Annotated in this window: 48 protein-coding genes and 2 tRNA genes (2 of these 50 cut by a window edge); 14 read left to right on the top strand and 36 right to left on the bottom strand. The window is 42.6% G+C overall.

What is annotated here, in order from left to right; all coding sequences use genetic code 11:
• The 3 genes from J3P43_RS00150 to J3P43_RS00160 all read right to left on the bottom strand — a co-directional run.
• On the bottom strand, nucleotides 1-181 hold the 5' end (the start) of the coding sequence (locus J3P43_RS00150; protein ID WP_255897731.1) for an acetylxylan esterase. Its footprint begins 1,124 nt before the window's first position; only the first 181 of its 1,305 coding nucleotides appear in the window; it begins with the start codon at nucleotides 179-181; the stop codon falls past the left edge of the window.
• A 381-nt stretch (nucleotides 182-562) separates the two neighbouring features.
• Nucleotides 563-2,242 (bottom strand): RagB/SusD family nutrient uptake outer membrane protein, encoded by a 1,680-nt coding sequence (locus J3P43_RS00155; protein WP_255897732.1) that lies wholly within the window; start codon nucleotides 2,240-2,242, stop codon nucleotides 563-565.
• Nucleotides 2,243-2,371: 129 nt separating this feature from the next.
• Entirely contained in the window at nucleotides 2,372-5,413 is a 3,042-nt protein-coding gene (locus J3P43_RS00160; RefSeq protein WP_255897733.1) for a SusC/RagA family TonB-linked outer membrane protein, read from the bottom strand.
• 677 nt (nucleotides 5,414-6,090) lie between these two features.
• Between J3P43_RS00160 and J3P43_RS00165 the strand changes: the two genes are divergently transcribed.
• Complete coding sequence (locus J3P43_RS00165; protein ID WP_255897734.1) at nucleotides 6,091-7,260, top strand: LacI family DNA-binding transcriptional regulator; 1,170 nt, start codon at nucleotides 6,091-6,093, stop codon at nucleotides 7,258-7,260.
• Between the two features lie 661 nt (nucleotides 7,261-7,921).
• Here the strand turns inward: J3P43_RS00165 and J3P43_RS00170 are convergent.
• Together J3P43_RS00170 and J3P43_RS00175 are read right to left on the bottom strand one after the other, a co-directional pair.
• Nucleotides 7,922-7,990 (bottom strand) — tRNA-Leu (locus J3P43_RS00170).
• A 140-nt stretch (nucleotides 7,991-8,130) separates the two neighbouring features.
• Nucleotides 8,131-8,204 (bottom strand) — tRNA-Asn (locus tag J3P43_RS00175).
• A 106-nt stretch (nucleotides 8,205-8,310) separates the two neighbouring features.
• On the opposite strand from J3P43_RS00175, the gene J3P43_RS00180 reads away from it, so the two are divergent.
• Entirely contained in the window at nucleotides 8,311-9,231 is a 921-nt protein-coding gene (locus J3P43_RS00180) for a PfkB family carbohydrate kinase (protein WP_255897735.1), read from the top strand.
• A 49-nt stretch (nucleotides 9,232-9,280) separates the two neighbouring features.
• Here the strand turns inward: J3P43_RS00180 and J3P43_RS00185 are convergent, their stop codons facing one another.
• The 3 genes from J3P43_RS00185 to J3P43_RS00195 are packed head-to-tail and all read right to left on the bottom strand — an operon-like array spanning nucleotide 9,281 to nucleotide 10,711.
• Nucleotides 9,281-9,517: a cytochrome b5 domain-containing protein gene (locus J3P43_RS00185; RefSeq protein ID WP_255897736.1), complete on the bottom strand. Its 237-nt coding sequence runs from the start codon at nucleotides 9,515-9,517 to the stop codon at nucleotides 9,281-9,283.
• Nucleotides 9,517-10,200: a lycopene cyclase domain-containing protein gene (locus J3P43_RS00190; RefSeq protein ID WP_255897737.1), complete on the bottom strand. Its 684-nt coding sequence runs from the start codon at nucleotides 10,198-10,200 to the stop codon at nucleotides 9,517-9,519. Before J3P43_RS00190 ends, J3P43_RS00185 begins: the two co-directional genes overlap by 1 nt.
• Complete coding sequence (locus tag J3P43_RS00195) at nucleotides 10,193-10,711, bottom strand: hypothetical protein (RefSeq protein WP_255897738.1); 519 nt, start codon at nucleotides 10,709-10,711, stop codon at nucleotides 10,193-10,195. Before J3P43_RS00195 ends, J3P43_RS00190 begins: the two co-directional genes overlap by 8 nt.
• A gap of 106 nt (nucleotides 10,712-10,817) precedes the next feature.
• On the opposite strand from J3P43_RS00195, the gene crtID reads away from it, so the two are divergent.
• Entirely contained in the window at nucleotides 10,818-12,296 is a 1,479-nt protein-coding gene (crtID, locus tag J3P43_RS00200) for a bifunctional phytoene desaturase/3,4-desaturase (protein ID WP_255897739.1), read from the top strand.
• A 61-nt stretch (nucleotides 12,297-12,357) separates the two neighbouring features.
• Nucleotides 12,358-12,888, top strand: coding sequence for an SRPBCC family protein (locus J3P43_RS00205; protein WP_255897740.1), 531 nt, complete (start codon nucleotides 12,358-12,360; stop codon nucleotides 12,886-12,888).
• 65 nt (nucleotides 12,889-12,953) lie between these two features.
• On the opposite strand, the gene J3P43_RS00210 is transcribed toward J3P43_RS00205, so the two are convergent.
• Nucleotides 12,954-13,493 (bottom strand): sigma-70 family RNA polymerase sigma factor, encoded by a 540-nt coding sequence (locus tag J3P43_RS00210; RefSeq protein ID WP_255897741.1) that lies wholly within the window; start codon nucleotides 13,491-13,493, stop codon nucleotides 12,954-12,956.
• A 133-nt stretch (nucleotides 13,494-13,626) separates the two neighbouring features.
• Entirely contained in the window at nucleotides 13,627-14,643 is a 1,017-nt protein-coding gene (gene murB, locus J3P43_RS00215) for a UDP-N-acetylmuramate dehydrogenase (RefSeq protein WP_255897742.1), read from the bottom strand.
• 253 nt (nucleotides 14,644-14,896) lie between these two features.
• On the opposite strand from murB, the gene J3P43_RS00220 reads away from it, so the two are divergent.
• Nucleotides 14,897-15,634 carry an SGNH/GDSL hydrolase family protein gene (locus tag J3P43_RS00220; protein WP_255897743.1) on the top strand — a complete coding sequence of 246 codons (738 nt, stop codon included), beginning with the start codon at nucleotides 14,897-14,899 and terminating at the stop codon, nucleotides 15,632-15,634.
• Nucleotides 15,635-15,687: 53 nt separating this feature from the next.
• Here J3P43_RS00220 and lpdA read toward each other — a convergent pair whose 3' ends face one another.
• Nucleotides 15,688-17,091, bottom strand: coding sequence for a dihydrolipoyl dehydrogenase (gene lpdA, locus J3P43_RS00225; protein WP_255897744.1), 1,404 nt, complete (start codon nucleotides 17,089-17,091; stop codon nucleotides 15,688-15,690).
• Between the two features lie 187 nt (nucleotides 17,092-17,278).
• Between lpdA and J3P43_RS00230 the strand changes: the two genes are divergently transcribed.
• On the top strand, nucleotides 17,279-18,937 hold the full coding sequence (locus J3P43_RS00230; protein WP_255897745.1) for a M1 family metallopeptidase: 1,659 nt from the start codon (nucleotides 17,279-17,281) through the stop codon (nucleotides 18,935-18,937).
• Between the two features lie 37 nt (nucleotides 18,938-18,974).
• Nucleotides 18,975-19,703 (top strand): head GIN domain-containing protein, encoded by a 729-nt coding sequence (locus J3P43_RS00235; RefSeq protein WP_255897746.1) that lies wholly within the window; start codon nucleotides 18,975-18,977, stop codon nucleotides 19,701-19,703.
• A 53-nt stretch (nucleotides 19,704-19,756) separates the two neighbouring features.
• Here J3P43_RS00235 and odhB read toward each other — a convergent pair whose 3' ends face one another.
• From odhB to J3P43_RS00250, 3 genes are all read right to left on the bottom strand, one after another.
• Entirely contained in the window at nucleotides 19,757-21,286 is a 1,530-nt protein-coding gene (gene odhB / locus J3P43_RS00240; protein WP_255897747.1) for a 2-oxoglutarate dehydrogenase complex dihydrolipoyllysine-residue succinyltransferase, read from the bottom strand.
• An 18-nt stretch (nucleotides 21,287-21,304) separates the two neighbouring features.
• On the bottom strand, nucleotides 21,305-24,097 hold the full coding sequence (locus tag J3P43_RS00245) for a 2-oxoglutarate dehydrogenase E1 component (RefSeq protein WP_255897748.1): 2,793 nt from the start codon (nucleotides 24,095-24,097) through the stop codon (nucleotides 21,305-21,307).
• 108 nt (nucleotides 24,098-24,205) lie between these two features.
• A complete protein-coding gene (locus J3P43_RS00250; protein WP_255897749.1) occupies nucleotides 24,206-25,480 on the bottom strand; it encodes a DASH family cryptochrome in 1,275 nt (424 codons plus the stop codon).
• A gap of 251 nt (nucleotides 25,481-25,731) precedes the next feature.
• Between J3P43_RS00250 and J3P43_RS00255 the strand changes: the two genes are divergently transcribed.
• Entirely contained in the window at nucleotides 25,732-26,163 is a 432-nt protein-coding gene (locus J3P43_RS00255) for a CBS domain-containing protein (protein WP_255897750.1), read from the top strand.
• 1 nt (nucleotide 26,164) lies between these two features.
• On the opposite strand, the gene J3P43_RS00260 is transcribed toward J3P43_RS00255, so the two are convergent.
• Entirely contained in the window at nucleotides 26,165-26,515 is a 351-nt protein-coding gene (locus tag J3P43_RS00260) for a (2Fe-2S) ferredoxin domain-containing protein (RefSeq protein WP_255897751.1), read from the bottom strand.
• A gap of 41 nt (nucleotides 26,516-26,556) precedes the next feature.
• Between J3P43_RS00260 and J3P43_RS00265 the strand changes: the two genes are divergently transcribed.
• Nucleotides 26,557-27,468, top strand: coding sequence for a TIGR01777 family oxidoreductase (locus J3P43_RS00265; protein ID WP_255897752.1), 912 nt, complete (start codon nucleotides 26,557-26,559; stop codon nucleotides 27,466-27,468).
• On the top strand, nucleotides 27,461-28,783 hold the full coding sequence (locus tag J3P43_RS00270) for a cryptochrome/photolyase family protein (protein ID WP_255897753.1): 1,323 nt from the start codon (nucleotides 27,461-27,463) through the stop codon (nucleotides 28,781-28,783). Before J3P43_RS00265 ends, J3P43_RS00270 begins: the two co-directional genes overlap by 8 nt.
• A gap of 84 nt (nucleotides 28,784-28,867) precedes the next feature.
• Here the strand turns inward: J3P43_RS00270 and J3P43_RS00275 are convergent, their stop codons facing one another.
• Together J3P43_RS00275 and J3P43_RS00280 are read right to left on the bottom strand one after the other, a co-directional pair.
• The gene (locus tag J3P43_RS00275) at nucleotides 28,868-29,764 is read right to left on the bottom strand and encodes an FKBP-type peptidyl-prolyl cis-trans isomerase (RefSeq protein ID WP_255897754.1); all 897 of its coding nucleotides are present in this window, start codon (nucleotides 29,762-29,764) and stop codon (nucleotides 28,868-28,870) included.
• Between the two features lie 15 nt (nucleotides 29,765-29,779).
• Entirely contained in the window at nucleotides 29,780-30,253 is a 474-nt protein-coding gene (locus J3P43_RS00280) for an FKBP-type peptidyl-prolyl cis-trans isomerase (RefSeq protein WP_255897755.1), read from the bottom strand.
• 323 nt (nucleotides 30,254-30,576) lie between these two features.
• On the opposite strand from J3P43_RS00280, the gene J3P43_RS00285 reads away from it, so the two are divergent.
• Nucleotides 30,577-31,056 carry a hypothetical protein gene (locus J3P43_RS00285; RefSeq protein WP_255897756.1) on the top strand — a complete coding sequence of 160 codons (480 nt, stop codon included), beginning with the start codon at nucleotides 30,577-30,579 and terminating at the stop codon, nucleotides 31,054-31,056.
• 39 nt (nucleotides 31,057-31,095) lie between these two features.
• Here the strand turns inward: J3P43_RS00285 and J3P43_RS00290 are convergent, their stop codons facing one another.
• From J3P43_RS00290 to pdxA, 10 genes are all read right to left on the bottom strand, one after another.
• Nucleotides 31,096-32,682, bottom strand: coding sequence for a M28 family peptidase (locus J3P43_RS00290; protein WP_255897757.1), 1,587 nt, complete (start codon nucleotides 32,680-32,682; stop codon nucleotides 31,096-31,098).
• A gap of 1 nt (nucleotide 32,683) precedes the next feature.
• On the bottom strand, nucleotides 32,684-33,118 hold the full coding sequence (gene rpiB, locus J3P43_RS00295) for a ribose 5-phosphate isomerase B (RefSeq protein WP_255897758.1): 435 nt from the start codon (nucleotides 33,116-33,118) through the stop codon (nucleotides 32,684-32,686).
• Between the two features lie 22 nt (nucleotides 33,119-33,140).
• A complete protein-coding gene (gene tatC / locus J3P43_RS00300; RefSeq protein ID WP_255897759.1) occupies nucleotides 33,141-34,019 on the bottom strand; it encodes a twin-arginine translocase subunit TatC in 879 nt (292 codons plus the stop codon).
• A gap of 45 nt (nucleotides 34,020-34,064) precedes the next feature.
• Complete coding sequence (gene accC, locus J3P43_RS00305) at nucleotides 34,065-35,423, bottom strand: acetyl-CoA carboxylase biotin carboxylase subunit (RefSeq protein ID WP_255897760.1); 1,359 nt, start codon at nucleotides 35,421-35,423, stop codon at nucleotides 34,065-34,067.
• Nucleotides 35,424-35,513: 90 nt separating this feature from the next.
• Nucleotides 35,514-35,996, bottom strand: coding sequence for an acetyl-CoA carboxylase biotin carboxyl carrier protein (gene accB / locus J3P43_RS00310; RefSeq protein ID WP_255897761.1), 483 nt, complete (start codon nucleotides 35,994-35,996; stop codon nucleotides 35,514-35,516).
• Nucleotides 35,997-36,207: 211 nt separating this feature from the next.
• Nucleotides 36,208-37,203, bottom strand: a complete 996-nt coding sequence (locus J3P43_RS00315; RefSeq protein WP_255897762.1) for a beta-ketoacyl-ACP synthase III — start codon at nucleotides 37,201-37,203, stop codon at nucleotides 36,208-36,210.
• 10 nt (nucleotides 37,204-37,213) lie between these two features.
• The gene (gene plsX / locus J3P43_RS00320) at nucleotides 37,214-38,152 is read right to left on the bottom strand and encodes a phosphate acyltransferase PlsX (RefSeq protein WP_255897763.1); all 939 of its coding nucleotides are present in this window, start codon (nucleotides 38,150-38,152) and stop codon (nucleotides 37,214-37,216) included.
• Nucleotides 38,153-38,366: 214 nt separating this feature from the next.
• Nucleotides 38,367-38,558, bottom strand: coding sequence for a 50S ribosomal protein L32 (rpmF, locus tag J3P43_RS00325; protein ID WP_255897764.1), 192 nt, complete (start codon nucleotides 38,556-38,558; stop codon nucleotides 38,367-38,369).
• Nucleotides 38,559-38,570: 12 nt separating this feature from the next.
• On the bottom strand, nucleotides 38,571-39,113 hold the full coding sequence (locus J3P43_RS00330) for a YceD family protein (protein ID WP_255897765.1): 543 nt from the start codon (nucleotides 39,111-39,113) through the stop codon (nucleotides 38,571-38,573).
• A 178-nt stretch (nucleotides 39,114-39,291) separates the two neighbouring features.
• Nucleotides 39,292-40,347, bottom strand: a complete 1,056-nt coding sequence (gene pdxA, locus J3P43_RS00335; RefSeq protein ID WP_255897766.1) for a 4-hydroxythreonine-4-phosphate dehydrogenase PdxA — start codon at nucleotides 40,345-40,347, stop codon at nucleotides 39,292-39,294.
• 104 nt (nucleotides 40,348-40,451) lie between these two features.
• Between pdxA and rsmA the strand changes: the two genes are divergently transcribed.
• Together rsmA and J3P43_RS00345 are read left to right on the top strand one after the other, a co-directional pair.
• Nucleotides 40,452-41,243 carry a 16S rRNA (adenine(1518)-N(6)/adenine(1519)-N(6))-dimethyltransferase RsmA gene (rsmA, locus tag J3P43_RS00340; protein WP_255897767.1) on the top strand — a complete coding sequence of 264 codons (792 nt, stop codon included), beginning with the start codon at nucleotides 40,452-40,454 and terminating at the stop codon, nucleotides 41,241-41,243.
• Between the two features lie 101 nt (nucleotides 41,244-41,344).
• Nucleotides 41,345-42,277, top strand: coding sequence for an NAD(P)-dependent oxidoreductase (locus J3P43_RS00345; protein WP_255897768.1), 933 nt, complete (start codon nucleotides 41,345-41,347; stop codon nucleotides 42,275-42,277).
• 28 nt (nucleotides 42,278-42,305) lie between these two features.
• Here the strand turns inward: J3P43_RS00345 and J3P43_RS00350 are convergent, their stop codons facing one another.
• Nucleotides 42,306-42,599: a hypothetical protein gene (locus J3P43_RS00350; protein ID WP_255897769.1), complete on the bottom strand. Its 294-nt coding sequence runs from the start codon at nucleotides 42,597-42,599 to the stop codon at nucleotides 42,306-42,308.
• 128 nt (nucleotides 42,600-42,727) lie between these two features.
• Nucleotides 42,728-43,786 (bottom strand): mechanosensitive ion channel family protein, encoded by a 1,059-nt coding sequence (locus J3P43_RS00355; RefSeq protein WP_255897770.1) that lies wholly within the window; start codon nucleotides 43,784-43,786, stop codon nucleotides 42,728-42,730.
• Nucleotides 43,787-43,951: 165 nt separating this feature from the next.
• Between J3P43_RS00355 and J3P43_RS00360 the strand changes: the two genes are divergently transcribed.
• Nucleotides 43,952-46,144, top strand: a complete 2,193-nt coding sequence (locus J3P43_RS00360) for a bifunctional alpha,alpha-trehalose-phosphate synthase (UDP-forming)/trehalose-phosphatase (RefSeq protein WP_255897771.1) — start codon at nucleotides 43,952-43,954, stop codon at nucleotides 46,142-46,144.
• A gap of 118 nt (nucleotides 46,145-46,262) precedes the next feature.
• Here J3P43_RS00360 and J3P43_RS00365 read toward each other — a convergent pair whose 3' ends face one another.
• From J3P43_RS00365 to J3P43_RS00395, 7 genes are all read right to left on the bottom strand, one after another.
• On the bottom strand, nucleotides 46,263-48,044 hold the full coding sequence (locus J3P43_RS00365; RefSeq protein ID WP_255897772.1) for a glycoside hydrolase family 15 protein: 1,782 nt from the start codon (nucleotides 48,042-48,044) through the stop codon (nucleotides 46,263-46,265).
• A 39-nt stretch (nucleotides 48,045-48,083) separates the two neighbouring features.
• On the bottom strand, nucleotides 48,084-49,115 hold the full coding sequence (locus J3P43_RS00370) for a GntR family transcriptional regulator (protein WP_255900157.1): 1,032 nt from the start codon (nucleotides 49,113-49,115) through the stop codon (nucleotides 48,084-48,086).
• A gap of 355 nt (nucleotides 49,116-49,470) precedes the next feature.
• Entirely contained in the window at nucleotides 49,471-51,201 is a 1,731-nt protein-coding gene (locus tag J3P43_RS00375; RefSeq protein WP_255897773.1) for an FG-GAP repeat domain-containing protein, read from the bottom strand.
• Nucleotides 51,202-51,207: 6 nt separating this feature from the next.
• Nucleotides 51,208-53,970 (bottom strand): glycosyl hydrolase, encoded by a 2,763-nt coding sequence (locus J3P43_RS00380; protein ID WP_255897774.1) that lies wholly within the window; start codon nucleotides 53,968-53,970, stop codon nucleotides 51,208-51,210.
• Between the two features lie 115 nt (nucleotides 53,971-54,085).
• Nucleotides 54,086-54,397, bottom strand: coding sequence for an L-rhamnose mutarotase (rhaM, locus tag J3P43_RS00385; protein ID WP_255897775.1), 312 nt, complete (start codon nucleotides 54,395-54,397; stop codon nucleotides 54,086-54,088).
• 23 nt (nucleotides 54,398-54,420) lie between these two features.
• Complete coding sequence (locus J3P43_RS00390; RefSeq protein WP_255900159.1) at nucleotides 54,421-57,489, bottom strand: glycoside hydrolase family 2 protein; 3,069 nt, start codon at nucleotides 57,487-57,489, stop codon at nucleotides 54,421-54,423.
• Nucleotides 57,404-57,671: the final stretch of a glycoside hydrolase family 2 protein gene (locus J3P43_RS00395; RefSeq protein ID WP_255897776.1), read on the bottom strand. It continues 2,693 nt past the right edge of the window; 268 of the gene's 2,961 nt are visible here — the last part of the coding sequence; the start codon falls outside the window, past its right edge; the stop codon is at nucleotides 57,404-57,406. The genes J3P43_RS00390 and J3P43_RS00395 overlap by 86 nt, the downstream gene beginning before the upstream one ends.

Below are 57,671 nucleotides of genomic sequence, written 5' to 3' on the forward strand. Positions count from 1 at the left end.
GAGGGTTCCCAAACTGGAATACAGATACTTTAAATTTGACTTGCTCACCTATCTTATAAACCCAGGTATTATGGTCTGGACTGACTATGACTTTTACCATTTGCTCCGCAGGCTGAGCGAATCCCGCGGTGATATTGGCGATAAAAACCAAATAGAATATTAATAATTTAAGATTTTGCATCTAAAATAGTGCTAATTGTAATTGTTGATTAATATAATCAAAATTTTGAGTCAACGGCCGACCTTACAAGTGTTCCCTAGCTCAATGTTATTCTTACTGCGTTCTTGGGATTTAAAGCGTAAAGGACAGAAAGCAAGTCGCTTTTACAATATTTGGTGCTCTCACCGGTAAAATATTAACTGGTGAGAATACGCTCCGCTAATCTGCAAATGCTTCGTCGACTTTCCTGCCCCTAAAAAGTTACGCTCAATACCAACCCACCAAATACACAGTCATCTGAATAGGCTAATTTCTAAAACCATCAAATGTATTTAACAATCTGAACAAGTGCCATAATTGTATCCAAGGTCTAAATAGTCTTTAATTGCCTGCGATCAGTGATTAATAATTTGGGTTTTGAGTAAGTTTAGGATTCCCAATTCGTTCAATAGAAGGGATTGGCCACAGGTATTGCCTGGATTTGTCAAAGTTACGTTGTGCAATGACTTTTACATCCGACCCAAATCCTGAATAATCTGGAATACCATCATCATCAATAGGCGTTACTCCTGGGAAGGGCCATTTACTCCGATTTTGAACCGCTGGGTCTGGTAAACCGATAACTGGCTTAGTCAACACTTTTTCTGCAAGCCTCCAGCGGATTAGATCCATATATCGGAGTCCTTCGTTAACAAATTCCACCCTGCGTTCGCGACGGACCACTTTTCTAAGTTCGGCCACATCGGTTGTCGTAACAGCGGGATATTGCCCCACCTGCGTCACCGCGACGCCGTAAGCTCTGGCTCTAACCTGGTTAATCGCGTTAAGTACTGATGCATCCACATCTCCAAGTTCAATTTTAGCCTCCGCATAGGTGAGCAATACCTCTGCATACCGGTATAGGATTGCATCGTTATCTTCCGCCAGGCGGTCAACCCAACTTTGGTCGACGCCTTTTTTCCAAAGGAAACCAGTAAAGCTGGCAAAATTCGCATTTGCACGGGTATCGTTGTTTTGAACACGTCTTCCTAGTCTAGAACTCCAAATGGTGAGGCTATCGGGATGAGGCATGTATCCAAACCCAAGCCATTGTATTCCGAATTCAACTATAGTAGCCGTAAGCCTCGGATCCCGGTTCGCAAAAGGGTTCTTCGGATCATAAAGCGGTGATTCATCAATAGGCTTTCCGTCGATAGACTCATAGGCGTCCACAACTTCCCTTGTAGGTATCTGTGCACCAAAACCACCCGCAGTTCTGGGAATCCAATCACGAACATAAAAAGCTCCATTAAATACATTTTGTACTTGATCCCTTGGGAGGCTGAAAATAATCTCCTTGCTTGTTTCACCAGCTTTTAAGAATAGCTGAGAATAGCTTGGATGCAGCGTGTAAACCGCCGGCCCCATATCAATTATCGATTTTGATGCGTCTTTAGCGACAGCAAATTTTCCCATTTCCAAGGCAGTTCGGGCTTTAATTGCCAACGCAGCCCCTTTGGTGAGACGTTTTACAGCAGATGCTGAATAGCTTGCCGGTAATTTGTCAGCAGCGAAATCGAGCTCGCTGAAAATAAAGGTTAAAATTTCTTCTTTATTTGTTCGTGTGATTCCGGTTGCTTCCGCAAGCGTCTTTGGCTCAATTAAAAACGGTACATCGCCAAAATGCGTGATCAGTTTAGAGTATTGATATGCTCTAATCAATCTCATCTCGGCTTCATATTGAGCAATGATAGGTGCGGGAGTATTTCCCGCTGCTTTATGCATATTTGCCAGAAAGCTGTTAGCTCGCGCGATGGCTCTATAAGAATTTGTCCAGAGGCTAAGGGCTGCAGGATCATCCGCAGCCATGGTTCCGAAAGTAACGGAGTTTCCAAGCAAAGCACGATGCCAGAAATTATCGGTAAACTGTTCGCTGTCATTTCCGAAAAAGGATGGCCGGTACAAGTCGTTTACAGCCAGCTCAAGACCTGCTTGTGTGTCGTAAAATGTGCTGGATGAACTTTCTGATAAAGGATCGAGGTCCAGTTTACTACATGCTGTTGATGCAGTTAAAACCAGACATATATAAATTAGCTTTTTCATTTGACGTAATTTAATTTTAAGTGAAGCGTGTCCGGTGGTTTAATCGATCGAAATAGTTCATAAGATTAACGCTCGAACGCTTGTTATTAAATGGTTGTAGCAAGTTTAATATCAATGGGTGAGAACATCTTAAAATGTTAGATTAACTCCTCCAAGAAACGTAGTTACTATAGGATACGACGAGGTTCCAGCTTCTGGATCCCAGTATTTAGGAAATTTACTAAATACGGCTACATCATTCGCCGTAGCATAAACTCTTAAAGCCTTTATCCCCGCTTTCGCCAATAGATCTTTGCTTTTAAGGGTATAACCAAGCGTCAGATTTTTTACCCTGAAATAGGCTCCGCTGATCATATAAAAATCAGACATCTCATAGTTATTAACTTCAGAGGTTCGGGATAATCTCGGATATCTTGCTGCCAAGTTCTGTTCAGGTGTATTGTTTCGACTCCAGAAATTACCCACCATTCCCAATGGCATATTGCCAAACGCTGCTTGAAATGGCCTTGTGATATCCTGACTCAAAACGCTATTTTTCTTTCCAACACCTTGCACCACCATACCAAAATCCAGATTTTTGTAATCCATCCGGAGGGTACCACCATAATTGTATCTTGGCATCGAGCCTCCCAAAAATACTTTGTCCCCTTCCGGCGTAATCTTGCCATCCTTATTGATATCTACATATCTTACATCACCGGGTTTCGTATTAGCATTAATCACTGCCGCTCCGGTAACCTCGGCCTGATTCTGGAACAGTCCATTAGACCTGTAACCGAACCACTCATTGAATTCTCCGCCTTCCAGGATAGCCTGATCGCCTCTAAACTGGGTTCCTTTCAAATTGAGCACCTTTGTCTTTGTATCGGAAAGATTCATAGAAAAAGAGTAATTGAAATCTCGTCCCATTTTATCCCTCCATCCTAAATCAAGTTCCCAGCCTTTGGCCTGAAGAGTACCTGCGTTTTGGAATGGATTATCATACCCTAAATAATTGGGAATGTCTAGACGCAGCAGAATATCCTCAGTTTTTTTGTGGAAATACCCGGCAGACAAGTTTAGTCGGTTATTCAAGAATGTTGCATCGACACCAAGGTCTGTACTTGACGTTGTTTCCCAGCTAATATTGTTCATCGCATATTCTACTTGCCCTCCGCCAGTTAAAGGAACTACTGACCCATTTTGATAGAATAAAGAGTTGCTAAAGGAGATGATGGCCTGATACGGATAATTTCCAATTCGTTCATTGCCCGCAGTTCCCCATCCGCCACGTAATTTAAGATGCGATATTGCTGGAATATTTTCCATAAAAGGTTCTTCGCTTATGGTCCAGGCTGCATTAAAAGACGGAAATATCGCATTGCGGAATTCACTAGCAAAGCGTGATGACTGATCATGACGCAAATTTCCTTGCAAATAATACCGATTTTTAAAATTGTATTGCAACCTTCCAAAGAATGATCTAAGGGCTGACTCCGATGCAGACCCTCTATTATCTCTTAGTTCAGACGAACCCGCATTTAGGTATGGGAAATCGTTTAGTGCGAAACCTTCCCGGGATGCACCAAGGGATTCAAAGGTGGAATAGTTTTCTTCATAACCAACGAGTACATCGAAATTGTGCAATTCGTTGATAGATTTGGTGTAATTAGCTAATAGCTGACCGTTAGCGGTGAAGTTTTCATTTCTGTTCTCGTCCAAAAACGTTCGTGCTCGGTTCTGGCCAATTCGTTGACTTGGATTAGCATAATCATAATAGTTTATCTGCTTTCTAAAGTTTTTGAATTTATCAAGGTCAAACGTTGGTGCAACCATAGCGGTAAAAGTAAGTCCGGCTACAGGTGTATAGTTAAAGGCCAACCTAGCACCAAATTGGTTGAACCAGCCTTTTTCAAAGCCCCCTTCATTAATTTGTGCTACAGGGTTTAAACCGTCTTTTCCATTTGAATACCTGCCATCACTATAGTAGGCCCCGTAAACACTCGGCATAAGCCGTGATAAAAAGATCGGGTTATCGTCGGGAACGCTCGAAACATTCTGGGTTTGAGTGCGCTTGTAGGTTACGTCTAGCTTTGTATTGAATTTATCGCTAATTTTCAAGTCATTGTTAATTCGGAATAAATACCTTTCATAATCATAATTATCATAGAAAGCGCCCGACTTATTGTATCCCAGAGATGCTTTTGTTTTCACTTTGTCGGTACCCATGGTAAACACGAGGTCGTGGCGTACTCTCGGTGCATATGAATTCGTCATTACTTCTTTCTGCCAGTCTGTATTAAAGAAAGGAAATCTGTTCAAATTCTTCGCCAAACTGTCTGCAAACCCTGTGATCCACCCGTTAGGAAATGGTCCAGCCGTAGCACCGTCATTCATAGCCTGCTCATTGAAATAACGCATGTAATCCGGACTGCTGGTATACTCGGGTAATGCCGTAGGCTTCTGCAAACCATATTCAAAGTTATAGTCAAAACTACTCTGTCCTGCTTTGGCTCGCTTCGTTGTTACCAGTACCACACCGGCTGCCCCCCTTGAACCGTAAATAGAAGCAGATGCAGCATCTTTCAATACGGTAATATTCTCTACGTCACCGGGATTTACATTATCGATATTTGAATTTGGAATTCCGTCTACAATAAATAAAGGAGCGTTGGTACCTATCGTCGTTATCCCTCTGATCAGCACATTAGATCCGGCTCCGGGGGCGCCACTGTTACGAGTTACAGAAACTCCAGACATTGTACCTTGTAAAGCCTCAGAAATTTGAACTGTACGCCTGTCACCAACATCCTTGGCACTAATGGATGAAACTGATCCCGTTACATCCTTTTTCCTTTGTGTTCCATATCCCACTACTACCACTTCTTCCAGATTCTTAGATTCGGTCATCATCCCAATCACCAGAGGTTGATCTGTAATTTCTGATATCTGTTCCTGATAGCCGACAAATGTGACGACTAGAATTTTGGCGTCAGCGGGCGCAGTAATTCTAAAATCTCCCCGCTCGTTGCTAGTGGCAGTAGTCCTGGAGCCCTCTAGCTTGATAGTAGCCCCGGCAATCGGAACTTTTGTTCTTGCATCAAGCACTTTGCCCTCCACTGTTTTTGTCTGTGCCTGAACTGTATAATGCAGCCCGAACAACAGTAATAAAACTAATAATGATTGCTTCATAATAAAACTTAATTAGTTACTTTAAATTGTTTAGAAAGATTGTTACTTGACATTCTGGTATTCGTTTAATTGAAGTGACCTAAAATTGCAAAGCGCACTATAAGTGCAATCTAGAATAGCTCTCGTTTGCCTTACCTGATTTTAGTTCACCTATATCTAATTCCTGAGCAAGGCTCAGTAAACTCTTTATACTTTAATTAGCCTAAGAAACTAAGTAAGCGTTAACAAAACCCTGCACAAACCGAACATCGACGTTTTCTGCTCTCAATTCCAGTGAAGCGGCAATGCTAACTCACCGTTTACGTTTTTAGCTGCTCCGGTAAAAGGTCTCTGAAATTTCAGGAAGGGCTACCGGCTAAGGCAAGCTCCATTCATCCTATACCACAGCTCTAATATTATTCTATGAGCGGACGTTTAACCACAAAAAGTAGTGAAACCTGAGTAGTGATTTTTTCATATGTTATTAATTAAGTTTTAATTGGTTTGCAATTGCATTAATATAGGATCCCTCATTTCCATTTTATTAATTACAAGCTAAACCTATAGTTTTAAGCATAAAAAACCAACATCTGGATGCCGGATGGAAGCATTTTTTCTATCGCAATCGTTTGTGTTATCGATTTCGATAGATAGAAATATTTTAAATTTGTAAGCCAATTAATATTAAATCGAGAGCTATGCCACGCGTCAAATGTCCAAAGTGCAATAAGGTCGAAACTATTTTAAGATCTGGATTTATCAGAAAAAAACAACGCTATTTTTGTAAAGAGTGTAACTATAATTTCACGCTCAATCATGAAAACAGGAAGGCAAAAAACAAATCGAGAAAAAATTATCAGACAACCATATTGGATATAGGTAAGGCAATGGGTATATCCGCAACTACCGTCAGCCGGGCGTTACATGATCATCCCGATATTAGTCTTTCTACAAAAATCTCTGTCAAAGAAATGGCCATTGCCATGGATTACCATCCGAATTTATTAGCGCGAAGTTTTGCCAACAGTCAAAGTCAAACAGTCGGTGTTATTATTCCAAATTTAGAAGCAACGTTCTTTTCGTCTATGTTAGGCGGTGTACAAAAAGTTGCATCGCAAAACGGGTACAAGGTTTTGATGTGCCAGTCGAATGAAGAATATTTAAATGAAGTAGAAAATGTGCACCTTTTAATGGATAGTCGTGTTGACGGCTTGCTTATTTGTCATTCAATAGAGACCACTAATTTTGACCATGTTAATATTTATCGAAAAAGAGGAATTCCGATTATTAACTTTTATCGCGTAAACAAAGATTCTGAAACTATTAGTGTCGTTGCTAAAAATACAGAAGGAGCTGAATTGGTTATTGAGCACCTTTTGAATCAGGGGTGCAAAAAGATAGGTATAATTTTGGGGCCGAGATCACTTCTGATAACAGAAGAGCGGCTTAAGGGCTATTTAAACATTCATAAAAAACACCTAATAGAAATAGAGCAGTCCATGATCGCCTATACCGACTATACTTACAACAGCATAATTGAAATCGTTGATCGTTGGTTAGATATGAAAGAACGACCAGATGCGATATTTTGTATTTCTGACCGTACAGCCATATATGTCATCCGGCATCTGAGAAAGAAGAACATTCAAATCCCCGCTGAGATCGCTGTAGCTGGTTTCGGCAATGATCTTATGGGTGAATTGATAGAACCGGGCCTGACAACCTATGATGTACAAACGTCGAAAATTGGAGAAACCTCAATGCAGATGTTTTTAGATCAAGTGAAAAACGAATTTGGACAGATAACAAAAGTACATACCATTGAAGGACACCTCGTCGTAAGGGAATCAAGCCTAAAGCAGAAATAAGTTTTCTTACTTATGTTACCAGCTTATTCAGCTCCGCTAGGCCTCCTTTCCCGGATCGGGATCGCTTAAACTCTATTAATTCCCTGATAAGCGTTTTTTTGCTGAAACAATCCTAAGTTTTCAAAGGATTTGATTTACTTCCCCTATTCGCTGAATAGAAGTCGGAATAACGGTTTAAATACGGCACCTTCGATAAAATCACCTTTGCTTCCGATATTTATTAATATTTAAAATGCCGGAATGCTCATGATAATACAAGAAAGCTTGCTTTTAGAAAATAAACGTCATCGTAAGTGGGCTTCATTCCCCAAGGAGACACTCTCGGAATCCACAAATAGCAGACCGAGAACTAAGATAATTTTGGACGGTGCACACAGATGTGCACAAATAAAATATAGCCATAGACTAGTCAGGTCTCCATCTGAAACCGCAAAGGTTATCCTAAAGAAATATTTTCCGTTATCAGAGGCGTTTTTGTGCAAATTTTGTGCACATAAAGAAGCCCCACTTGGGTAAGTGGGGCTAACTGCTTGGCTATCAAGCTCCCGAAGCTGGGCTCGAACCAGCGACCCTCCCGATTTCACATCGGGATGCTCTAACCATCTGAGCTATTCTAATGTGTATCGCATAAAAAAACCCCACATTTCTGTGAGGTTTCTGCTCCCGAAGCTGGGCTCAAACCAGCGACCCTCCCGATTTTACATCGGGATGCCTAACCAGCTGAGCTAGCAAATTTCTATCGCACTTTCCTTATCTCGCCCTCAAAAAACGACATTAAACAAGAAAGCCTTCTTAGAGATTCTAAGAAGGCTTTACTAATACCCTAAAACAGAAAAGCCCCTCAGTTCACACTGAGAGGCTTTCTCTAAGCTCCCGAAGCTGGGCTCGAACCAGCGACCCTCTGATTAACAGTCAGATGCTCTAACCAGCTGAGCTATTCGGGAATTCCTGGTTATGAAACAAGTTAAACTTGTCTCCCGTTTGGGAATGCAATAGTCGGGATTTTAAATTATTTATGCAATATTTGTGTTCAATTTTTTTGAAATATTTATGAGCTTAGTTGTTATCGGGACCGTAGCCTTTGATGCTATCGAAACTCCCTTCGGAAAAACAGACAAAATAGTGGGCGGAGCAGCTACTTACGCAGGTTTGGCAGCTTCTTACTTCTTTGATAAAGTTAAAATCGTTGGTGTGGTTGGTGATGATTTTCAGAGCGAAGACATTCAGGTTTTTAAAGATCATGGCATCGATGTGGAAGGTTTACAGATAAAAGAAGGCGAGAAATCATTTTTTTGGGCTGGAAAATATCATAACGACATGAATAGCCGCGACACTTTGGCTACAGAATTAAATGTTCTTGCAGATTTCGATCCGATCATACCCGACTCTTACCAGGACTGTCAATACCTCCTTTTAGGAAACCTTACGCCTCAGATCCAGCAAACCACTATCAAGCGCCTGACTAATCGCCCGAAGCTCGTAGTACTCGACACCATGAACTTCTGGATGGATGTGGCCATGGACGATCTTCTCGAAACGCTGAAGCTTGTTGATGTTTTAACTATAAACGACGCCGAGGCGCGGCAACTTTCTGGCGAATACTCTCTGGTGAAAGCCGCTAAAAAGATCCTTCAGATGGGGCCTAAATATCTTATCATTAAAAAAGGGGAGCATGGCGCTCTGCTTTTCAACGAGGATAAGATCTTCTCTGCACCTGCATTACCCTTAGCCGAAGTTTTCGATCCAACAGGCGCAGGCGACACCTTTGCCGGCGGATTTATCGGATATCTCGCCAAAGTAGGAACCATCAACTTTAACAACATGAAGAATGCGATAATCTATGGCTCGGCCCTGGCATCATTCTGTGTGGAGAAGTTTGGAACCGAAAGAATTAAAAATCTTACCGAAGAAGAAATTGCCGGAAGGATCAAAGAGTTTGTGAATCTGAGCAGCTTCGTAATCGAGCAATAAAAAAATATGCAGTTGGCACATTACTTGGCCAGCTGCATTACTTTAACACTTAAGGTGCTAATCTTCCTATCGCTTTAAACCTTTCAAAAACCGATATGGTATGCGGAGCATCTTTTAGCTCCTCACTGAGGTCCTGCCCGGCCCAATGTTCGTAATGCTTGCCGTTTTGCCACAGCCTGCTGGTCGAAACATCATAGATCACCCCCGCATATGCAATCCAGATTTCCGGCTTGTCTTGCCCGTTACGAAGGGAAAGCTGTTTCCTGGTATAAACTGGCAGCTCCATCAGGCAGATTGACTCTTTTGTTTAAAGAATTCAAAAAATATCACATTGAGCAGTAACATAGCCAGCGAATAAAAATGATCTTCAAATGGAATGGTACCAACCCTGAATCCGAGGTTTTCCGCATCATTATATAGCACAATAGGTATGGAGGTCAAAATTCCATTAACCACATAAAAGGGCGCCAAAGACACCAGGTAGGCCAAATAAAATCGACCCATATAGGGCGGGCGCTTTAACAGTAAATAAATACAAAGAGCCAGCAGCAAGCCAAAGGTGATCAGAGTATAAACGCGACCGGAAAAAAAGATGAGCATAGCTATCGAGAGGACCAATAAAACTAACGTGATGGAAGTGCTCGCAGCTTTGAGAACATCTCTTTTTACATAGTAATTAAGGCATTCGTATATAAATAAGCAGGCGAAAGGCACTGTAACAAAAAACAAGATCTCTTCTAACGGAAGGTTTAATATATAGAGGCCAATAACGTACTCCGGATTAAAAGACCACACATCATATATGGTAAAAAGATAATCCCAGAAAAGAAAAAGCCCGCCTGTTATAATTAATCCCGGAAAAATATGTCGCCAGTTTTTAATAAAACGAACCCGTTTATCGAACGAAAGTACAACAGGGAAAAAGAGTGTGAAAAAATTAATAAGCAGGTAAGTGAGGTGTTTATCCATTATTAATCGACTCGTCCAAGATAGCGATTTCCTGCGGCTTGCATCGCTCCGTCTCTTTCATGAATTTAAGCAGATTTAACAGAAGTGGTTTATCCATGGCACCGAATCTTCTCTGCTTGGAGAGTTCAATAATTTTTTTCCGGTCGGACTCAAGATGCTGACTGTATCCCAAAAAAGATGGTATGTAATGCTCGATACTGAATCTCAAAAACCTGATTTCCAGATCATCCTGACTTTTAGCAACAGCAGAGTTCAGAATTTTCATTCCATTTCTGAGATAGCTTAATTTGTTATACGGATTTATTGCATGTCGGGCTTTAACGGCTTGTGAGATCCCGAAATAGGCCATTATGAGGGGCTCTGAAGAATTGATCTTCTTAAGCTTGTTGTAAAACTTCTCGGCAGCTTTACCGTCATTTACAGCAGCATAATATTCTTTCCGGATTTGCGGAAGATCATTGGCAGACACTAACCCTGGAAAAAACAGAAACAGAGCAATCAATCTTATCATGGAAATATAACGTATTTACTATACTCGATAGTTTCGTATTATCTTAAAAATACCGCGGCATGAACAAAAAACAATTTAGATACGCTTCTTTTTTACATTTACGCCAATGAACAAGCATAGTATCGCCATCATCGGTTCGGGCTTTGCGGGCCTGGCTGCAGCAGCTGTCCTTGCTGGCAAAGGTCATAATGTAACCATTTATGAAAAGAACGACCAGCCCGGTGGCCGGGCGAGAACATGGGAGAGCGACGGATTTAAATTTGATATGGGCCCCAGCTGGTATTGGATGCCGGAGGTTTTTGAAGAGTTTTACCAGCTTTTCGGTAAAACGACTTCCGACTTTTACGATTTGAAGCGCCTCGATCCCGGTTACCGGATTTATTGGACAAAGAATGACAGCACAGACATTCCGGCAAAACTGAACGAACTGGAAACACTCTTCGAAAGCATGGAACCCGGATCGGCCTCAAATCTGCGCGACTTCTTAGAGCAAGCCGAGTTCAAGTATAAAACCGGCATGGGCGATTATGTTTTCCGCCCCTCCAACTCTGTTACCGAATACCTGGATCTGGGGCTTCTGAAAGAAAGTTTTAAAATTCAGCTATTCACAAGTATTAGCAAGCATTTAAAAAAATACTTCAAGCACCCGAAACTCTTGAAGCTCCTTGAATTTCCAGTCTTATTCCTGGGCGGTACGGCAAAAAACACTCCGGCCCTGTACAGCATGATGAACTATGCTGATTTAGTTTTAGGCACATGGTTCCCCATTGGGGGCATGAACGAAATAGTGAAAGCGATGACATCAATCGCTACCGAGCGCGGGGTAAAAATCTGTCTTAACCAGGAAGTGAAAGCAATACGGACCGAAGGAAACATGGCTATTGGGATAGAAACAGATCAAGGCTTTCATCCGGCAGATATGATCATCTCAAATGCCGATTATCAGCACACAGATCAGTACCTTCTTAAAAAAGAACATCGGAATTACAGTCCTGGATATTGGGACAAAAGGGTTCTCTCTCCCTCCTCACTTCTCTTCTATATTGGGCTCAACAAGAAGGTTCACAATATTCTTCATCATAATCTTTTCTTTGATGAAGACCTGGAGCAACATGCCAGAGAGATCTATGAAACTCCGCAGTGGCCGGAAAAACCTCTTTTTTACGTATCCTGCACCTCGAAAACGGATCCTTCGTCGGCCCCCGATGATGGCGAAAACCTCTTCTTTTTAATGCCCTTAGCTCCCGGGATAGAAGACACCGAAGAGTTGAGGGAAAAATATTTCGACATGTTACTCAACCGCTTTGAACACATTACCGGAGAAAGCATCAGGCAATCCATTGTAGTAAAACGTAGTTATGCGATTAATGATTTTGTAGACGACTACCATTCATTCAAAGGAAATGCTTACGGGCTGGCAAACACCCTGATGCAAACAGCATTTCTGAAACCTAAAATGAGATCTAAAAAAATAAAAAATCTATTATTCACCGGACAGTTAACGGTACCGGGTCCTGGCGTTCCCCCGGCTATAATTTCTGGCCGGGTCGCGGCTGCGGAAGCGATCAAAATTTTAGATAGATAAACATGATTATCGATTAATTTGATTAAAGTTTATAACTTCAAGTAAATAAAACCTATTAATCATGAAAGCATTAAAAATTATTTTGATTATTGTCGTCGTTTTAGCGGCGATTTACTTCATTGGCGGATTATTGCTGCCGAAAACCTATAGCGTGAGCCGCTCTGTTGCTATCAATGCGCCTGACTCTGTAGTGTATAAAAACGTAGCCGACTTTAACAACTTTTTAAAATGGAACCCCTGGAGTAAAATGGAGCCTGAGGCTAAAGAGGTGATCAGCGGCCCGGTTTCTCAACCAGGCCACATGTATACCTGGGATGGCGAAAAAACCGGGCAGGGACAAATGACAATCGAGCGTACCGAGCCCTATAAGCTAATAGATTTCGAATTAAAATTCATCAAGCCATTTGAAAGTCTGGCCGACACAAAGTTCTCATTTGAGCCCGCAGCCAACCAAACCACTGTAAGTTGGACCATGCAGGGCAACAACAACACCACCATGGAAAAATGGATGAGTTTGATGATGGATGGAATGCTGGGAAAAGATTTTGAGAGCGGATTGAAATCACTGAAAGAGATCTCAGAAAAAGAATAAAAAAAAGAGCGTCAGGCTGGCACCTGTACGCTCTTATGTATGATGAGTTTTAGAAAAGGGGCTAATTAATCAAGCTCTGCGTACATCGGCTTTTTAACGCCGTTGTCGTACGGTTTCAAGCTTTTCTTAAGAAGCTTGCGAGCTACGTGGATGCGGGTTTTAACAGTTCCAATCGGAATTGCTAAATGATCTGCAATCTCATGGTACTTGAATCCTTCGAAGTACATACTAAAGGGAACAAAATATTCTTCAGGAAGTTTGCCTAAAGCTAATTTTATATCGTCCATTATAAATTTGGACTCTCCCTGATTTTTTGTAGAGCTGAACACAAGGTTAGCAGAAGATATCTCGTCAGATTTAGTAACGAAAGAACTTATTTTAACAAAGCGGCGGTAGTTATTAATGAAAGTGTTTTTCATTATGGTATACAACCAGCCTTTAAGGTTTGTTCCTTCCTTGAACTTGTTATAATAAGTGATCGCTTTAAGTAAGGTATCTTGAACCAGGTCATTGGCATCGTCGGCATCATGAGTAAAATGTAATGCATACATCTTTAGAGAGCTTGCCTGACGCATAACCATTGTGTTGAATTCTATTTTAGTCATGTTGTTAGAGTTAGGGTTACTGTTTATTCTTTTTTCTAAACAAACTTGTAAACACCTTTGCAACAACTATGCTAATCAGGCCAACTGCGGATAATTATGTAGGGCGGAGAGAAAAATTAATAGGAATTTAACGTTAAATAATGTTGACTTCGCGCTCCAGAGCAACGCCGAATTTTGATTTTACATCTTCAATAATCCGGGTAGATAAATCATAAACCTCTGTCCCTGTAGCGTTTCCGTAGTTAACCAGCACCAAAGCCTGATTTTTCCAGGTACCGGTCTCTCCTACTTTCTTCCCTTTCCAGCCACATTGTTCGATAAGCCAGCCAGCGGCTAATTTTACTGTACTATTTGGTAGACAGAAGTGAACAGTGTCTGGAAAAACAGACTGTATTTGTTTAAATTCCGATTCAGTTATAACCGGATTTTTGAAGAAGCTACCCGAGTTGCCGATCATAGATGGATCTGGAAGCTTGCTTACACGGATATGTGATACCACATCAGAAACATCCTTAATGGTCGGCTCGGTTATTCCGCGCTTCTGCAGCTCATCGCCTATGGCGCCATAGCTTAAATTGAGAACGGGAATGGTAGACAACTGAAACCGCACCAGCGTGATGATAATCTTACCCTTCAGCTGATTTTTGAAGATGCTTTCGCGATATCCGAATTCACATGCTGCTCTTTCAAACTCGCGGATCTCTCCTGTTTCAATAAAAAACACGCGACACGAGTGAAACACATCTTTTAGTTCCACCCCGTAAGCTCCGATGTTTTGAATGGGAGATGCCCCCACAGAACCCGGAATAAGGCTCAGGTTTTCCATCCCTGCAAAGCCTTTGTCTACACAATGCATCACTAAATTATGCCAGATCTCTCCGGCCCCAGCCTCTACCAGCACATTCGCGCCTTCGATATGACTGACAATCCCTTTGATATTCATCCTGATAACAAGGCCATCAAAATCCTTAGTAAGCAACAGGTTACTTCCCCCTCCCAATACCAGCCGGTCAACGGCTTTCCATTTACTGTCTGAAAAAAGTTGCTTTAAATCTTCTTCAGATTCTATCTCTGTATACCAGCGGGCATACGCTTCTACTCCGAAGGTGTTATACTGCTTTAATGAGATATTTTCAAGAATTTCGGGCATGGTATTTAATTGTGCAGCCAAATCTCGTAACTAAATTTTAAACGCTGGGATTATATTGAAAAATCTTTCGATTTTATTCTTGCCGTGCAGGCTTCTCATTATCCGGAAAATTGATTCAAAAACTAAAACATTTAAAATCAAATCCTTATTAAAGAAATAAAAGACCTGGCCCCGCAATTCAAAAATAATTAAGCATTTTGTAATTATACTCCGCTCTATATCGTCATAACAGCGGAGATTGTTGTATCATATCATGAAAGTTTTATTCATCGGCGATAGTATAACCCGCGGAACTCAAAGTGTTGACTGGATAAAGATGATCGAAAAAGATCATCCATATTGGACCATGGATAATGTCGCTGCGAACGGCGAAACGCTTACAAAACTCTCGGAGCGGCTTAAAACTCATCTGCAGCAAAATTCAGATTACCACGCAGTTGTTCTGCAAACAATTACTAACGACATACTCTTACCTACCTTTAAACACAGGGGATTTTGGTTTCGGCAAGCATACCGTTATCAGATAAAGTCAGGGAATGTTCCGGCAGCACCCCCGGTCTTTGAGGCCCTTTTAAGACAGACGGTCGATTACGTACAAAAGCACTACAACATTCAACTCATATTAACCACCCTTGGATGCATTAACGAAAATTTATTGGCAGAAACCAACGCGAAGCTTTTCAGCTATAATAGTATTGTGAAAAAGGTGGCCAAAGAAATGAATTGCATACTGGCTGATGTTTCTGAGGACTTCCAGTACCATTTGAACAAGGGGCAAACCCAGGATTATTGTGCCGACGATTTTGCCAACACCGCCTTTTTGGATTTGATAAGCTGCAACATAGGCATGGCCGATAAACTAAGCCAAAAACGAAAACTCCACCTGACAATAGATGGAGTTCACCTTAATAGTAAGGGTGCGCAGATCTTTAAGGAAAAAATCGAGACAGCCGTTCTGCTGACGAAAGAGAAATCATTATTGTTTATTTAGATAGAGCGGCCGGTTAAGTACCGGTAGCCGCTCTATCTTTGATTCCCTTTTATTTAAATATGCAATGCCCGGCCTTCTGTAGCTGCTAAAGCAGCTTCTTTGAAGGCTTCGGTATAAGTAGGATGCGCATGGCAAATACGCCCGATATCTTCTGCAGAAGCCCTGAATTCCATTGCCACCACCGCTTCAGCAATCACATCCGCAACACGCGGTCCAATCATATGTACTCCTAAAACCTCGTCAGTTTCAGCGTCGGCTAAAACTTTAACAAACCCGTCGGTATCCATACTGGCACGTGCACGACCGCTGGCCTTGAATGGGAAAGAGCCCGCTTTGTATTTCTTTCCTTGCTCTTTCAGCTGCTCTTCGGTATAACCTACACTCGCCACTTCCGGCCAGGTATAAACAACTCCGGGGATAAGATTATGATTAATATGAGGCTTTTGTCCGGCAATTGTTTCGGCAACAAAAACACCTTCTTCTTCAGCCTTATGAGCAAGCATCGCACCTCGAACCACATCGCCTATAGCATAAATTCCTTTAACAGGAGTTTCAAGATGGTCGTTAACCGGTATCGTTTTTCCACGCTCCTCAACGGTGATGCCTATTTTGTCCAGCCCCATGCCTTCTGTATACGCCGAACGCCCTACAGCAACAATACAATAATCCCCTTCAAGGTTCACCTTCTCACCTTTCGGACCGTCGGCAGTTACTGTTACGTTTTTGCCCTTTACAGAGGCTCCCGTTACCTTATGCCCAAGTAAAAATGTAAATCCAAGTTTGGTAAGCGATTTCTGAAGTTCCTTACCTAAAGATTTATCCATAGTGCCAATAATAGCATCCATAAATTCAACCACAGTAACTTTAGCTCCTAAACGAGCATATACCGAGCCTAATTCCAGGCCGATAACACCGCCTCCAATTACGATTAAGTGCTTAGGCACTTCGGGAAGGTCCAACGCTTCTGTTGAAGTAATAATTCTCTTTTTATCGATTGGAAGAAAAGGCAGGGCCGTAGGTTTAGAACCCGTTGCGATAATCACATTTTTCGATGTTATTGTTTCCTCGCCCCCCTCTGTTTTCGAAATCTTAATAGTGTTTTTGTCGACAAAAGAACCTAGTCCGTGATAAGTGGTGATCTTATTCTTCTTCATCAGGAAAGTGATACCAGCAGTATTTTCCTGCACCACCACGTTTTTACGGGCAATCATTTGTACGATATCAACCTTCAGATCCTTGATGTTTATGCCATGGGTTTTGAAAGTGTGTGCAGCGTTATAATAATGCTCCGACGAATCCAGGAGGGCCTTGGAAGGAATACAGCCTACATTCAGGCAAGTTCCTCCAAGCGTGTTGTATTTTTCTACTATGGCTGTTTTCAAACCTAATTGGGCACATCTTATGGCGGCTACATATCCACCGGGACCACTACCGATTACCGTAACGTCGTATTGCATGTTTTTTTGTTCTTTGCGGCCAAAGTTAAACGATAAATGCGCTTCAGGAAAAAAATAATGGATTTTCACGTGCTCTTTTCGGATAAAAACACTGCTTTGAGAATTTTTTTGAGCAAAAAAAAACTCTTTACTGCCGCATCACAAACATTATCGGGAAATCGTTAGTATTATTTGCTGATATTTAACAATGCACAGATACACTGTACTAGCTGTACTCATCCTTATAGTTGGATTGGGAAAAGCGCAAACCTTAAAGGAAAAAGGTATTTTTAGCCGCGCTGATACCTTAAGAGGGATGCTGAGTCCATTACGAACGTGTTACGACGTAAACTATTATCATCTGGACATCGAGATTAATCCGGATAAAAGAAGGCTCAGCGGATCGACGCTTTTTAGATTCAAAGCCAAAGAAGACTTCACAAAACTACAATTCGACCTGTTTCGGAATCTTGAGGTCGACAAGGTAGTATATAAAGGTAAAATTCTTCCCTTTACCAGGGAGGCTAATGCGGTATTTCTGAGCTTCCCCCAATCCATAAAGAAAGATAGCATCAGTCAGTTTACGGTTTTCTATTCCGGATCGCCAACAATTGCAAAAAATGCACCCTGGGACGGCGGCTTCGTCTACTCCGAAGACAGGTCGGGAAAACCCTGGATCGCAGTAGCCTGCCAGGGGTTCGGCGCGAGCTCGTGGTGGCCAAATAAAGACCATCAATCAGACGAGCCTGACAGTATGCTTATTAGTGTTACCGTACCCTCGGGATTAATGAACGTCAGCAATGGTCGCTTGCGCTCTGTAAAAACAATAAAAGAAGGTTCCAGGCAATACAATTGGTTTGTTTCATCCCCTATTAATAATTATAATGTAACACTCAACATAGGTGATTATGTAAAATTCTCTGACCACTATCAGGGAGAAAAAGGCAAACTGGACCTTGACTATTATGTATTAAGAGCTAATCTCGAAAAAGCAAAGAAACATTTCCCGGGCGACGTTAAAGCCATGCTTAAATCGTTCGAACACTGGTTCGGCCCCTACCCCTTCTATAAAGACGGCTACAAGCTGGTGGAAACTCCCTACCTCGGCATGGAACACCAAAGCGCCATTGCTTATGGAAACAATTATATGAAAGGCTACAAAGGCTCAGATCTTTCGGGAACCGGCCTGGGTCTAAGCTGGGACTACCTTATCATTCACGAATCCGGCCATGAGTGGTTCGGCAACAACATTACATCAAAAGACATTGCAGATATGTGGATTCACGAATCTTTCACCACTTACTCTGAAGGATTGTTCGTAGAATCACTAAAGGGCAAAGCCGCCGGGGCCAGCTACATTAAAGGTCTTCGTAAAAACATCGGAAACAAGACGCCTGTCATCGGGTACTATGATGTGAACCATCAAGGTTCAGGCGACATGTATGCCAAAGGAGCCAATATGCTGCATACTATCCGTAACATCATTGACGATGATTCCAAATGGCGTAAGATTTTGAGAGGCTTAAATAAAACTTTCGGATTAAAAACGACTACTACCGAAGAGATAGTTAATTACATAAACAAGAATTCGGGGATGGATCTCACCAGCGCATTCGATCAATATTTAAGATATCCGGAAATCCCCGTACTAGAAATCAGGAAATCAGGAGATAATACGATTGAATATAGATGGAAAACCGATATTCCCCATTTCAAGATGCCGGTAAGGGTTAAATTGAGTGATAGTACAAAGTGGAAAACTTTGCGGGCAACCTCAGACTGGCAGAGAATAAAAAGCAGCGCAATTAAGCCGGATACTGACAACTTTTACATTAAGATAAATTATCTCCCCCAGGATGCAACCTAACATATATTTAGGCGTCTAATAAAGAAACCCCATAAATATGAAAACTATTTTTGCCTCATTCGGCTGGCTCCTGTTGCTTCTGCCTTTCATCAGCATGGCCGGCACTAAAACCATTTTGCGGACTATCAATTCTACTATTTCGTCCGAAGACCGGCAGGTTTCTGATTTCACAGGAATAAGCTCGAGTGGCTCGTACGATATATATGTGAAGATGGGAGCCTCGGAAAGCTTGAGAATCGAAGGCGACGAAGATGTTATCGGAAACATCGAAACCAAAGTGGACAAAGGCATTCTAAAGATCCGTAATACTAAGAACACCGGCTGGAACTGGAATGTCAGGCAGAAAGTAAAGATCTATATTACTGCAAAATCCCTCAATCAGCTGTCGATCAGCGGATCTGGAAGCATGGAGATTGATGGCACTATTAAATCGAGCACGATAAACACCCAGGTAAGTGGCTCTGGAAACATGCGAATGACTGTTGAATGTTCTACTCTAAATGCAGCGGTAAGCGGATCTGGCAATATCCGGATAAGCGGATCGGCTTCGGACGCTAACGTTGCGGTAAGCGGATCTGGTGGTTTTGATGGGAAAAACCTTAAAACAAGCACTACAGATGCCCGGGTAAGCGGATCAGGAAATGTGTGGGTGTTTGCCGACGAGCGCCTTAACGCAGCTTTAAGCGGCTCGGGGAATATCAACTACTCGGGCAATGCAAGGGTAAGTCAATCAAAGAGCGGCTCGGGCAGAATTTCAAAAAATTAGCCGAAAGCTACAGAAACAGAAAAGCCAGGTAAACCCTGGCTTTTCTGTTCGTTTTAAACTCCAAGTAATAACCTGGTCGGATCTTCAAGCAATTGCTTTACCCTTACAAGGAAACCTACCGATTCCCGTCCGTCGATAATTCTATGATCATACGACAATGCAACGTACATCATCGGGCGAATAACCACCTGTCCGTTAATGGCCACTGGACGCTCAATAATATTGTGCATTCCTAATATCGCAGATTGCGGCGCATTAATGATCGGCGTCGACATCATCGAACCGAAAACCCCACCGTTTGTAATAGTGAAAGTTCCGCCAGTCATTTCTTCTATAGAAAGCTTGTTATCACGGGCCTTTCCGGCCAATACAACAATCGCTTTTTCGATACCATCTAGTGATAAAGCATCGGCATTTCGAACAACTGGTACAACTAATCCTTTTGGCGCAGAAACCGCGATGGAAACGTCTACAAAATCACTATAAACAATTTCTTCGTTTTCGATCCGTGCGTTTACAGAAGGAAATTCTTTAAGAGCCTCGCAAACGGCTTTGGTGAAGAACGACATAAAGCCTAATCCAACGCCATGCTTCTCTTTGAATTTATCTTTGTATTTCGAACGGATATCCATGATCGGCTGCATGTCTACCTCATTGAACGTGGTAAGCATTGCAGTTTCATTCTTCACTGTAACCAATCTCTTGGCTATTGTCTTGCGCAAGCCCGACATCTTCTCGCGTCGTTCGTTTCTGCCACCCGCGGCAACAGGTGCTGCAACCGGACTCGCTTTAGGGCTCTCTGCCTTCGGACTTCCAGCTTGTTTCAGTTCGGCCTTTTGAGCATCTTCTTTAGTGATTCTGCCTCCTATACCTGTTCCGTTCACAGACTGAGGATCAACTCCTTTTTCTGCTAATATCTTGGCAGCGGATGGTGATGGTGTTCCTGCCGCATATGATGAAGATTTATCAGCCTGCACAGCTGGTTTTTGCTCCGCGGCAACTGGTGCAGCTTTCGCTGAAGAACCTGCTGTAGCGCCAACTTCAATACTGCATACTACCGCACCAATTTCCAGTGTATCGCCTTCTTTTGCAATACGTCTTAAAACACCCGCTTTCTCTGCGGTAAGTTCGAAAGTAGCTTTATCTGATTCCAGCTCGGCAATCTGCTCATCCATATTCACAAAGTCGCCATCGGCCTTTAACCAGCTGGATAATACAACTTCTGTGATAGACTCGCCTACCGGTGGAACTTTAATTTCTAAAGTCTCACCAGAACCGCTGCTTGCGGGAGCAGCCTGCTCTGCTTCTGCTTGTTTCGCAGCAGGAGCAGATGCGGCAGATGATGCGCCGTTTTCTTCTACAGAACAAACTACCGCACCTATTTCGAGCGTATCGCCTTCTTTTGCAATGGTTTTTAAAATTCCTGCCTTTTCGGCTGTAAGCTCGAAAGTTGCTTTATCAGATTCAAGTTCAGCAATAACTTCATCCATTTCAACAACATCACCATCCTGTTTTATCCAGCGGGACAAGGTTACTTCTGAAATCGATTCGCCAACCGGCGGAACTTTGATCTCTAAACTCATAATATCTTGATTTTATAATTAATCTACTTTAACGGCCTTATTTGTTGTTTTAACTACAGTCTTTTTAACTTCTTTACCGGCTTTATCTTCAAAAGCAGCTCCGATAATATAAAGTTGCTGAGAGATATGCTGCTTTGCATATCCGGTCGCTGTACTGCTGCTTTCCTTTCTGGAAATCACTTCCAGATCGATACCGGTATTTCTCAACTTACGGCATAGATATGGCCATGCACCCATATTCTCCGGTTCTTCCTGAACCCAAACCAGCTCATGCGCTTTGCTGTATTTATTTTTGATGGCTTCCAGCTGTGCGAAAGGTGTTGGATAAATCTGTTCCAATCTCACAATTGCAACATCTTTACGTTTGTCTGTCTGCTGCTTCTCTAGTAAATCGTAATAAACTTTTCCGGTGCAAAACAACACGCGTTTCACATCTGCTGCTTTTACAAAAGTATCGTCAATAACCTCCTGAAACTGTCCGTTTGTAAATTCTTCCAGTTTACTCACGCATTGCGGATGACGTAACAGACTTTTCGGACTAAACACCACCAGAGGCTTACGGAAGCCGCGTTTTAACTGACGGCGCAATAAATGGAAGTAGTTTGCCGGCGTTGTAATATTTGCAACCTGGATGTTGTACTCGGCGCAAGCTTCTAGGAAGCGCTCCATACGGGCCGACGAATGTTCTGGCCCCTGTCCCTCATATCCGTGAGGAAGAAGCATTACCAAACCATTTGAACGCTGCCATTTGGTTTCGGCGCTTACCAGGAACTGGTCTATAATAATTTGTGCACCGTTAACAAAATCGCCGAACTGTGCTTCCCAGATAGTTAAAGATTGAGGATTCGCAAGTGCATATCCATATTCAAATCCCAAAACCCCATACTCAGAGAGATGTGAATTGAATATATCAAATCTGGCCTGATCGTCTTTCTTTATCTGACTTAAAGGGATATACTCCTCTTCAGAGTCTTCTACTTTTACAACCGCATGTCTGTGCGAAAATGTACCTCTTTCCACATCCTGACCACTAACACGTACTCGTAAACCTTCGTTTAATAAAGTACCGTAGGCCATCAGCTCGCCCATTGCCCAATCAAAGGTTTTGGTACTTACCATGCGCTTTCTGTCTTCAAACAATTTTTCAATCTTTTTGAAAAACTTCTTATCAGAAGGGAGGGTAGTAATTTGATTGGCTATGTCCAGGAAAGTTTTCTCATCAACAGCGGTTTGAGAAGGTGCAAATATTTCCTCCTTTGTTGCCATTTTCAGTCCGGCCCAGGCTCCAGAATACATTGGGTTGGGTTCATAAAGATTCCCTTCCTTCGATTCGTTCAAACGCTCCTGTAACAATCCTCTGAATTCCTTTTCCATCTCCGCAGCCAGGTTGGCATCTACGCTACCTTGCTCCATTAATTTCTTATTATAGATCTCTCTTGGATTGGGGTGTTTCTCGATAGCTTTATAAAGCAAGGGCTGAGTAAATTTAGGCTCATCCGACTCGTTATGCCCGAAACGGCGATAGCAAAGAATATCGATGAACACATCATTATGATATTCCTGGCGATATTCCACCGCCATATTAATGGCGTAAACAAGCGCTTCTACATCATCGCCGTTTACGTGGAAAACCGGCGAAAGAGTAAGCTTTGCGATATCTGTGGAATAAATAGCAGAACGCGCGTCTTTATAATTCGTTGTAAAACCAACCTGATTATTGATGATAAGATGGATAGTACCGCCGGTTTTATAGCCATCTAATTTTGCCATCTGAAGCACTTCGTATACTATCCCCTGCCCGGCAATAGATGCATCTCCGTGAATCAAGATCGGGGCGATCTTTGAATTATCACCACCATACTTAAAGTCTATTTTCGAACGGGTGATACCTTCAACAACAGGATCAACCGCCTCAAGGTGCGAAGGATTAGGACAAAGGCTCAAATGTACTTTCTTGCCGGCCTCGGTTTCTACATCTGTTGAAAACCCAAGGTGATATTTTACGTCGCCACCAAAAGGTTTAGATTCATCATAACCCTTACCTTCAAATTCAGAGAAAATATCCCGGTAGGTTTTATGCATAATATTTGCGAGTACGTTCAGGCGGCCACGGTGTGCCATCCCGATAACAAACTCTTCAATACCTAATGCAGCACCTTTTTCAATTACAGAATCAAGCGCCGGAATAACACCCTCGGCACCCTCCAATGAAAATCTTTTTTGTCCGAGAAACTTGGTTCCAAGAAAGTTCTCAAAAACCACTGCCTCATTCAATTTTTTAAGAATACGCTTTTTGGTATCGACAGAAAAGTTCGGCTTGTTGCGTTCGGTTTCCATCCTGTCCTGAAACCACTTAACTTTCTTAGGATTACGGATATAGGTAAACTCAGCACCGATAGATTCACAATAGGTATCTTCAAGTAACTGACGGATGTCGCGAAGCGTTGCTGCACCTAATCCCACTTCTACCCCGGCATTAAAAACGGTATCCAGATCAGCATCGCTCAAACCAAAGGTTTCAAGCTCCTTACCGGGATAATATTTGCGGCGTTCGCGTACAGGATTGGTTTTAGTGAAAAGGTGTCCTCTGTCGCGGTAGCCATGGATCATGTTCAGAACATTTATCTCTTTAAGGAAATGTTCTGGCGTTTCTGCACCTGCAACATTGCCTTCAGAACTGCGGCCAAAATCAAATCCTTCAAAAAACTTCTGCCAGCCAAACTCAACCGAATCAGGATCTTGTTTATACGATTGATATAGTGAATCTATGTAAGATGAATGTGCGCTATTGAGATACGACAAATTATCCATGGAAATTTCTAGTTTTTTCTAAAAGTAGCCGCAAAAATAAGAGTTTTAGACCTACATCGCTAAGCAAATCCTTTAAAAAATGATTTTATTTAAGGCTTTTTTAATATTTTACTGAAGTTCGTTAAGCTTCTGGATCCATTTTTGGATATATTGCTCTTCTACAAAAGGGTCGGCCTTCATGGCGATTGGCCGGTTAACAGACATAACGCCCTCGCCGGCTATATAAGTCCAGTTACCCCAATTGCTTGCGGGCGAATAATCAATGAGTTTTTCTTCGAAATAAGCCGCACCTGCTTTCCAGCTCACCCCTGCTTCTTTAACCAGGTACATAGCCACGTACTGCCGGCATTTACTATTGATATAACCAGTTGAATTGAGCTCTGTGATACACGCGTCTACAATAGCATTACCGGTTTTACCTTGCTTCCAAAGATTGAAAGCTCCTTTTTCCGAATCCGAAAGCTGGTGCATATGAGATGTGGTATTGCTGCCATGCTTTTTGAGCATAAACCGAAAATAATCACGCCACTGAAGTTCGAGCACGATCGCTGCAGCAAGATCATGAGACATATGCTCGCGATCAAAGCCTTTAACCTGCCAGTACACTTCCCGGGGCGACAGACAACCCATTGACAACCATGGCGAAAGCATGGAGGTTACTGTATTAACATTTTTATTTCCCTTTACCGGGAAACTTTTATACGCATTAAGAAAGGCTGTGAGACGGCGCAAACCCTCCTCCTCACCCCCTGAAAACGAATATTGAGCCCGTTCATCGGCCGGCGCGGCTGGTAATCCCAAATCGGATAGCGACGGCAACTCTCCCTGCTCCATATCCTTCGGAACTTTCACTTCAGAGGGCGTCGCAAATCCGGGGCGCACGTCACTGTCGCGTTCTATTTTCTTTTTAAATGTAATAAACGCGTCGGGGATATCTTTAATTGGAAACGGGAGATCTTCTTTGTGATAAAGAGTATGACCTATGAAATGCTTGAGATTGATTTGCAATTTCCACAGCGCAGCTTCGACGTTTGCAGAGATCTCAGTTTCCTCGGCGGCCACTTCCCTGTGATGGTATACCTCAGAGATGGAATATTGCTGGCAAATCTCGGGAAGAATCTTTTCAGGAGCTCCTATTTTTATCATTAAATCGCCGCCAAGCTTTTGCAGCGACTTGCGCAGGCCGTTTACGCTCTCGAGTAAAAACCTTGCGCGAAACGCGCCGGTTTTCTGAGTATCATAAGGAGTTTCGGTAAAATAGCGGGGGTCAAAGCAATAAACAGGAACAATGTTTTCGGCACGCTTTACCGCTTCAAGTAAAATCTCGTTATCATGAACCCTTAAATCATTTCTAAACCAAACCAGTATGGTTCTTCCGTTCATATATATTCACACAACCTAAGTGTTGCAAATTAATTAAAATTGCGCGATTTACGCCTTGCATCCCCTCAGTTCACACCAATATTGACATCGTGAAGACAATATACAAAACGCAAAAACATAATCGGCGAAATGCTTATTAATACTTGTAACTCCCAAAACAATCAGGACCCGGAATTTCAGAAAACGACACCCCGCAAATACCATTTTCAGTATCAAAAAAATTTCGTTAACTTTAAGGAAAGACTCCAATTATGAAAGACGTTAAACAGATACTCGCAAACAAGCCAGCTAATGTCTACTCTGTTAGCCCTGCTGCCACCGTTTTTGAAGCTCTTGAAGAAATGATGAATAAGAACATCAGTGCCTTGGTGGTGCTGGAAGACGGGCAATTAAAAGGAATATTCACCGAAAGGGACTACGCCCGCAAAATAGCCCTGAAAGGAAAATCATCTAAAGACACCCGGGTTAGTGAAATTATGACCGCTGGCCTTATTACGGTTTCGCCCAGCGATACCATTGATTATTGCATGAATATCATGACCGAAAGACACATCAGACATTTACCCGTGGTAGACAGTGATAAGATCTGCGGTATGGTTTCGATCGGTGACGTTGTAAAATCAATTATCGAAGCACAGCAGAGCACCATTCAACAACTGGAATCGTATATAAACAGCTATTAGGTTACCCGCCGCTCTGCTTTTTGTTTCTAAACCAGGGTAGCTCTTCGTAGTTCATTAATAACCGTTCTACTTTCCGGTTATTCTGTAAATGTTCGGTCACGATTTCTTCCACATCCGCAAGTTGTACCCGGCTATAAAACACACCCTCGGGATAGATCGCGACCGACGGCCCTGCCTCGCAGGCTTCCATACATCCTGCTTTCTGAGCTCTTATATCTGTGTTTAATCCTCTATCTTTGATGAGCTTTTTAAACGCAGCAACTAATTCCAATCCATGAGATTCTCCGCAACTAATTCTCGAACCGGCGGGGCGCTCATTTGTGCAAATAAAAACGTGTTTGTTATACAGCATATTCAAAACCAAAAATACACATTACAGTTTAAGAATAGACTATGAGTAAAACAGTTCTGATAACAGGAGCAAGTGGCCTCATCGGAAAACCACTCACAGAACGCCTTATTAAAGCTGGGTATGCGGTTCACCAGCTAAGCCGGAATATGTCGAAAGCCAATAAGGGCGCGAAGATCTTCAAATGGGATCCGGCCGAAATGTATATCGATCCGCACTGTATTGATAACGTGAGTGTCGTCATTAACCTGGCGGGTGAGGGAATAGCGGACAGACCCTGGACTAACAACCGAAAACAACAAATCATAAAAAGCCGTACAGGATCAATTAAACTCTTATACGACCTTCTTAAAAGTCATCCCAATCATGGCGTAACAACTTTTATTTCATCTTCGGCTGTAGGCCATTACGGAGACAGAAAAGATGAGATTCTATCCGAAGAAAGCGAACCGGGAACAGATTTTCTGGCCAATACTTGTCTGGCATGGGAGAGAGCCGCAGATAAAATCGATAACCTTGGGCTCCGCCTGGTAATCTTCCGCACCGGAGTTGTGCTGACTAGGGAGGGTGGTGCACTTCCTAAAATAGCGAAGCCAATAAAGCTGGGGTTAGGGGCTCCTCTAGGGTCGGGAAAGCAATGGCTACCCTGGATTCATATTGATGACGCTGTCAGTATGTTTCTATATGCCATAGAAAACGAGGAGATAGCGGGGATTTACAACATGGCTTCCCCCTTTCCGGCCACTAACAAAACCTTTACACAAGCTGTGGCCAGGCAGATCAAAAAACCTTTATGGCTTCCCTCCGTTCCGGCCTTGTTTTTACGGGTAGTAATGGGGGAAATGAGCCGGGTCGTTCTAAATAGTAATAAAACGACATCAGATAAGATAGTAGAGTCAGGCTTTAAGTTTAAGTACCCGAAATTAGAGGCAGCCTTAACCAACATCTATGGATGAAAAACCGCTGGTAAATATTTTTTGGTTTAGAAGAGACCTTAGATTGCAGGATAATGCCGGTTTATATCATGCGCTAAGTTCCCGCTTACCTGTGTTACCATTATTTATTTATGATAAAAATATTCTAAGCCAACTGCCCGATAGGGATGACGCCCGGGTTACTTTTATTCACCGCACGTTGAACCAACTTAATGAAAACCTGAAAACCGTTCATTCCTCCCTTCTAATTAAACATAACCCGCCCGTTCAGGCATTCCACCAGCTTTTAACTGAATTTAACGTTCAGGAGGTTTTTGCGAATGAAGATTATGAACCATATGCCAGAATAAGAGATTCGGAAGTTGAAAGCATTCTTCAAGAACAGAACATCCCGTTTAAACGATTTAAAGACCATGTAATTTTCGAAAAAAATGAAGTAGCAAAAGACTCAGGTCAGCCCTACACAGTTTATACACCCTATAAAAAACGCTGGATGGATCTGCTTCAGCCCAGCCTCCATTTTAAGCCATATCCTAATTCAAAGCACTTTCAGAATTTTTACCGGCATCATTACGGAAACTCCTTTAGCCTGGCTGACCTTGGCTTTACAGAAAGCAAGATCCCATTACCCGAAAAATCATATCGGCCCGTCCTGGCTAACTATGCCAATACTCGTGATTACCCTGCAATTGAAGGCACATCCAAGATCGGGATCCATCTCCGTTTTGGTACTATAAGCGTCCGCGAACTCGCCGCCGGGGCGAATCTTCATTCGTCCGTCTGGTTATCAGAGCTTATCTGGCGCGAATTTTACAGTATGATCTTGTGGAACTTTCCCGAGTCGGCGACCCGCTCTTTCAAAAAGGAGTACGAAAATATTAGATGGAGAAATAATGAAGAAGAATTTGCGGCCTGGTGCGAAGGGCGAACCGGCTATCCAATAGTTGATGCCGGAATGCGCCAATTGAACCAGACGGGCTGGATGCATAACCGTGTCAGAATGATAGTCGCCAGTTTCCTGTGTAAACATCTTTTAATTGACTGGCGATGGGGCGAAGCTTATTTTGCCAGGAAACTTCTTGATTACGACATGGCCAGCAATGTAGGCGGATGGCAATGGGCGGCCGGAACGGGAAACGACGCTGCACCATATTTCAGAATCTTTAATCCCGATCTGCAAACGAAGAAATTTGACCCTGAACTGGTTTATATAAAAAAATGGGTGCCTGAATTTGCGGACCCGTTCAAATATCCATCACCGATAGTAGATCACCGGTTTGCCCGGCAAAGGGCGTTGGAAACTTACAAAGCAGGGCTTCAGGATCTGAGATTTTAAGAGCGCACAGTATAGTGTTCGGATGACTTTGAATGTAGCTCAATTCCTCGGTAATTTTTCAGCCACCCTATGGCTAACAGCGAATTAATTACCTTGTACGTCCTTAATAGTCACCTCGAAATCCAAACACGAGAATGGCGGAATGGTATAGTTTCCGTAAAAATCTTTACTTCCATTAATTCCATAAGCATATGCAGACGGAATAAGGATCCGGATCTTGCCACCCTCTTTTATCTTAGTGAGTGTTTTCGTCCACCCAGGGATAGTTTGTGAAAGTGTAAAAGCGGCCTGGCTGGTACCGGAAGTTTCCTCGAAAACTTTGCCATTGAAAAGCTTTCCGATGTATTGTACGGAGATAGTAGAATCTACGGTAACCGAGCTACCTGTTCCCGGGGTAATGACTTTAAAGTGGATTCCCTCGGGCGTTTTAGAGAAATCCGTAAGTCCGTTAGCCGATTTATACTTTTCTATACTTATGTCGTCGTATGCTGGCAGGTCGTTCTCATTTAGCATTCTAACCGTATACTCAAGGGAGGCATTACCAGGAATAGGTCCGCTGCCATCCCGACCATAGGCTAAATGTGAAGGGATGATAATTCTCATTTGTCCGCCTCGTTTCAAGGAATCTTTTACAGCAGTTCTTAAACCTTCCGGACTCAGATATCCAAGAAACTGCCCCGCTGCGCCGTAACGGTTTACAAAAGTATCAATATTCGAATATTGACCGTCAAGAGAGCGAATAGTGTATAATAAGGGAATTTTTTCTGTGTATTGCACTTCGGCCCCTGAGCCTCTGTTGTTGCCTGGTATAAAATACACTCCGTTAGGAGCCTTTTTTGCCGAAATATTGTTTTGAGCTAAATAGGCGTTTATGTTGGCTTCATCTATCTCTTCAATGCTGGCATAATCTTTTTTACATCCAACAATTATCAGAAGTAAAGCGGTTACTAAATAAAAAGGCTTATATAAATTTAAGTTCATTCGTTTAAGTATGTATTAAAACCCAACATCAATCAATTGAATATCAAAATCCAACACCGCGTTGGCAGGAACACCATTCTGCCCGTGCGGGCCATAGGCATAAAATGACGGCACAAACAACCGTATGCTTCCGCCTTCCTGTATCAGCGGAATACCAATTTGCCATCCCGGTATCAGTTGTCCAAGCATAAAAGAAACTGGCTCAGTGGGTTGGGGGATTACATCACCACCTAGCAACTTAAGGGAATATTGAAATTTCACCTTCGTTGAGAGTGTATAGTTCATCTGGCCCTCACCCGGGTTAGATATGACGTAATAAACTCCACTTTGATGCCTCGTAGCAGGAATGTTATTTGCCTCTAAATAATCTTTGATCAGTTGCTCATCCTTCTGTAGTTGTTTCTCGGCATCATACGGCTCTCCCTTTCTGCAACTACTCAAAAAGGGAATCAACAACAATATTAACAGGTACTGTTTTAAATTACTCATTATCTTTCAAGTGCAAATTTATCTTTTTAAAACTCAAAAACGATGGATTAACTTTTTTTAACGTTTATATCAGGAAACATAGTATTCCACCGCCCAGCCGGATCGCGAATTTTACACAGGTCAAACCTTCGCATCCCATTATATAAACGCACCACATGCCCCAGCACATGCTTATAATTTCGTCAACTCTCGCAAGCTTTTCTATATTTGCAACCATCTGCTTGTGCACATCGTCTTGTGCATACACACACTTCGCGTTAAAAAACGTGATTATGCAGAACAAATTTTAACCTTTATTGTAATTAGTGAAATCTTAAAGAATTATGAGAAAATTTATTTTATCATTTGTGACCGCTGTATTGATACTGTTTTCTGCTTCGTCAGTAAATGCACAATACAGAAATGCACTTGGAGTACGACTTGGCGATGCTTACGGTCTGACTTACAAAACATTTATCCAGTCAGACAAGGCGCTTGATTTCATCCTGAATTTTCGAAATGGCAGAAATGACAACCATTTTATTTTAACCGGACTATATGAAGTACACAATCCTATTAATGGTGCTGCCGGATTGAAATGGTATTACGGAGCAGGAGCTTCGATAGGAAGCCTGCATTACAAGAACGATAACGACAGAGATGATGATGTGTATTTAAGCGTCGACGGAGTTTTGGGCCTTGATTACGTGATTCCTAACTCGCCTTTGAACCTTTCGTTAGATTGGAAACCTGCCCTAGTTTTAACCCCGTACTCTGGCTTTTACGAACGAGGTGTCGGATTATCCATCAGAATTATTCTTTAACCACAAAAAAGAGATGGCTCAGTTGAACCATCTCTTTTTTTATCTCGTCTTCGGCATGCTGTCAGCCACATCCACCACCGGTCTCAGATCCCTGTTTACAATGTCCCAAGCAGTATAAAACACCAGCTGCGCCCGCTTCGTTAAAAGTAGAAAATCAATCTTATCTATCTCGTCACTCACTTTGTGGTAATCTTCATGCACTCCATTAAAGTAGAAAATGATGGGAATACCATGTTTAGCGAAGTTATAATGATCTGAACGGTAGTAAATGCGTTCGGGATCTTTCGGATCGTTGTATTTATAATCAATCTCGAGCTTAGTATAAGTAGCGTTAGCGTTTTCACTTATTTTGTGCAGCTGAGTACTTAATTTGTCGGAGCCAATTAAATAGCAATAATCAGGCTTGTCCTTATGAGCAGGATCTACCCGCCCAATCATATCAATATTCAAATTTGTAACTGTTTTGGCTAAGGGGAATACCGGATTTTCGGAATACCACTGCGAGCCAAGAAGCCCTTTCTCTTCGCCTACAACAGCGAGAAACAAAATGCTTCTTCGGGGTCCTTTTTTATCTTTTTTGGCCTGTGCAAAAACTCTGGCAAGTTCAAGCACTGCAGTGGTTCCAGAACCATCGTCGTCGGCACCATTATAAATCCTGTCGATTCCCTCAGCAGCCATACCTTCATGATCGTAGTGCGCCGAGATAACCAGCAACTCATCTTTTAAATCCGAGCCTTCCAGATATCCCAACACATTGGCCGCTTTCAAATCTTTAGTTTTGTTGCCATAAGAAATCTCAAAGTCAGCTTTGAAGGTCTGACTCATTGGAGTGCCGGCCTCATTAATCGCTGCACGCAGTTGGGTGATAGTTTTTCCCGATTTCTTTAAAAAGATATCAGCAGCATCAAGTGTCAGCTCAATCACGTCCGCTTGAACTTCCGAAGGGCTAATTGCCACTTTTTTCTTCTTTAAGGAGATGGAAGGTGAGGCTAAATGACGTACAGACCGTAATTGAAACTGGGGATTTACCATCAGAATCAAGGCTGGCTTTTTAGCCCGTAAATTTTGAATCCGCTTATACGCGGAAGTTGCCCAGTCTGATGGATCTGCAGATTTCGAGATCAGCGAAGTTCCGTTTCGTCGCGGCTCGTCAGTCCCAATTATTAAAGCCACCTTGCCCGCTATGTCGACACCTTTCAAATCGTCATATCCTTCAGCACTAATTCCGTAACCTGCAAAAACAATCTTTTGAGCTTTTATTTTTTTGTCATCCCTACTTCCCGACATATAAAAGTGTTCGTTCGGCTTGAGCTGCTCTCCATTAATTTGAAATTTATCAACTACAAATTGGGTCTCGACTAACTCCACCGGTTGAAAAAAAGAACCTTTTACAGGTGCTTTAAGTCCGATCTTTTTAAATTCATTGGCGATGTAATGAGCAGCAAGTTCTGCACCTTTGGTACCAGTTTCACGCCCTTCAAAAGCATCCGAAGCTATAACACTCAGGTGCTTTCTGGCAGCCTCGGGATTCAGCAGCGATCCGTATTTTACAGCGTTTGCATCTTGTTGTGCCCACAACTGGACACCTACAAAAAGAAAGCAAATCCCGGCAAGGTATTTTCTCATATTAACATGAAATTTTATCGACTCTATTGGCATGGCGTCCTCCCTCAAATTCTGTGTTTAGGAACTTCGTTGTGATAGCCTTAGCCAGGTCGGTAGAGATGAAACGCGCAGGAATACATAACACATTAGCATTGTTATGTTTTCTTGCCAGCTCAGCCAGCTCCTCGGTCCAACAGATCGCTGCACGAATGCCCTGATGCTTATTGGCGGTTATTGCCACACCATTTGCGCTACCGCAAACCAGAATTCCGAACGTAAACTCTCCTGATTCTACCGCTGAAGCAACGGGATGAGCAAAGTCGGGATAGTCGGCAGAATCTGCACTATGGGTACCGAAATCTTTAATATTCGCTTTCCCAAGGAAATCTTTAAGTAATTCTTTGTATTCAAATCCGGCATGATCTGAACCTACTGCTATAGACAAATTTGCATCCATAAACTGCTGATTAAATAAGTAATTATCTCGCTGAATAAAATTCCAGCTCTTTCTTTTTACGATTTCTTTCTACCCTGGCAGATACCACGATACTAAATTCATACAGGAGGAACAACGGAAAACTAACCGTCAGCATGGTTAAAATATCCGGAGTTGGCGTTACAATGGCTGCAATAATCAAAATGAGTACCGTTGCATACCTTCTGGATGAACGCATAAAAGCAGGGGTCATTATCCCCAGCTTAGATAAAATAAAAATAATGATAGGCAGTTGAAAAGTAACACCCGCTCCTAAACTTAAAGTTCCCACGGTTGAGAGGTAAGAATCAATAGTAATGGTATTTTCAATGATCTCGCTGATATTATAGTTAGCCAGGAAATTTATGGATAAGGGTGTGATAATATAATATCCGAACAATAGCCCCATAACGAAGAGCAAAGTTGCATAAAACACAAACCCGGAAGCCGAACTACTCTCTTTCTCTGTTAGGCCGGGCTTTACAAACCTCCATATTTCGAAAAGCATATATGGAAACCCAAGAATAATACCGATTAAGAGTGACGAGTTAAGCTGCAGCGTAAATTGCCCGGCCATTTCGGTATTGATTATCTTGAAATTAAGGTCTTTTATACAGAAATCAGCGCCCAGATTAAAGCGTTCCGTCAGATCGCACATCATCCTGTAGGTCCAGAAGCTTGCCTTCTTAGGCCCCATAATAACCGAATCGAAAATAAGGTCGTAGTAAGAAAATGCGAGGACGGTAAACAGCACTATTGCTACAGCAGAGCGGATAAGATGCCATCGCAAAACCTCTAAATGATCAAAAAAAGACATCTCTGCTTCAAGAGTCTTTCCCCTATCCTTAATAGATTCTACCAGGTCTTTTCGTCGTTCGCTCATATTTAAAACAGAATGCCATTCTCTTTATACGAGAATGGCACCCAACTAGATTTTTGACTCTGCGGTTTCTTCAAACACAAAGCTTTCCATAAACTTTGTAGTAAAATTACCTGCCCTGAAGTTAGGATCCTTCATCAGCTTAATGTGGAAGGGAATAGTGGTTTTAATTCCTTCGATCACGAACTCGCTTAAGGCCCGTTCCATAGTTGATATTGCTTCATCCCGTGTTTGTCCGGTACAGATCAACTTGGCAATCATCGAATCGTAGTTAGGCGGCACCTGATATCCGGCATACACATGAGTGTCTACCCGAACCCCATGCCCGCCTGGAGAATGAAAGTTGGTAATCTTTCCGGCAGCAGGCCTGAATCCCTGATAAGGATCCTCCGCGTTTATTCTGCATTCGATAGCGTGCATTTGAGGGAAATAATTCTTCCCGGAAATAGGAACGCCAGAAGCAACTTTAATTTGCTCCTTTATCAGATCGTAATTCACAACCTCCTCTGTAACCGGATGTTCAACCTGGATACGAGTGTTCATTTCCATAAAATAGAAGTTTCGGTGTTTATCCACTAAAAATTCAATGGTTCCTGCTCCTTCATAACTCACAGCTTTGGCGCCTTTTACTGCCGCCTCACCCATGCGTTCACGCAGGTCGTCTGTCATAAACGGCGATGGCGACTCTTCGACTAATTTCTGGTGACGACGCTGAATAGAACAATCACGCTCTGAGAGATGGCTAACAGTTCCGTATTGGTCGCCGATGATTTGAATTTCTATATGTCTTGGATCCTCAACAAACTTCTCGAGGTACAAACCATCGTTTCCGAAAGCTGCTCCCGATTCCTGACGTGCAGAGTCCCAGGCTGCTTCAAACTCACTATCCTTCCAAACAATGCGCATGCCTCTTCCGCCACCACCAGCAGTAGCTTTAAGTATTACCGGGTAGCCTATTTCATTCGCAATTTTGATTCCCTCCTGAATATCAGAAAGAAGTCCTTCTGATCCCGGAATCGTTGGCACACCGGCGATCTTCATCGTTTCCTTTGCCGATGCCTTATCCCCCATGTCGTTAATCTGCTCCGGAGTAGCTCCAATGAACTTAATTCCATAGTCGCGGCAGATAGCCGAAAATTTAGCATTTTCCGAAAGGAATCCGTAACCGGGATGAATGGCATCCGCATTGGTTAACTCTGCAGCTGCAATGATATTAGGTATATTTAAGTAGGAATCTTTACTTGGCGGAGGGCCAATACAAACGGCTTCGTCAGCAAAACGAACATGCAAACTCTCACGGTCGGCGGTAGAATAAACGGCGATTGTTTTTATCCCCATCTCCTTACATGTACGGATAATCCGTAATGCAATTTCACCTCGATTTGCAATTAATATTTTTTTAAACATAAGATACTTTAATGTGCAAATAAACAAATGTGCAGATATGCAGATGAATTGCATATCTGCACATCTACCTATCTGCACATAATTTAATTTCTATGCTGGCTCTACCAGGAACAGAGGCTGGTCGTATTCAACCGGACTTGAATTCTCAACAAGAACTTTCACAATCCTTCCCGAAACTTCTGATTCAATTTCATTGAAAAGTTTCATCGCCTCAATGATGCAAATAACTTGTCCAACCTTGATTTCATCACCCACATTAGCGAAAAAAGGCTTATCAGGGCTCGCAGAGCGATAAAACGTACCAATCATTGGTGATTTTATCGTAATATATTTAGAAACGTCGTCTGCTGGCAATACGGGTGCGGCTGCTGCAGGAGTTGCCGGGCTTACAGATACCGCAACCGGAGCAGGTGCAGCTGCAACAGGTGCAGGTGCAGCAACCGGAGCGTTTACATACGTTGGCGGCTGATTAGTTTTTATAGTGATCTTGAAGTCCTTTTCTTCTATCGAAACTTCATTTACACCTGATTTGGAAACAAATCTGATAAGTTCCTGAACCTGTTTAATATCCATTTAATTCAAAATTTAAAAGTAAAAACTTAAAAAAACAAGCGCTTCAAATGCTACCAGCCCACTATCTCTCAATACGATTGTCCTTCTTTTTATACTAATGATCTTATTTATAATTCACCGGGCGGTAAAATGGCCCAAATATTATACTAACTATATACGTCAATTTCAAACATCGTAAGCAATTTGCGCTTTTTATTTGAAACTTTATTTCTTAGCTATTGTAGGCCCATTTTAAATAGACAGAACCCCAAGTAAATCCACCTCCAAAAGCAGCGAGAATAATATTATCGCCTTTTTTTAGCTTCTTTTCCCATTCCCACAAACATAACGGAATAGTACCATTAGTTGTGTTACCATAACGATCAATATTAATCATCACTTTTTCGGGTCCTACACCTGCCCTGTTGGCCGTAGCATCTATAATACGCTTGTTAGCCTGATGAGGTACAAGCCAGGCGATATCATCAGACTTAAGATTATTACGTTCTATGATTTCACCTGCAACATTTGCCATGTTGGTTACTGCGAATTTGAATACTGCCTGTCCTTCCTGGTAAGCAAAGTGTTCTTTATTATTGATAGTATCAAAGGAGGCCGGCTTTAGTGATCCGCCCGCTTTAATATTTAGAAGATGCTTACCCGAGCCATCGCTTTTCAGAATAGAATCTAAAACACCAAACCCCTCTGTATTGGGTTCCAGTAAAGCTGCGCCGCAACCGTCGCCGAAAATAATGCAGGTTGTGCGGTCTTCATAATTTACAATTGACGACATTTTATCACCACCAACAACCAGTACTTTTTTATGTTTTCCCGATTCTATGAATTGGGCACCAGTGGTCAAGCCGAATAAAAATCCTGAGCATGCTGCCTGCAGATCATAACCCCAGGCATTTACTGCACCGATCTTATCGGCAAGAATATTTGCTGTGGCAGGAAAAGGCATATCCGGAGTAGAGGTGCAGAAGATAATTAATTCGATTTCTTCAGCACCAATGCCACGTTTTTTCAGCAGACCTTGGACTGCGGGAACTGCCATGTCAGAAGTAGCCAGGCCTTCACCTTTAAGAATTCTTCTTTCTTTTATACCTGTTCTGGTGGTAATCCATTCATCGTTGGTGTCAACCATTGTTTCCAGCTCGTGGTTGGTCAACACATAATCAGGTACGTAACCATTAACCGCTGTAATTGCAGCGTATATTTTTTGCATCCTGTCTGAATTATTTAAATGCAGAGGTTATTTTTTCTATCAGTTTAGTTTGAATCATGTTTCTTGATAAGAGAACCATGTTTTTTATTGCTTCCGGAGGCGATATTCCGTGTCCGATGATTACAGGTGCGTTAACTCCTAAAATAGGACTTCCGCCATATTGCTCATAATTAAACTTCGCGAAAAACTCATCCTTAAATCCCTTTTTTAATGTCAGGATATAAAAGGTTTCTGCAAGCTTAAGCATCACATTACCCGTAAATCCATCGCATACTATAACATCGGCCTTATCATTAAATAAGTCGCGTCCTTCAACGTTGCCAACAAAGTTAAACATCGTGGTGTCTTTCATCAAAGTATAGGTAGCCTGAGTTAGCAAATTACCTTTTTCTTCTTCTTCACCAATATTTATTAAACCGATTTTAGGATTTTTTATATCGAGAATATTTTCGGCGAACAAACTTCCTAAAACTCCAAACTGAAGCAAAGTATCGGGCTTGCAATCGGCATTGGCGCCAACATCAAGCATAATACCGAAGCCGTCTTTAAGTTTTGGAACGATGGAGGAAATTGCGGGACGGATAACACCTGGAATGGTTTTAACGCTGAACATTGCACCTACAAGCATTGCACCTGTATTTCCGGCAGAGGCAAAAGAATCAATCTTGCCTTCTTTGAGCATCCGGAAACCGACACAAATACTGGAGTCTGGCTTTTGGGTAATTGCTTTTGTAGGATGCTCACCCATACCAATAACTTCGGTGGTATGGACAAATTCAACGTTATCTGGATTGAAATTTTGTTCCTTAAAATAAGGAAGGGCTTGCTCCTTGTCGCCGATCAGAACCAGGGTTTCACCAGGTTCTAACGATTCGTAGGCTGCAATTGCACCTAAAACAGTTGCTTTAGGGGCATAATCCCCGCCCATTATGTCTAAGCCAATTTTCATTAGAGTCTTATTGCTTTTAATGGCAATGAAGCTATCATGAACTTATGAAGTTTTTTACAAGCAGTAAGTTCATATGGTTTCATCAAAAGAAATTCTCTTTTTTTAGTAATGAATCTGCCTGCTCACCTGTTTCAATAACCGGTACAGGCAGCGCTTTCATGTGCAGAGGTATCATTTCTGTTCGTGCACATGATTTTTTCATAATGAAAACCGACTATCCTACAGTGGTACTTTCAACAAGTAATTTACCTTTATAATATAGATTTCCATCAACATTATAAGCGCGGTGAGGCAAGTGAATTGCACCCGTAGTTTTGCAGGTAAACAAGGTTGGCGCCTCAGCTTTGTAGTGAGTTCTTCTCTTATCTCTTCTCGATTTGGATATTTTCCGTTTTGGATGTGCCATCGTCCTGTGTTTTTATTTATCGTTTTTTATATTTTTTAATGCTTCCCAGCGTGGGTCTGCATCTGTATTCTCTTTTTCTTCTTTAGTAGCCGAAAGCGCGTTTAATTTTTCGATCACCTCTTTATCACACCACTGTGTGTTACCAACATCGCTACAGCGATTGAATAAAGGTACTGCTAAATTGATGTACTCGTATATTAATTGAGAAACATTAATTTCATGCTCATTTCTCCCCAATACTATAATTTCGTCGGTATTGTCTTCTAAATTCTCATCATCAGAAAACTTTACTATTTGTCTCTCACTCACTTTCACCATTGTCGGGAAGTCAGAAAGACAAAAATCACAGTTTGAAAAAATCTCCCCTTCTATCTTAAAATAGAGAATAAGCATTGTTTCCTGCTTATCCAGTTCCATTTCAACTTTTAGTTTACCATTCTTTACCAACGAGTATTCAAACTCATTGAAGAAGCGCTCATCGATATCAAAATCGAACTGATGCTTGCCGGTTTTCAATCCGGTAAATGGTATTTTGTATTCCTGCAACGATTTCAAAGCACGACAATTGAGCCTGCAAAGATAGGGAAATATATTATTCGGGAAAAGATTTTTTGAAACGTTTTTTCATGTATCAGAAAGCCTGCACGACTGCACTAAAAACGCCTAATAACAAGATCGTAGGAAACATCGCAGCACATTTGAGAGTACCGTTTTTCAGGAATTGTTATTCGAACTAATCGCGGTCTTTCGAAAGCTTCGAAATTTTTAATGGATTAGAGCTTAACTCCTGTAATTCTTTCCGCCGCTTAACGATGTTAATGGCCATAAATAAAGCCTCGCGGAATGAACTCTCAGATGCCAAGTTTTTTCCTGCAATATCATAGCCGGTACCGTGATCGGGCGAGGTACGCACAACCGGCAGTCCAGCAGTAAAATTAACCCCGTGATGGAAGGCTATCGATTTGAACGGGATAAGGCCCTGATCGTGATACATAGCCAATACGGCGTCGAACTTGAGGTGCGAACCGTTTGCAAAAAAACCATCAGCAGAATAAGGCCCGAAGGCAAAAATTCCTTTTTCTTTAGCCTCTTCAATACCGGGTAATATGATTTCCAGCTCTTCTTTGCCGATAAGCCCGTTATCGCCTGCATGAGGATTTAATCCCAAAACTGCAATCTTTGGCTTTTGCAGCCAGAAATCGCTTTTGAGGCTATTATGCATAAGCCTTAATTTCGAAACAATCGCCTCTTTTGTAACGCGTTGAGCCACCTCTCCTACCGGAATATGGCCGGTTACTACGCCCACCTTCAGATCTTCACCTACAAGAAACATCAGTGAATCTGCCGAATTGGTTTTATGCTGAATATATTCTGTATGCCCCGGGAAACTAAATTCCGCATTCTGAATATTGTGTTTGTTGATCGGAGCGGTAACCAGGGCGTCTGTATTTCCTTCAATAAGGTCGGCCACAGCCTTATCCAATGACAGGAAAGCATATTTTCCGCCAGTTTCGTTAACGGCACCTGGTTCAATTTTAACATCTTCTTCCCAGCAGTTAATCATGTTCGCACGTTTTGGATTAGCCTGGTTAGCATGGGCAATTACATTGAAGCTAAAGTCGTGCATAGTCAATGCCTTCCGGTAAAATGAGGCAACTTTTGTATTACCATAAACAATAGGGGTGCAATGGTTTAAAACTGCCGAGTCGGCCAAAGTTTTTAAGATAACTTCTAAACCAATTCCGTTTATATCTCCTATAGAAATTCCTACTTTAATTTTTTCGCTCATGGTTATCAAGTGCCGGTTTAACCGGAAACTTGTGCAAAATAAAGAATTTGGATGGTTTGCCGCAATCGCATTTAAAGATTGCTTAATTTGCGCGAAATTTTTCCATGAGTTCAGTACGTGCCAAAAAACATCTTGGTCAGCATTTTTTAACCGATAAGAACATCGCCTCGAAAATTGTTGAAAGCTTAAGACCCGAAGGTAAATATAATCAGGTACTTGAGGTGGGGCCGGGAATGGGCATACTTTCAGACTTCCTTCTACAAAAAGAAGAATACCAAACCTACCTGATCGACCTGGACGCTGAATCGGTACAATTTTTAAAAAGGAAGTACCCGCAGTTGGGTGAGAGACTTATCAACGGTGACTTTCTGGAACTTGATTTTCGCCAGATTTTTAAAGGAAAGCTGGGCATCATCGGCAATTTTCCCTACAATATTTCATCCCAGATAATCTTTAAGATCCTCGACAACAGAGACATCATTCCGGAAATGGTAGGCATGTTTCAGAAAGAAGTGGCCGAACGCTGTTCTGCGAAGCCGGGCACCAAGGAGTATGGTATTCTCACCGTACTTATAAATGCTTATTACAAAGTGGAATATTTATTTACGGTAAAAGCGGGGGTGTTTAATCCTCCACCTAAAGTACTTTCTGCTGTAATACGTCTAAGCCGGAACGAGGTTGAAGCGCTCGGCTGCGACGAAAAACTTTTCTGGCAGGTAGTGAAAGCCGGCTTTAATCAGCGAAGAAAAACACTTAGAAATGCGCTGTCCTCGCTGATCAATAAAGAAAAAATAGGAAATGAACCTATGCTGGATTTGAGGGCGGAGAGACTAAGCGTAGGAGACTTTGTGGAGCTAACTAATAAAATCGCTGAATCAGGACGGCAGAATGATTAAGAACAATCCTACATGAAGAGGCGTTTTAACCTTAATTAATTAAGTCAATCACTCGTAACACTTAGCTTTGTTACACGTAACATATTTTCAATTCATATTTAATGCCCGATAAAAAAATCCTGATAGCAGATAAACTCCATCCCATTTTCAAAGAAGAAGCCGAGAAACTTGGTTATACTGTCGACGATCTTCCGGACCTTACACGAGCCGAAACTCTTGAAATCATAAAAAACTATACAGGTATAGCAATACGCACAAAATTCAATATTGATAAAGAGATTATTGACGCTGGAAACCAGCTGAGGTTTATTGCCAGGGCTGGAGCGGGTATGGACAATATTGATGTTCTCTATGCAACTGAGAAAAATATTGAATGCATAAACGCACCGGAAGGGAATAAAACAGCATTAGCAGAACACGCCATAGGAATGTTGTTGTCGCTTATGAATAACCTTAGAAAGGCCGACATCGAAGTAAGAAAAGGCATCTGGGATCGCGAAGGCAACCGTGGCTATGAGTTGAAGGGTAAAACAGTGGGCATTATCGGCTATGGGTTTATGGGTAGAAGCTTCGCTAAAAAGCTCAAGAGTTTTGATGTGAACGTAATTGCTTACGACAAATACCAATCGGGCTTTAGCGACGAATTTGCGCATGAAGTAAGCATGGAACAAATCGTAAAGCACTCTGATATACTTAGTCTTCATATCCCTTTGAAGCGGGAAACTAATCAGCTGGTTGACGATGAATATTTGCTGCATTTTAAAAAGCCTATATTCTTTTTAAATACTGCCCGAGGTGAGATTGTAAACACGCAAGCGGTATTAAATGCGATTAAAGCAGGCAAAATATTAGGGGCGGGACTGGATGTGCTTGAAATTGAAAAATTTCCGGCTCTGGCCGAACAAAGCTGGTTTGATGAATTAGTGAGCGAGGGGAGAGTATTGCTGAGCCCGCATGTTGGCGGCTGGACGGTAGAGTCATACCGGAAGATCTCGGAAGTATTAGCTGAAAAACTCAAGGCCCTTCCGGTATGATGAACGAAAATTAATGGCATTCATAAAGTTAATTCAGCACAAGGTTCGGGTTATATCTGATAAAATCCTCGTAGGCTTTACTCAAATCTTTCACAGAGTTAATTTCGAAATCGTCGCCCCAGGGAGTCCAGGAAATAAACTTTAGTTTCCTGGCTGCAGATTCAGTCTTTTTCGCCGGAGAAATCTCTTCATACACTCCAAAATTACCCAGGGTGTAATACTTAATCCTGCGGGTTCGATGTTCCAAAAGATGCGACTTGGTTAATTTGAAGCCCATTCCTTTAATCCAATTTTTAATTGAGAGCGCTTTGTTTTGTGTCATGACCTGGAATTTATGTTTTCATTCGGGTTATTTTATCGTGTGTTTAACATCCTCATTCACATTCGGTTCTGATTAATAATTTTTTTTATTGGCAATTGTTAACAAGATATGTGAATAACTCACTGCTATTATTGGCTGGCTATTTCCATACGCGTTTTAGGAAGGCAATGAGGATAATTTTGCTGCATAAAAAGTATAAGCTTTTCTCGGATAAAACATCGAAGGTCGAACGTATCGCCAGAATTTGCTGCGCTTACCAGCACACGTATTTCGATAGTATCTGCACGGACATCGGTTACCGCTAATGAGTTTATGCGCCTGTCCCATAATTGGCTAAGACTCAGTAAACGGCCTAATTCCCTTCTCATCGGCTCGATTGGCATGGAGTAGTCTGCATACAGCATCACAACACCGATCAGTTCCGCGGACGTTCTGGTCCAGTTTTGAAAAGGTTTCTCAATGAAATAATTTATCGGTAAGATCAACCTGCGCTGGTCCCAGATATTGAGCACTACATAGGTAAGTGTTATCTCTTCAACCCTGCCCCATTCATTTTCGACAACCAATACATCATCAATCCGAATGGGCTGAGTAAACGCAATTTGAAAACCGGCAAGCAAGTTACCCAGAGACTTCTGAGCCGCAAAACCAATGATTATACCACCAACTCCAACCCCGGTTAAAAGGCCAGCGCCAATCTTGCGCATATTTTCAAAACTCAGCAGAACGATAGCAATTGTTATCAATACAATCAGCATCACAACGAATTTGCGAACGAACTGCAACTGGGTTCTTATTTTGCGCTCCTTAAGATTATTTTGTTTAGAGTAGTCATACTTGTGGTAGATCGAATCTTCTATCAACTTAATCAGGCCGATCAACATTCCAGCGAATGATACGATCAGAGCTACTTCAATCCATTTGTCGGCCAGCGCGAATGAAGTTCTGCTCATCCGCATCATCGGCATCGAAAAGTTCAGGAAAAGGAGTGGCAGAAAGAAATATGCCGCTGTGCTTAGGCGCTTGCTTATTCGGCTGAAGATGTAGACGTTAGTCCGTCTATAATAAAAGGAAAAAGTGTTTGCAAGAAGAAATTTAACCGAAATCCCAACCACAACCGCCACAATTGCGACAAGAAAATTCCAGGTTACGGGCGACAAATTGTTCGAAAAGTTTAGCCAGTTCATAAATTTTTACTTACTTAGCAACAACCGTTGAATATCTTCCTGGTTTTTATCAACTAACCAGCACCCCCCGATTTAATTGTTATTAAATCAATCATTCACCTCTAATGTTTCTTAATTGCAAACCTTAGGGTAAAAAAACCCTTTAATAAGTATCGGTTATAGAATATGGGCAAAACAATTATTATTTCGAACAGGCTGCCAGTAAAGATCTATAAGAATAATGGAGAATTTGAGTTAAAGCAAAGCGAAGGAGGCCTGGCAACCGGCTTGGGTGCCATTTACAGGCAGGCCGACAACATTTGGATAGGCTGGCCGGGAATGGAAGTCCACACCAACGAGTCAAAAGAAGAAATAGCTAAAAGGCTTGCAGAAATCAATCTTCGTCCGGTATTTTTAACTCAGGAGGACATTAACTGTTATTACGAGGGCTTTTCTAACGAGGTGATGTGGCCAATTTGCCACTACCACCCTACCTATGCCAAATTCGATCCGGCATACTGGCAGAGCTACCAGGAAGTAAATGCCAAATTCCGGGACGCTGTATTACAAATAGTTGAACCTGATGACATTATCTGGATACACGATTATCAGCTACTGTTATTGCCCGGTTTAATAAGAGCGGTACATCCTGACATTACTATTGGCTTTTTCCAGCACATCCCCTTTCCGAGTTCAGAAATTTTCAGGCTGATTCCATGGCGGATAGAAATACTTGAAAATATGCTTGGCGCCGACTTAATCGGATTCCACACCTTTGACGATGCCCGACATTTTATTAGTTCAATAACCAGGTTGCTCCCGGTTCATTCGGTTTCAAACGTGATTACCTACAACGACAGGCCGGTAGTGGTTGAATCGTTTCCGATGGGAATCGACGACAAAAAGTTTGAATCCATGCCAGGCGAGCAGTCGGTAGTAGATCAAATTAATGAATTAAAACAGAGCTTCGACGGCTTTAAAATGGTTTTGTCGATAGACCGCCTGGATTACAGTAAAGGTATCTTACAAAGACTTGAAGCGTTCGACCTGTTATTTCAGCAACATCCTGAGTACATAGGAGAAACGATTCTCTATATGATTGTCGTTCCCTCAAGAGATACGGTGCCGCGATATAAAGAGCTAAGAGATGAAATTGATAAAGTGGTGGGAAATATCAACTCGCGCTATCGCACCCTAAACTGGTCGCCGGTACACTATTACTACCGCTCTGTAACACCCGACCTGCTTAGCGCCTTATACAGTATGGCAGAGGTATGTTTAGTAACGCCTATGCGCGACGGCATGAACCTGGTAAGTAAAGAATATGTTGCCAGTCGCACAAACAATACTGGTGTACTGATATTAAGCGAAATGGCTGGGGCAGCCAAGGAGTTAATCGATGCAATTATTGTTAACCCCAATAACACCCACGAAATATGCCAGGCGATAATTCAAGCCCTGAATATGAGTCGTGAAGAACAGCAACAAAGGATGAAAAAGCTGAGGTCGGTTGTATCCAAGTTCAACATCAGGCATTGGGTAAAGATCTATATGGACCGACTAAACGAAGTAAAACACTTACAAGAATCGATGAAAGCTAAACATTTGATAAGAGACAGCCGCGCTATTCTGGAACAAGAATATCTAAAAGCAAGGAAAAGAATCATATTTCTCGACTACGATGGCACTCTTGTTGGCTTTCAACCCGAAATTGAGATGGCTTTTCCGGATGAAGACCTGTACGAAATTCTCAAGCAGCTGGCTTCCGACTCAAGTAATCATGTAGTGATTATAAGCGGCAGGAAACACGAAAATCTGGAAGAATGGTTTTCGCAGTTGCCTATCGATATTATTGCCGAACACGGAGCCTGGACAAAAAACCAGAACGAACAATGGATTCAATTACCGGGGTTGTATGATCATTGGAAGCAAGATGTTGCACAGGTATTAGAACGCTACGTAGACCGAACACCGGGATCATTCATCGAAGAAAAAAGTTTTTCCTTAGTCTTCCATTATCGCAAAGTGGAAGAAGGGCTGGGCGATTTAAGAGCCGGCGAACTGGTGAACGACCTTCGATTTATTACGGCGGACATGGGTTTACAGATTCTGCCCGGAAACAAGGTGATTGAGATTAAGAATATCGAGGTAAACAAAGGCAAAGTTGCGCTACGCTGGCTCGAGGATAAAGAATACGACTTTATTATGGCGATGGGTGATGACCATACCGACGAAGACATTTTCAAAGCAGTCCCTTCCGAAGCTTTTACTATTAAAATAGGCGGCAACATCTCGGCAGCCAGATTTTATCTGAGAGATTTCCGCGAAGTGCGCCGCCTGTTGCGAACGCTGACCTTCATATCATCGGAAACCACATAAAGAAATTTGGGCTTTATTGCACAAGCCCTCGTCGGATTTTGCAATCCCCATGCCATAGTAAGGGACTTACAATCACGGTGTGAGATCAATTAAAAGCTCAATAGCCGCTAAGAAACTATTACAAAAACACAGGCCTGTCCAGTTTAATCGCAATGCGATACGCTGCATTCATCAATCCCACGTGGCTGTAAGCCTGCGGAAAATTGCCCCACATGCTTCCGGTATTTTCATCCACATCTTCGCTAAAGAGCTTGAGGTGATTACAATATTGGATAATATGCTCAAATTCACGGATGGCATCATCCACGCGGCCGACACAGGCCAGCGCTTCCACATACCAAAAGGCGCAAATAAGAAAAGTAGTTTTAGGCTTCCCAAAGTCATCCTCATGCAAATACCGGTAGAACAGCCCTTTAGGGGTTTTAAGCTCCGCTTCCAATGCTTTCAGGTGGTCTTTCGCGCGTTCGGATGTAGGATCAAGATAGTTCATCATAATGAGCTGTAAGGTACTTGCATCCAGATGCGTACCGCCCGCGGCGTTGGTATAAACTTTCCTCACGGGATCATAACAACTTTCTATATGATCGGCTGCCTTTTTCTGAAGCATTAAAGCCCGTTCTTCCAGTTCCTTATTATCAATAGTCTGAGCCATTTTCGCCGCCGCAGCACAACCCGCCCACTGGAAGAGATTACTATAACAATGCACGTTGGCTATATTTCTAAACTCCCAGATTCCAGCATCTTTCTCATCGATAGTACGCTCTATTTTAGTCAGCACCGTTTCTATCCAGCGAATAGAATCTTTTCGTTCGCGAAAAACAAAGCGGTGGTCAATATAGAGCGGCATAATTGAGATCATCACCTGGCCATAAATGTCGTTTTGAATATGCTCCGAAGCCTGGTTGCCGATGCGCACAGGCTTGTTGCCTTTGTACCCGTCCAGATGATCAAGAATTTTCTCTTCAAGTTCGGCCTTACCATCTATTGCATACAAAGGCTGGTACCGATACGTTTCTGCCACCGAAATACCGGCGACGTAATTAAAATATCTTTCCATCTCTTCGAAATGGCCGATGTGGTTGAGCGCAGATATCACGTAATACGTATCACGCAGCCAGCAAAAGCGGTAATCCCAGTTTCTGCCACTTCCATCGTATTCGGGCAGGCTGGTGGTACTGGCCGCAATTATAGCTCCTGTGTCCTCATATTGGTGGATTTTTAAAGCCAAGGCCGATCGGATAACATATTCCTGATAAAACCCGGCCATGTTCGAGTGCTTTATCCAGGTGCGCCAGTACGACACGGTCTCTCTTATAAAAGTCTCAGCAGTACTCCCCAAAGGCGCCTCAAGAGGCTGTCCATATGTTAAAACCAGGTATTTAACTTCATTGAGCACAAACCCGGTGTCGTCTGATAAATAACTGATAGGAATATTTGTAGTAAGCCGGACTCTGTCTTCACATCCTTCAAATTCTATGTGATTGCTTCCCCTGTGAGGCTTCAATTGGACCCTCCCATAATCGCATACAGGCTGGCACTTTACCTTTATTACCGGGTTACCTTCTATGGGTTCTATCTTACGGATAAGCATTAAAGGCTTAAAGAAGCGTTCGTACTGCTGAAACCGCGGAGCCACATCAATTATTCTGTAGCGGCCGTTTTCGCAGGTTATCTCTGTGCATAATACGTTGGTATTTTCGAGATAAAACTGGTTCGAGGTATAATTAGCCGAGGGGAGAATTGTGAATTCGCCTCCTTTGTCTTCGTCTAAAAGCGATCCGAAGACAAATGAGCTATCAAAACGTGGCCAGCAAAGCCATGAAATATTTGTGTTTTTATGAACATGTGCCAGGTAGGCACAATTGCCTATAAGACCTGTTTCATATAAATGTTTTTCCATTGCTTTTATTACAGACTAAAAGCGAACAAGTTTTAAATTTTATAAAGACGGCCGCAGTGTAAGGTGAAAAGGTACCTGAACATGAGTTCGCGAATTCTCCAGGATCATCTTCGCGGCGATGGCTCCCATCTGCCTGAAATCGGTCGATACGGTAGTAATTCCATCTAAAATTATTTTTTTAAGAGGTGTTTCGTTATAAGAAATTACGCCAACCTGTTTTCCTACTTTAAGTTTTAACGAGATGATCTTTTCAATTAACTCCACCAAATCGTCCTCCATCAGGTTAATATAAACCTCTCCTTCCTCAATAGGTTCGGCAGCAATGTTACTTATAACTTTATGGTTAAAAGCATATTGCTGGCAAAAGCGCAACAAGCCTTTTTTAATCTCTTTAGGGTAATAGCTTTTGTCGGGAAAAATTAGCTTAATGGTGTGATACTTACTCAGCACATCTTTCGCCTGTTCCATGGCATTATAAATGTCGCTTTCAAAATTTTCGTATACAGCGGCATACTCTCCTTCAACACCTGGTACCTTTTTATCCAGCAACACCAGCTTGTCTTTCGGAATGGTGTTGATAATTTCGTACGCATTTTCGCCGCCCTCAATAAAATGAGGCACCACCACGTAGTGCGAATAACCCTGCATCTTGTCGGCAAGCATCTTCTTAAACAGCTTGCAATCGTTGTTATAAATATAAAAATCAACCGCCACATGATCGCCAAGGGCAGACACAAAAGAATCGTAGATTAATTTTTTATGTGAACTTAGCTTATTAAAAAACAAGCAAATACGAAGCGTCTGTCTGAAGTCTGTGCTGGCAATATAGTATCCTTTGCCAGGTATGGAAGCAATAACCCCAATCTTTTTAAGGTATTTATATCCCTTTTCAGCCGTATCGCGCGAAATCTCCAGCTCATAACTCAACTCATTTATAGACGGCAACATGTCATTCTTTCCAATTTTACCTGTCTCTATAGCCGTCAAAATAGAATTGGTTAACTGGAGATACTTTGGCGTTGCCGAATACTCGTCGATATGAATAAAATCGAAAAACCGAGCCGACTTCATTGAGGATGCTTTAGACATATATTTCACTAAAATAGTAAGATTATATTAATTATCCGGTGCAGGCTGAGATTAGGCTTATTAGCAAATAAATTGTTACAGGAAAAGCAGTTACCTATCGTCAACCGAATTGACGCCGACAAAGGATGCGATTAGAAGGGTGCTTCGAGGTTTCTATCTGCTGCCGGTCCGGCTATCCACTATAGTTTTTATTTCAGCTCCGCTATTCCCCCCGCAAATAAAAAGCTGCCGTTTCTATCCGGCTTAATATGGTAGTTCCGGTCGTTGCTCAGAAAGTCCTGGTAAAACTTTCCAAAAGTTTTGGAACTTTTGGAAAGTTAAGATGGCGGCAATAGCTCTAGTAATGTGTATGATTTACCACCTTCGTTCTTAAATAGTTTAAATCCTGTTTCAAATCCTTCGAATACGAAGCGCTCTTTGAACCGAAAACCCGCAGGACTCCCCGCGATAATGTGATTACCTCCTCTGCTCCTCTGCCCGTAAAATCGAACATATGAAAAACGCCATCCGGAAAATACAAGTCGCCTTCGCCATTTTCATCAATCCTGAACTTATACCAAAACAATTGGGGCTTTCCTTTACCTTTCCAGTTCCCCAAAACAAAGTCCGGGTTACCGTTTAAGGGATAGCCATTCGGCCACATAGACAATAATGTTCCTTTGTTGTCAAACCAAAACAGCTGACTTGATAAACGTGGTTCAGTACTTGACTTCAATCCGTAGGTTCTTCCACCCACTACAATCTGAGGCTTGGCAACACCTTTCAGAAAGTCGCCCACCTGTATTTGCTGACTATGCTCGGCAACGCTTTGCCAAATGATCTCTTTAGTCATGGCTTTTATTGCATAAACGCCGGTCTCGCTATTAGAAATTACGATATCGAGCTTTCCGTCTTTGTCCACATCAGCAAATTTATAGCTGTCGGCATGGTCATGATTGTCGTTGAGCAGGTCGAAGCGATTCCAGATTTCTTTGCCTTTTGCATCCAGGAGTAGAGAGCCTATCAGCACTTCGTCAATGCCATCCTTATTTAAATCTACCGGATAGATGTAATGGCCGAGGTTATCCTTCTTGCGCGTCTCGACATGCTGCCAAAGCGGGGTTAAGTCGGCCCTGTACGCGTTGATATTCATTCCGCCGCCATAATCGGTGAAAACCACCAATTCATTTGGCGAATCTTTGGTCAGTTTAGCGATGGCCATTCTGAAGTTATTGTATACATGAGGAAGCGCCTTAGTTGGCCATTCAGTTTTACGAATCTCTTTTCCGGATCTTCCATCCGCAATAACCAGCCATTCTTTATTTTCTAAAAAGCGCCAGTGAACCACTTCTGCGTTACCGTCTTTGTCAAAATCCCATACTACGCCGGGGGCTTCAAACTCCGAACGCAGGCGGGCGTTTTCTGCGGGCGCCTTCCATGACCAAAGTTCCTGCCCAGAATTATCAAACACAGTCATTGACCAGTCGGAGCTAAGCACCGCTAAATCTGTTTTTTTATCACCATTTATATCGCCGAATTTTACAGCGTTGCTTGAAGGTATTTTGTATTCCTTAATGAGTTCAACATCGGGGTTCAACTGGTAAGGCTTTATATCCTCTTCCCTGAGGTTGGGATTTGTGCTTAAAACCAAAACATCTACTAAGGGTGATGGGTCAATGCGAGTAATTTTTATGTCTGTTAAGCCCTTTTTTAGCTGGAATGTTCCGGCCTTCTGAAAACGAAGTGTATCGGTGCCGAATGTTTCTGCTGACACTTTATCCCCAACTGAGACTTTAAATCCAGCATCTTTGGTTCCTTGGCTGCGTACATACAGATAGTACAAGCCATTAGCAGGCACATTGATACGCGTAATCAGATTAGTTTCTGAATTAAGCGTTATCGCAGTATTATTAAAAAACCATTTTGATCTAAAACCCGCCTCGGATATGATATTCCCTTTGGGATTCCGATCCAGGAAATCTGAAGCCGGAATAATGATCGTCCCGGGCATGCTTACGGGATTATTAATCTTCTGTGCCCTGGCGCCAAAGCAAGCAAAAACTGAAAAAACAACCAATAAATATTTCATCTGGATCTAATTTTTAAAAGATGTGATAGTAACCGGACCAACTAATCCGGACGGCTGTGGCTTCCATCCTGCCGCGTCAAATGCCTTATAATTAATATTTACAAAGTTGATTTCATGGTATTTCCGCCACTCAATTCCCTTTTTATCCATATCTCTCATGCGGTTTGCCATCAGGTTTGCCACCTCAATTTTGATAGTATTCTTACCCTTTCTTAAATATTTGCCAATTCTTGCCTGATACGGAATACTCCATAAAACCCCGGCGTCTTGCCCGTTAACCCACACCCGGGCGCTCTCGTGAACTTTTCCTAAGTTAAGCACGTATTCATCCGACTTAATTTTAGGCATTTTGAATTCGAGCGTATATTCTGCCCTTCCAGAGTAGGCTATTGCAGCGCTATCTCCAAGTTCGGTCCATGATACGAGTTGAGAGAGTTTTTTGTCAGCGGGAACAACCGGGCCTCCATCTGTAAAATGCAGGTTCCATTGCCCTTTTATCTCCACGGTTTTAGCCACCTTATCGAGGTAGTTCCATTTCTGCAATCCAGATATATCGCTGGTGGCTTTAAGGATAAGAGCTTCGCCCGGCAACATCTGCACTCTAACAAGGGTCGAGTTTCCGCTGACAGTGCTGACCGCTATACCACTTTTGCCGCTTTCAGGATCTAAAATCACTACTGAAGATGCCAGGACATTGAGCGGCAAATCGGTGTCAACCGCATTCGCTGTGTGATTCACGAGGTAATAATATTTGTCGGCACCCACCTGACGACGGATATATTTAAGTCCGGTGCTTGTTATCCTTTCGCCGCGTAGACCAACATATTGCAGAGCCTTTTGAACATCGTTAGAAAGCAAAATTCGCCCTGAGCCTGTTTTCAACTCCTTCACTCCGTTTCCGGCATCCGAAAAAACTAAGTTTGAAACCAACTGATACAATTTGTCTCTGTTTGCTTCAAGATTGCTTAAACCAGGAACATCTTCAGGCATCTGCTGAATGATAACAGTCGCTCCTTTTTTTGCCAGGTCGATCATCTTTTCTAAAGTCTCCACAGGCATATAATCTGCCTTCGGAACGATCAATGTTTTATACGGAGATGCATTTGGAGATGTGCTGATATTTGTGCCAGCGGAGGTAGATTGCTTCAACAACTTATCTGAAATAAAATCCAGTGAATACCCCGCATCCTGTAAAGCCTTTACGTTTTTGTAAAACGGACTTGGATGCAGCCAAACATCCACATCATGCACTTTAAGTGGCATATCCATACCTTTAGGATTGTTCCACACATCGTGTATGGGCCAGTATACCAATAGTTCATTATCCGACTTTCCGGCCTGAAGAACAGATTGAACTCTTGTGATGTAGGTATTTAATCCGGGAAGATGTGCCCACCAGCTGTTCGAAGGAACAAAGTTAACAGAAGCATAAAACAACCATCCCGGATACGGAACATCTTCGGGTGAATACGTGGTTCCGTGAAAGAATGTGTGGTTTACGCCCGATAAGAAAACCTGCTCTAACTCAGGTTTGGTTTGGGATAATGATGTTTTAAAATGTTCGGTTAACCAGGTAAAGGTTTCGCTCGATACCAGATTCTTGCCCGTAACATGTGCCGCAGATGATGCGAACTTCAACATGATGGGATCAGGATCGACGTTCCGAACATCGGCGCTGTCGCGGCGAAGCCCGGGGATCGGAAAATAACTTGAGCCAAAGGTTTCACACTCCGGAATATCTACCGCAGCATACAGATCTATGAGGTTACCCGGCGAACCATGTGCCTGATTTTTAGAGATTCCGTTGTATTTATGAGTCCAGTTTGTCCATGGAATGGTAAAATTCTCCAGCAACATCTCGCTCATTGTTTCACGGTAATCCGATTTTAAACGGGCAACGTTGGTATTTAATTCTTTGCCAACCAAGTCGCGGATATGAGGGCGCAGGTCGTAACCACGACGCATTTTAAATTCGTCGAAAAAGTTATCAGACCAATCTGCATTATACACCTCATAACTGTCATTATAAAACGCCCTTACCTTCGGGGGATTATTGGCAAAAACGATATCATATCGCTTAAGGTATTCGTCAAGAGCGGGTCTTGAGAGGTGATTTAAGGTAAAACCTTCGCCACCCGGCGCTGCACGTTTCACCATCTGGCGGGTTCTGCCAGAAAATGCGGCATAAATATCCCAGTTTCCCGCTTCAGGCCTCCAGCTAAGATTACCTTCAACATCTACTTTATCGATCAACTGTAAAACCTGCCCTTTATCGCTGTATGCGGTTACCGATTGGAGCCTGGTAGCACCCGCTTTTGGATCTTTCACCACGAGCTTATCCGGAAGAACCTTACCCGCCGCGAGTTTATAATTTTGCACCACCAATTTAGCGGCAGCAAATTCGGCCGGCACCTGCGGACCGCCAAAGGGCCAGCCGGTTCCCGTTGTTAGATCTACGCCCATACCCAGGCCGCCGGCAGTACTTACGGTATGGTTTAACATCTTCATCCAATCTTTCGACAGGTACGGAATGTAACGGCTCTCATAGCCGATGGCACCATATATGGGTGCTATCTCAACACCTCCGAAGCCTGTTTTTTGATAGTTGTTTAATAAAGACGATATATTTTTCTCATCCACAGCGTTACCCATCCACCACCAGCGTGTCCATGGGCGACTTTCTTTTTTAATTTCTGGCCAGGCATTGTTTTGTGCCTTGAGAGAACCAACAAAGCAGGTAATAATAAAAACAAGTAAAAACTTTTTCATTTACGATTGATAATGATCTAAAAACGTGTTACACGAGTACCGGGCTAAACAGAACGGCAAACGCGGTTGTAGCTGCAAAATCTGACAGTATCAAAGATGTCAGACTCATTAACCCTTAATCCATATGAAAAACCTCAACCAAAGGTTTACTCACAGGTGAATTATCGGCATTAGCCTCCATAATATCGGCCATATAGGCCCACCATTTTTGTACAATTGCGGTCTGTCCCAGGTCTTGTGAAGACTGGTTGCCATCTTGCTGCTGTACAGCAAAAAGGATATTTGTTTCTTCATCCAGAAAAATGGTATAATCACTTATTCCGTTTTCTTTAAGCAACACTTTTAATTCGGGCCAGATTTCGTCATGGCGTTTTTTGTATTCGTCTTTGAAGCCAGGCTTAAGCTTCATTTTAAAGGCTAGTTTCATTTTCTTTTGGATTTTTAGCTAATTTAAAGTTTTTGGTAAACCTCAGCTTCAATAATACTCAAAGTGCCTCTGGTTCCGCGGTCATCTCGTGCCACGCCATCATCCAGGCGCTTTCCCGATACCTCCACTCCATATCCTGAACTGCTCTCATTTATACCAGTACCAGAAAGCTGAACTGTTACCGTTTTTCCCTTCATCGGAGAAACTGGTATAGTACAATATCCAAGCGACATGGGAGTAAGTCCATTGAATACTTCTTTGCCGTCTACCAGAATTCTTATGGGATAACTTCTGCTACGGAAATTATTAAGTTTGAGTGCCAGCTCATTAACAACGGCATCCTCTGCAAGAGTATATTTAATCCAGGCATTTTCTACCCTACCATCATTCACCCAATCAGTTAACTCATTATCATCAAAGCTTTCGGCCGCTCTTTGGCTGTTGGCTCCAGCTGTTGCTGAGATAATTTTTAATGCTTTTCTGGATGGTCCAAAAGACGGACCAGCGGGAGTCGGGCCTCGTTTTAAGCTCGGACTAAGGCCGGCGTCCGGCATATTAAGAGAAAGCCCGCCGGCTACTTTTACCGGGCTTGATTTAAAGGCAGCTGTTGCTGATTTTAAACCTTCTGAAGTGGCTGAGAGTACTATTTGGCCAGGTTTGGTTGTCGAGCGGATTAAAACCCTGTTCACTCCTCCTTCTACTGGAAGAGATTTCGATAGGATATAGTTGTCGGGACCCTGGGCAATTCCGCCTCGCCATTCTGCCGGACCTTCTAATTTGAAGTCGATCATATTTAAAGCAGTTGGACAGCGATTTCCCTGCGCGTCTACCACTTCTATCTGAGCCAAAACCACATCGGCGCCGTCGGCTTTTAAACCATTGGGGGCTTGCATAGTGGTAAGGCGTAAGCCAGCCGGAGCACCTGCAGTTTTTATTTCAGCCTCAGATAGTTTTTTGCTTTGAGCATCGTATGACACAGCCTTAATGGTTCCGGGTTGCCATTCAATATTTCTGAAGGTAAAGGCAAAACCGTCGCTGCGCTCACCGAATCCTTTGCTTTGACCATTTATAAACAGCTCTACTTTTTCTCCGGTAGAAACCGCGTACACATTCTTCTTTATTCCCGGCTGATAATTCCAGTGCCCAACGATATGCGTACTATGTCTTTCGGGATCAACCCAGCCGTCCCACATTACCTTATGTGCGTAAAAACCATCTTTCGGGATACGCATCGGGTCCACTTCGCCACTCCGGCGGTAATTTTCTGCGCCCCTCGAGTGTGAGTTACTGTCAGAGAAAATAATATTCACTCCACCAGCACTTACCCTTTCTCCGGTGCCTGGACGTTCTCTCCAAAATTCATACCAGCGCGCTACGTTTTCTAGCGCATGTGAGTCCTGGTTACGGTTGTACTCCCTTGCTGGGGCATCGCGATATAAAGGCCCGTCGCCATCCTTATGGAAAGGTGGAGAAAATTCGTCCCAATATTTCCGTAATCCTTCGTCGCGGGAATACTCTGTAGCCCAAAGTGGGATGTCAGCGCTTTTATTCGTGTAAAGCATTTCTCCTCCCCACTCGGCTATTTTACTGTCGAGCATCTCGCGGGAACCCATGGCTCGCCCGCCCTGAGGATCGTATTTATCTTTTATAGCCTTTAGCTCAGCCATGTGCGGCTCGCTAATTCTCTCATTTCCACCTTCATAGAACAAGATACTCGGACTATTTCGATTGTAGATAACTGCCTCACGCATAAGTTCTACCCTATGCTCCCATTGCCGTCCGGTAACATCTTTCTCAGAATCGCCGGCAGGCATAGCCTGAATTAATCCAACTCTGTCGCATGATTCCACATCCTGTTTCCAGGGTGTAATATGCATCCAGCGTACAAGATTAGCATTGCTTTCTACCATCAGGTTGTTGCTGTAATCACTTAACCAGGGCGGTACAGACATTCCTAAGGCGGGCCACTCGTTAGTAGTGCGTTGAGCGTATCCTTTCATTACAAGAACTCTATCGTTTAGATAAACCATCCCGTTCTTATATTCTGCCTTGCGGAAACCAGTTTTAGTCTGTACTTCATCTACCTGCCTTCCGTTCACTTTTAAGCGGGTGGATACTGTATATAAATAGCCATAGCCCCAGCTCCAGAAATTCAGATTATTTAACCTGGCGTTAGCAGTTACCGACTTTGTCTCTCCAGGCTGAATGCTGGTCTGATCGCCTTCAAAAACTTTTATCGTCTTCCCGGCGAGGTCTTTAACCTCCACTTCATATCGAAAAGTCCGGGCCGTTGCATGATCATTCTTTACTTCCGATTCGGCGACAACGGTTGCCGTCTTATTTTGGATATCGAAGTCCTTTGCGTAAATGTATACTCCTGATGTTTTAAGAAAAGAGTAGAGTGGGAGGGTTTGATATAGCTTATCCGTTACGTGCAGCCAGACATTTTTCGGAATACCGCCGTAGTTAGCGTTAAAGCTGGTATGATTCCACTGATAACCCGCTCCGGTAGCTTTCTCCCTATAATTCCATGCGTTATCTACTCGAACAGCTACTAGGTTCTCCGCTCCGGGTTTTATCAGATCCGTTATATCAAACCCAAAAGCCATGACTCCGTTTTCATGCAGGCCAAGATGCTTACCATTGAGATAAACATCTGCGCCCTGGCGCACACCTTCGAACTCCAGGAAAACCTTCTTTCCTTTATCTGATGCCGGAACTCTAAAACTTTTACGGTACCATGAAATCTTAACCGGCAACCGGTTAATCGCTACTTTGAAGGCTTCGTCTTCATTCCATGCGCGCGGAAGAGTAACTTCTTTCCACGATGCGTCGTTGAATTCGGGTGCTGAAGCGTCTTTTACATCCTCAACACTGAGCTTCCATCCGGGGTTAAAATTATATAGGATACGCTGAGAAGACTGGGCATATACTAAGCTGGTAACAGATACCAGTATCAAAATTACTTTGGTTATACCTTTAATCATTAGGATAGTATTTTTGGGTTCAATTCCCGGGTTTAGTATAGATTTCTGCTTCAATAATGCTAAGGATTTCTCTGGCACCGCCGTCATTACGCGCCACCCCATCATCAAGCTTTTTACCGCCGAGCTCAACGCTGATACTTGATTCATCCTTACCTGAATTTGGATTGAACAACTGAATTGTTACCGTTTTCCCGCTTGCCGGCTTCAACTGCAACGTGCAATAGCCCTGGCTGCGGTAGGTTGTACCTTTGAACACTTCCTTATCATCGACAAGAATTTTTATTGGA

This window comes from Paradesertivirga mongoliensis (assembly GCF_024436395.1).
Classification (GTDB): Bacteria; Bacteroidota; Bacteroidia; order Sphingobacteriales; family Sphingobacteriaceae; genus Paradesertivirga; species Paradesertivirga mongoliensis.

Bases quoted from the DNA above. Each gene is read 5' to 3' on its own strand.
- J3P43_RS00250 (WP_255897749.1), bottom strand. From the start codon at position 25,480: ATGAACGGAAGAACCATACTGGTTTGGTTTAGAAATGATTTAAGGGTT.
- J3P43_RS00255 (WP_255897750.1), top strand. From the start codon at position 25,732: ATGAAAGACGTTAAACAGATACTCGCAAACAAGCCAGCTAATGTCTAC.
- J3P43_RS00265 (WP_255897752.1), top strand. From the start codon at position 26,557: ATGAGTAAAACAGTTCTGATAACAGGAGCAAGTGGCCTCATCGGAAAA.
- J3P43_RS00270 (WP_255897753.1), top strand. From the start codon at position 27,461: ATGGATGAAAAACCGCTGGTAAATATTTTTTGGTTTAGAAGAGACCTT.
- J3P43_RS00350 (WP_255897769.1), bottom strand. From the start codon at position 42,599: ATGACACAAAACAAAGCGCTCTCAATTAAAAATTGGATTAAAGGAATG.
- J3P43_RS00345 (WP_255897768.1), top strand. From the start codon at position 41,345: ATGCCCGATAAAAAAATCCTGATAGCAGATAAACTCCATCCCATTTTC.
- J3P43_RS00180 (WP_255897735.1), top strand. From the start codon at position 8,311: ATGAGCTTAGTTGTTATCGGGACCGTAGCCTTTGATGCTATCGAAACT.
- J3P43_RS00290 (WP_255897757.1), bottom strand. From the start codon at position 32,682: ATGAGAAAATACCTTGCCGGGATTTGCTTTCTTTTTGTAGGTGTCCAG.
- J3P43_RS00375 (WP_255897773.1), bottom strand. From the start codon at position 51,201: ATGAAATATTTATTGGTTGTTTTTTCAGTTTTTGCTTGCTTTGGCGCC.
- J3P43_RS00315 (WP_255897762.1), bottom strand. From the start codon at position 37,203: ATGCAAAAAATATACGCTGCAATTACAGCGGTTAATGGTTACGTACCT.
- J3P43_RS00210 (WP_255897741.1), bottom strand. From the start codon at position 13,493: ATGACTAAAATAGAATTCAACACAATGGTTATGCGTCAGGCAAGCTCT.
- J3P43_RS00390 (WP_255900159.1), bottom strand. From the start codon at position 57,489: ATGATGGGGTGGCGCGTAATGACGGCGGTGCCAGAGAAATCCTTAGCA.
- J3P43_RS00235 (WP_255897746.1), top strand. From the start codon at position 18,975: ATGAAAACTATTTTTGCCTCATTCGGCTGGCTCCTGTTGCTTCTGCCT.
- crtID (WP_255897739.1), top strand. From the start codon at position 10,818: ATGAACAAGCATAGTATCGCCATCATCGGTTCGGGCTTTGCGGGCCTG.
- J3P43_RS00355 (WP_255897770.1), bottom strand. From the start codon at position 43,786: ATGAACTGGCTAAACTTTTCGAACAATTTGTCGCCCGTAACCTGGAAT.
- J3P43_RS00280 (WP_255897755.1), bottom strand. From the start codon at position 30,253: ATGAGTAATTTAAAACAGTACCTGTTAATATTGTTGTTGATTCCCTTT.
- tatC (WP_255897759.1), bottom strand. From the start codon at position 34,019: ATGAGCGAACGACGAAAAGACCTGGTAGAATCTATTAAGGATAGGGGA.
- odhB (WP_255897747.1), bottom strand. From the start codon at position 21,286: ATGAGTTTAGAGATCAAAGTTCCGCCGGTTGGCGAATCGATTTCAGAA.
- accC (WP_255897760.1), bottom strand. From the start codon at position 35,423: ATGTTTAAAAAAATATTAATTGCAAATCGAGGTGAAATTGCATTACGG.
- rsmA (WP_255897767.1), top strand. From the start codon at position 40,452: ATGAGTTCAGTACGTGCCAAAAAACATCTTGGTCAGCATTTTTTAACC.
- accB (WP_255897761.1), bottom strand. From the start codon at position 35,996: ATGGATATTAAACAGGTTCAGGAACTTATCAGATTTGTTTCCAAATCA.
- J3P43_RS00230 (WP_255897745.1), top strand. From the start codon at position 17,279: ATGCACAGATACACTGTACTAGCTGTACTCATCCTTATAGTTGGATTG.
- J3P43_RS00220 (WP_255897743.1), top strand. From the start codon at position 14,897: ATGAAAGTTTTATTCATCGGCGATAGTATAACCCGCGGAACTCAAAGT.
- J3P43_RS00370 (WP_255900157.1), bottom strand. From the start codon at position 49,115: ATGAAGTCGGCTCGGTTTTTCGATTTTATTCATATCGACGAGTATTCG.
- J3P43_RS00205 (WP_255897740.1), top strand. From the start codon at position 12,358: ATGAAAGCATTAAAAATTATTTTGATTATTGTCGTCGTTTTAGCGGCG.
- J3P43_RS00260 (WP_255897751.1), bottom strand. From the start codon at position 26,515: ATGCTGTATAACAAACACGTTTTTATTTGCACAAATGAGCGCCCCGCC.
- rpiB (WP_255897758.1), bottom strand. From the start codon at position 33,118: ATGGATGCAAATTTGTCTATAGCAGTAGGTTCAGATCATGCCGGATTT.
- J3P43_RS00190 (WP_255897737.1), bottom strand. From the start codon at position 10,200: ATGGATAAACACCTCACTTACCTGCTTATTAATTTTTTCACACTCTTT.
- J3P43_RS00155 (WP_255897732.1), bottom strand. From the start codon at position 2,242: ATGAAAAAGCTAATTTATATATGTCTGGTTTTAACTGCATCAACAGCA.
- J3P43_RS00185 (WP_255897736.1), bottom strand. From the start codon at position 9,517: ATGGAGCTGCCAGTTTATACCAGGAAACAGCTTTCCCTTCGTAACGGG.
- murB (WP_255897742.1), bottom strand. From the start codon at position 14,643: ATGCCCGAAATTCTTGAAAATATCTCATTAAAGCAGTATAACACCTTC.
- J3P43_RS00160 (WP_255897733.1), bottom strand. From the start codon at position 5,413: ATGAAGCAATCATTATTAGTTTTATTACTGTTGTTCGGGCTGCATTAT.
- J3P43_RS00360 (WP_255897771.1), top strand. From the start codon at position 43,952: ATGGGCAAAACAATTATTATTTCGAACAGGCTGCCAGTAAAGATCTAT.
- J3P43_RS00365 (WP_255897772.1), bottom strand. From the start codon at position 48,044: ATGGAAAAACATTTATATGAAACAGGTCTTATAGGCAATTGTGCCTAC.
- rpmF (WP_255897764.1), bottom strand. From the start codon at position 38,558: ATGGCACATCCAAAACGGAAAATATCCAAATCGAGAAGAGATAAGAGA.
- J3P43_RS00165 (WP_255897734.1), top strand. From the start codon at position 6,091: ATGCCACGCGTCAAATGTCCAAAGTGCAATAAGGTCGAAACTATTTTA.
- J3P43_RS00380 (WP_255897774.1), bottom strand. From the start codon at position 53,970: ATGAAAAAGTTTTTACTTGTTTTTATTATTACCTGCTTTGTTGGTTCT.
- lpdA (WP_255897744.1), bottom strand. From the start codon at position 17,091: ATGCAATACGACGTTACGGTAATCGGTAGTGGTCCCGGTGGATATGTA.
- plsX (WP_255897763.1), bottom strand. From the start codon at position 38,152: ATGAAAATTGGCTTAGACATAATGGGCGGGGATTATGCCCCTAAAGCA.
- rhaM (WP_255897775.1), bottom strand. From the start codon at position 54,397: ATGAAACTAGCCTTTAAAATGAAGCTTAAGCCTGGCTTCAAAGACGAA.
- J3P43_RS00285 (WP_255897756.1), top strand. From the start codon at position 30,577: ATGAGAAAATTTATTTTATCATTTGTGACCGCTGTATTGATACTGTTT.
- pdxA (WP_255897766.1), bottom strand. From the start codon at position 40,347: ATGAGCGAAAAAATTAAAGTAGGAATTTCTATAGGAGATATAAACGGA.
- J3P43_RS00275 (WP_255897754.1), bottom strand. From the start codon at position 29,764: ATGAACTTAAATTTATATAAGCCTTTTTATTTAGTAACCGCTTTACTT.
- J3P43_RS00245 (WP_255897748.1), bottom strand. From the start codon at position 24,097: ATGGATAATTTGTCGTATCTCAATAGCGCACATTCATCTTACATAGAT.
- J3P43_RS00195 (WP_255897738.1), bottom strand. From the start codon at position 10,711: ATGATAAGATTGATTGCTCTGTTTCTGTTTTTTCCAGGGTTAGTGTCT.